At 70.7% G+C, this 54464-nt stretch carries 59 protein-coding genes (2 of these 59 running past the window's edge); 23 read left to right on the forward strand and 36 right to left on the reverse strand.

Annotation, left to right across the window (positions count from 1 at the left end):
• Positions 1-1214 carry the 5' portion of a S9 family peptidase gene (locus ACGFZS_RS07350; protein ID WP_393794272.1) on the reverse strand. It extends 607 nt beyond the left edge of the window, so only the first 1214 of its 1821 coding nucleotides appear in the window; the start codon lies at positions 1212-1214; the stop codon falls past the left edge of the window.
• A gap of 135 nt (positions 1215-1349) precedes the next feature.
• Between ACGFZS_RS07350 and ACGFZS_RS07355 the strand changes: the two genes are divergently transcribed.
• Positions 1350-2135: an SURF1 family protein gene (locus ACGFZS_RS07355; RefSeq protein WP_393794273.1), complete on the forward strand. Its 786-nt coding sequence runs from the start codon at positions 1350-1352 to the stop codon at positions 2133-2135.
• Positions 2136-2258: 123 nt separating this feature from the next.
• On the opposite strand, the gene ACGFZS_RS07360 is transcribed toward ACGFZS_RS07355, so the two are convergent.
• From ACGFZS_RS07360 to ACGFZS_RS07375, 4 genes are all read right to left on the reverse strand, one after another.
• Complete coding sequence (locus ACGFZS_RS07360; RefSeq protein WP_393794274.1) at positions 2259-3401, reverse strand: hypothetical protein; 1143 nt, start codon at positions 3399-3401, stop codon at positions 2259-2261.
• Positions 3402-3712: 311 nt separating this feature from the next.
• Positions 3713-4390 (reverse strand): SigE family RNA polymerase sigma factor, encoded by a 678-nt coding sequence (locus ACGFZS_RS07365; protein WP_393794275.1) that lies wholly within the window; start codon positions 4388-4390, stop codon positions 3713-3715.
• 490 nt (positions 4391-4880) lie between these two features.
• Positions 4881-5960 (reverse strand): aspartate-semialdehyde dehydrogenase, encoded by a 1080-nt coding sequence (locus ACGFZS_RS07370; protein WP_393794276.1) that lies wholly within the window; start codon positions 5958-5960, stop codon positions 4881-4883.
• Positions 5957-7228 (reverse strand): aspartate kinase, encoded by a 1272-nt coding sequence (locus ACGFZS_RS07375; RefSeq protein WP_393794277.1) that lies wholly within the window; start codon positions 7226-7228, stop codon positions 5957-5959. Before ACGFZS_RS07375 ends, ACGFZS_RS07370 begins: the two co-directional genes overlap by 4 nt.
• Positions 7229-7432: 204 nt before the next feature.
• On the opposite strand from ACGFZS_RS07375, the gene ACGFZS_RS07380 reads away from it, so the two are divergent.
• Entirely contained in the window at positions 7433-8110 is a 678-nt protein-coding gene (locus tag ACGFZS_RS07380) for a response regulator transcription factor (RefSeq protein WP_393660133.1), read from the forward strand.
• Positions 8107-9459 carry a sensor histidine kinase gene (locus ACGFZS_RS07385; protein WP_393794278.1) on the forward strand — a complete coding sequence of 451 codons (1353 nt, stop codon included), beginning with the start codon at positions 8107-8109 and terminating at the stop codon, positions 9457-9459. Before ACGFZS_RS07380 ends, ACGFZS_RS07385 begins: the two co-directional genes overlap by 4 nt.
• On the opposite strand, the gene ACGFZS_RS07390 is transcribed toward ACGFZS_RS07385, so the two are convergent.
• Complete coding sequence (locus ACGFZS_RS07390; protein WP_393794279.1) at positions 9425-9937, reverse strand: SgcJ/EcaC family oxidoreductase; 513 nt, start codon at positions 9935-9937, stop codon at positions 9425-9427. The two genes, ACGFZS_RS07385 and ACGFZS_RS07390, sit on opposite strands and share 35 nt — an antisense overlap.
• Before the next feature lie 64 nt (positions 9938-10001).
• A complete protein-coding gene (locus ACGFZS_RS07395) occupies positions 10002-10187 on the reverse strand; it encodes a hypothetical protein (protein ID WP_359206236.1) in 186 nt (61 codons plus the stop codon).
• Between the two features lie 119 nt (positions 10188-10306).
• Between ACGFZS_RS07395 and ACGFZS_RS07400 the strand changes: the two genes are divergently transcribed.
• Positions 10307-11026, forward strand: coding sequence for a sulfite exporter TauE/SafE family protein (locus ACGFZS_RS07400; protein WP_393794280.1), 720 nt, complete (start codon positions 10307-10309; stop codon positions 11024-11026).
• Here the strand turns inward: ACGFZS_RS07400 and ACGFZS_RS07405 are convergent, their stop codons facing one another.
• The 5 genes from ACGFZS_RS07405 to ACGFZS_RS07425 form a co-directional block, all read right to left on the reverse strand.
• The gene (locus ACGFZS_RS07405; protein WP_365679632.1) at positions 11027-11560 is read right to left on the reverse strand and encodes a VOC family protein; all 534 of its coding nucleotides are present in this window, start codon (positions 11558-11560) and stop codon (positions 11027-11029) included.
• A gap of 83 nt (positions 11561-11643) precedes the next feature.
• A complete protein-coding gene (locus ACGFZS_RS07410; RefSeq protein ID WP_393794281.1) occupies positions 11644-12222 on the reverse strand; it encodes a Uma2 family endonuclease in 579 nt (192 codons plus the stop codon).
• Between the two features lie 50 nt (positions 12223-12272).
• Positions 12273-13130, reverse strand: coding sequence for a hypothetical protein (locus ACGFZS_RS07415; protein ID WP_393794282.1), 858 nt, complete (start codon positions 13128-13130; stop codon positions 12273-12275).
• Positions 13131-13409: 279 nt separating this feature from the next.
• A complete protein-coding gene (locus tag ACGFZS_RS07420; RefSeq protein WP_393794283.1) occupies positions 13410-13592 on the reverse strand; it encodes a DUF397 domain-containing protein in 183 nt (60 codons plus the stop codon).
• On the reverse strand, positions 13585-14397 hold the full coding sequence (locus ACGFZS_RS07425) for a helix-turn-helix domain-containing protein (protein ID WP_393794284.1): 813 nt from the start codon (positions 14395-14397) through the stop codon (positions 13585-13587). The genes ACGFZS_RS07420 and ACGFZS_RS07425 overlap by 8 nt, the downstream gene beginning before the upstream one ends.
• Positions 14398-14584: 187 nt before the next feature.
• On the opposite strand from ACGFZS_RS07425, the gene ACGFZS_RS07430 reads away from it, so the two are divergent.
• Positions 14585-15157 carry a hypothetical protein gene (locus tag ACGFZS_RS07430; RefSeq protein WP_393794285.1) on the forward strand — a complete coding sequence of 191 codons (573 nt, stop codon included), beginning with the start codon at positions 14585-14587 and terminating at the stop codon, positions 15155-15157.
• A 130-nt stretch (positions 15158-15287) separates the two neighbouring features.
• Positions 15288-15923 carry a PleD family two-component system response regulator gene (locus tag ACGFZS_RS07435; RefSeq protein WP_393794286.1) on the forward strand — a complete coding sequence of 212 codons (636 nt, stop codon included), beginning with the start codon at positions 15288-15290 and terminating at the stop codon, positions 15921-15923.
• Here the strand turns inward: ACGFZS_RS07435 and ACGFZS_RS07440 are convergent.
• The 3 genes from ACGFZS_RS07440 to ACGFZS_RS07450 form a co-directional block, all read right to left on the reverse strand.
• Positions 15916-16578 (reverse strand): DUF5063 domain-containing protein, encoded by a 663-nt coding sequence (locus tag ACGFZS_RS07440; RefSeq protein WP_359206249.1) that lies wholly within the window; start codon positions 16576-16578, stop codon positions 15916-15918. The genes ACGFZS_RS07435 and ACGFZS_RS07440 overlap by 8 nt on opposite strands.
• Positions 16571-17170, reverse strand: coding sequence for a recombination mediator RecR (gene recR / locus ACGFZS_RS07445; protein WP_362574698.1), 600 nt, complete (start codon positions 17168-17170; stop codon positions 16571-16573). Before recR ends, ACGFZS_RS07440 begins: the two co-directional genes overlap by 8 nt.
• 127 nt (positions 17171-17297) lie before the next feature.
• Positions 17298-17642 carry a YbaB/EbfC family nucleoid-associated protein gene (locus ACGFZS_RS07450; RefSeq protein WP_393794287.1) on the reverse strand — a complete coding sequence of 115 codons (345 nt, stop codon included), beginning with the start codon at positions 17640-17642 and terminating at the stop codon, positions 17298-17300.
• Between the two features lie 282 nt (positions 17643-17924).
• Here ACGFZS_RS07450 and ACGFZS_RS07455 point away from each other — a divergent pair, with 282 nt between their 5' ends.
• Complete coding sequence (locus ACGFZS_RS07455; protein WP_393794288.1) at positions 17925-18680, forward strand: SLATT domain-containing protein; 756 nt, start codon at positions 17925-17927, stop codon at positions 18678-18680.
• Between the two features lie 104 nt (positions 18681-18784).
• Here ACGFZS_RS07455 and ACGFZS_RS07460 read toward each other — a convergent pair whose 3' ends face one another.
• A complete protein-coding gene (locus tag ACGFZS_RS07460) occupies positions 18785-19789 on the reverse strand; it encodes a LacI family DNA-binding transcriptional regulator (RefSeq protein WP_393794289.1) in 1005 nt (334 codons plus the stop codon).
• Between the two features lie 121 nt (positions 19790-19910).
• On the opposite strand from ACGFZS_RS07460, the gene ACGFZS_RS07465 reads away from it, so the two are divergent.
• From ACGFZS_RS07465 to ACGFZS_RS07475, 3 genes are read left to right on the forward strand one after another with little or no spacing between them, the layout of a single operon-like run.
• Positions 19911-21065 carry a Gfo/Idh/MocA family protein gene (locus ACGFZS_RS07465; protein WP_393794290.1) on the forward strand — a complete coding sequence of 385 codons (1155 nt, stop codon included), beginning with the start codon at positions 19911-19913 and terminating at the stop codon, positions 21063-21065.
• A complete protein-coding gene (locus ACGFZS_RS07470; protein ID WP_393794291.1) occupies positions 21062-22054 on the forward strand; it encodes a Gfo/Idh/MocA family oxidoreductase in 993 nt (330 codons plus the stop codon). The genes ACGFZS_RS07465 and ACGFZS_RS07470 overlap by 4 nt, the downstream gene beginning before the upstream one ends.
• A 1-nt stretch (position 22055) precedes the next feature.
• A complete protein-coding gene (locus tag ACGFZS_RS07475) occupies positions 22056-23099 on the forward strand; it encodes a Gfo/Idh/MocA family protein (RefSeq protein ID WP_393794292.1) in 1044 nt (347 codons plus the stop codon).
• Positions 23100-23103: 4 nt separating this feature from the next.
• Here the strand turns inward: ACGFZS_RS07475 and ACGFZS_RS07480 are convergent, their stop codons facing one another.
• The 3 genes from ACGFZS_RS07480 to ACGFZS_RS07490 form a co-directional block, all read right to left on the reverse strand.
• Positions 23104-24633, reverse strand: coding sequence for a substrate-binding domain-containing protein (locus tag ACGFZS_RS07480; protein ID WP_393794293.1), 1530 nt, complete (start codon positions 24631-24633; stop codon positions 23104-23106).
• A gap of 134 nt (positions 24634-24767) precedes the next feature.
• Entirely contained in the window at positions 24768-26564 is a 1797-nt protein-coding gene (locus ACGFZS_RS07485) for a serine/threonine-protein kinase (protein WP_393794294.1), read from the reverse strand.
• A gap of 215 nt (positions 26565-26779) precedes the next feature.
• On the reverse strand, positions 26780-26902 hold the full coding sequence (locus ACGFZS_RS07490) for a hypothetical protein (protein ID WP_359206269.1): 123 nt from the start codon (positions 26900-26902) through the stop codon (positions 26780-26782).
• 675 nt (positions 26903-27577) lie between these two features.
• Here ACGFZS_RS07490 and ACGFZS_RS07495 point away from each other — a divergent pair.
• Positions 27578-27781, forward strand: a complete 204-nt coding sequence (locus ACGFZS_RS07495; RefSeq protein WP_393794295.1) for a DUF397 domain-containing protein — start codon at positions 27578-27580, stop codon at positions 27779-27781.
• Here ACGFZS_RS07495 and ACGFZS_RS07500 read toward each other — a convergent pair.
• Positions 27778-28752 (reverse strand): helix-turn-helix domain-containing protein, encoded by a 975-nt coding sequence (locus ACGFZS_RS07500; protein ID WP_393794296.1) that lies wholly within the window; start codon positions 28750-28752, stop codon positions 27778-27780. The genes ACGFZS_RS07495 and ACGFZS_RS07500 overlap by 4 nt on opposite strands.
• 187 nt (positions 28753-28939) lie before the next feature.
• Between ACGFZS_RS07500 and ACGFZS_RS07505 the strand changes: the two genes are divergently transcribed.
• From ACGFZS_RS07505 to ACGFZS_RS07520, 4 genes are all read left to right on the forward strand, one after another.
• Positions 28940-30295 (forward strand): aspartate aminotransferase family protein, encoded by a 1356-nt coding sequence (locus ACGFZS_RS07505; RefSeq protein ID WP_393794297.1) that lies wholly within the window; start codon positions 28940-28942, stop codon positions 30293-30295.
• A 166-nt stretch (positions 30296-30461) separates the two neighbouring features.
• Positions 30462-31163, forward strand: a complete 702-nt coding sequence (locus ACGFZS_RS07510) for a GntR family transcriptional regulator (protein WP_355712667.1) — start codon at positions 30462-30464, stop codon at positions 31161-31163.
• Positions 31160-33649, forward strand: a complete 2490-nt coding sequence (locus tag ACGFZS_RS07515; RefSeq protein ID WP_393794298.1) for a dolichyl-phosphate beta-glucosyltransferase — start codon at positions 31160-31162, stop codon at positions 33647-33649. The genes ACGFZS_RS07510 and ACGFZS_RS07515 overlap by 4 nt, the downstream gene beginning before the upstream one ends.
• A gap of 80 nt (positions 33650-33729) precedes the next feature.
• The gene (locus ACGFZS_RS07520) at positions 33730-34380 is read left to right on the forward strand and encodes a hypothetical protein (protein ID WP_351956489.1); all 651 of its coding nucleotides are present in this window, start codon (positions 33730-33732) and stop codon (positions 34378-34380) included.
• 17 nt (positions 34381-34397) lie between these two features.
• Here the strand turns inward: ACGFZS_RS07520 and ACGFZS_RS07525 are convergent, their stop codons facing one another.
• From ACGFZS_RS07525 to ACGFZS_RS07540, 4 genes are all read right to left on the reverse strand, one after another.
• Positions 34398-34802 carry a hypothetical protein gene (locus tag ACGFZS_RS07525; protein WP_359206279.1) on the reverse strand — a complete coding sequence of 135 codons (405 nt, stop codon included), beginning with the start codon at positions 34800-34802 and terminating at the stop codon, positions 34398-34400.
• A gap of 5 nt (positions 34803-34807) precedes the next feature.
• The gene (locus tag ACGFZS_RS07530; protein ID WP_359206281.1) at positions 34808-35071 is read right to left on the reverse strand and encodes a hypothetical protein; all 264 of its coding nucleotides are present in this window, start codon (positions 35069-35071) and stop codon (positions 34808-34810) included.
• Positions 35072-35146: 75 nt separating this feature from the next.
• Positions 35147-35494: a hypothetical protein gene (locus tag ACGFZS_RS07535; RefSeq protein WP_393794299.1), complete on the reverse strand. Its 348-nt coding sequence runs from the start codon at positions 35492-35494 to the stop codon at positions 35147-35149.
• A gap of 138 nt (positions 35495-35632) precedes the next feature.
• Positions 35633-36040, reverse strand: coding sequence for a hypothetical protein (locus ACGFZS_RS07540; protein WP_393794300.1), 408 nt, complete (start codon positions 36038-36040; stop codon positions 35633-35635).
• A 115-nt stretch (positions 36041-36155) separates the two neighbouring features.
• Here ACGFZS_RS07540 and ACGFZS_RS07545 point away from each other — a divergent pair, with 115 nt between their 5' ends.
• Together ACGFZS_RS07545 and ACGFZS_RS07550 are read left to right on the forward strand one after the other, a co-directional pair.
• A complete protein-coding gene (locus ACGFZS_RS07545) occupies positions 36156-37007 on the forward strand; it encodes a helix-turn-helix transcriptional regulator (RefSeq protein WP_393794301.1) in 852 nt (283 codons plus the stop codon).
• Positions 37004-37210, forward strand: a complete 207-nt coding sequence (locus ACGFZS_RS07550) for a DUF397 domain-containing protein (protein ID WP_393794302.1) — start codon at positions 37004-37006, stop codon at positions 37208-37210. The genes ACGFZS_RS07545 and ACGFZS_RS07550 overlap by 4 nt, the downstream gene beginning before the upstream one ends.
• An 82-nt stretch (positions 37211-37292) precedes the next feature.
• Here the strand turns inward: ACGFZS_RS07550 and ACGFZS_RS07555 are convergent, their stop codons facing one another.
• Positions 37293-37685, reverse strand: a complete 393-nt coding sequence (locus ACGFZS_RS07555) for a hypothetical protein (protein WP_393794303.1) — start codon at positions 37683-37685, stop codon at positions 37293-37295.
• 208 nt (positions 37686-37893) lie between these two features.
• On the opposite strand from ACGFZS_RS07555, the gene ACGFZS_RS07560 reads away from it, so the two are divergent.
• The 3 genes from ACGFZS_RS07560 (at position 37894) to ACGFZS_RS07570 (ending at position 39386) form a co-directional block, all read left to right on the forward strand.
• Entirely contained in the window at positions 37894-38100 is a 207-nt protein-coding gene (locus ACGFZS_RS07560; protein ID WP_393794304.1) for a hypothetical protein, read from the forward strand.
• A 139-nt stretch (positions 38101-38239) separates the two neighbouring features.
• Positions 38240-38851, forward strand: coding sequence for a helix-turn-helix transcriptional regulator (locus tag ACGFZS_RS07565; RefSeq protein WP_393794864.1), 612 nt, complete (start codon positions 38240-38242; stop codon positions 38849-38851).
• Positions 38852-38882: 31 nt separating this feature from the next.
• On the forward strand, positions 38883-39386 hold the full coding sequence (locus tag ACGFZS_RS07570) for a DUF3291 domain-containing protein (protein ID WP_393794305.1): 504 nt from the start codon (positions 38883-38885) through the stop codon (positions 39384-39386).
• Between the two features lies 1 nt (position 39387).
• Here the strand turns inward: ACGFZS_RS07570 and ACGFZS_RS07575 are convergent, their stop codons facing one another.
• Positions 39388-40113 carry an SDR family oxidoreductase gene (locus ACGFZS_RS07575; protein ID WP_393794306.1) on the reverse strand — a complete coding sequence of 242 codons (726 nt, stop codon included), beginning with the start codon at positions 40111-40113 and terminating at the stop codon, positions 39388-39390.
• Positions 40114-40217: 104 nt separating this feature from the next.
• Between ACGFZS_RS07575 and ACGFZS_RS07580 the strand changes: the two genes are divergently transcribed.
• On the forward strand, positions 40218-41102 hold the full coding sequence (locus ACGFZS_RS07580) for a LysR family transcriptional regulator (RefSeq protein ID WP_393794307.1): 885 nt from the start codon (positions 40218-40220) through the stop codon (positions 41100-41102).
• Here the strand turns inward: ACGFZS_RS07580 and ACGFZS_RS07585 are convergent.
• From ACGFZS_RS07585 to ACGFZS_RS07615, 7 genes are all read right to left on the reverse strand, one after another.
• Complete coding sequence (locus ACGFZS_RS07585) at positions 41062-42447, reverse strand: HupE/UreJ family protein (RefSeq protein WP_393794308.1); 1386 nt, start codon at positions 42445-42447, stop codon at positions 41062-41064. The genes ACGFZS_RS07580 and ACGFZS_RS07585 overlap by 41 nt on opposite strands.
• Positions 42444-43565, reverse strand: a complete 1122-nt coding sequence (locus ACGFZS_RS07590) for a DUF3500 domain-containing protein (protein ID WP_393794309.1) — start codon at positions 43563-43565, stop codon at positions 42444-42446. Before ACGFZS_RS07590 ends, ACGFZS_RS07585 begins: the two co-directional genes overlap by 4 nt.
• A 411-nt stretch (positions 43566-43976) precedes the next feature.
• Positions 43977-45779 (reverse strand): bifunctional metallophosphatase/5'-nucleotidase, encoded by a 1803-nt coding sequence (locus ACGFZS_RS07595; protein WP_393794310.1) that lies wholly within the window; start codon positions 45777-45779, stop codon positions 43977-43979.
• A gap of 163 nt (positions 45780-45942) precedes the next feature.
• Positions 45943-46941: a peptidoglycan-binding protein gene (locus tag ACGFZS_RS07600; protein WP_393794311.1), complete on the reverse strand. Its 999-nt coding sequence runs from the start codon at positions 46939-46941 to the stop codon at positions 45943-45945.
• 1 nt (position 46942) lies between these two features.
• Positions 46943-47125, reverse strand: a complete 183-nt coding sequence (locus ACGFZS_RS07605) for a hypothetical protein (RefSeq protein ID WP_393794312.1) — start codon at positions 47123-47125, stop codon at positions 46943-46945.
• Positions 47126-47175: 50 nt separating this feature from the next.
• The gene (locus ACGFZS_RS07610) at positions 47176-47778 is read right to left on the reverse strand and encodes a helix-turn-helix domain-containing protein (protein WP_365679568.1); all 603 of its coding nucleotides are present in this window, start codon (positions 47776-47778) and stop codon (positions 47176-47178) included.
• 159 nt (positions 47779-47937) lie between these two features.
• Positions 47938-49221, reverse strand: coding sequence for an adenylosuccinate synthase (locus ACGFZS_RS07615; RefSeq protein WP_393794313.1), 1284 nt, complete (start codon positions 49219-49221; stop codon positions 47938-47940).
• A gap of 198 nt (positions 49222-49419) precedes the next feature.
• Between ACGFZS_RS07615 and ACGFZS_RS07620 the strand changes: the two genes are divergently transcribed.
• Positions 49420-50256 (forward strand): diacylglycerol kinase family protein, encoded by an 837-nt coding sequence (locus ACGFZS_RS07620; protein ID WP_393794314.1) that lies wholly within the window; start codon positions 49420-49422, stop codon positions 50254-50256.
• A 38-nt stretch (positions 50257-50294) separates the two neighbouring features.
• On the opposite strand, the gene eutC is transcribed toward ACGFZS_RS07620, so the two are convergent.
• Both eutC and ACGFZS_RS07630 read right to left on the reverse strand, forming a co-directional pair.
• Positions 50295-51050 (reverse strand): ethanolamine ammonia-lyase subunit EutC, encoded by a 756-nt coding sequence (gene eutC / locus ACGFZS_RS07625; RefSeq protein WP_393794315.1) that lies wholly within the window; start codon positions 51048-51050, stop codon positions 50295-50297.
• Positions 51047-52435, reverse strand: a complete 1389-nt coding sequence (locus tag ACGFZS_RS07630) for an ethanolamine ammonia-lyase subunit EutB (RefSeq protein ID WP_393794316.1) — start codon at positions 52433-52435, stop codon at positions 51047-51049. Before ACGFZS_RS07630 ends, eutC begins: the two co-directional genes overlap by 4 nt.
• Before the next feature lie 150 nt (positions 52436-52585).
• Here ACGFZS_RS07630 and ACGFZS_RS07635 point away from each other — a divergent pair, with 150 nt between their 5' ends.
• Positions 52586-54097 (forward strand): APC family permease, encoded by a 1512-nt coding sequence (locus ACGFZS_RS07635; RefSeq protein ID WP_393794317.1) that lies wholly within the window; start codon positions 52586-52588, stop codon positions 54095-54097.
• Positions 54098-54140: 43 nt separating this feature from the next.
• Here ACGFZS_RS07635 and ACGFZS_RS07640 read toward each other — a convergent pair whose 3' ends face one another.
• Positions 54141-54464 carry the 3' portion of a GbsR/MarR family transcriptional regulator gene (locus ACGFZS_RS07640; RefSeq protein ID WP_393660178.1) on the reverse strand. Its footprint extends 171 nt past the window's final position, so only the last 324 of its 495 coding nucleotides appear in the window; its start codon lies off the right edge, out of view; its stop codon occupies positions 54141-54143.

The following is a 54464-nucleotide window of genomic DNA, read 5'->3' on the forward strand; positions in this document are numbered from 1 at the left end:
ACCGCGTAGCCGTGGTCGACCCAGGCCGCCGGGCCCGCCGCGAAGCCGTCGCTGTCGTGCCAGGTCGGGCCGCCGTGCAGGTCGAAGACGGTGGGGAGGGGGCCGGTGGCGCCCACCGGCTTCTGGATCAGGGCGTGGATGGCGCCGCCGGGGCCCTCCACCCACGCGTCCTCGACCGGGACCGACGGGGGGCACTTCATGCCGGGCGGGTCCAGGACGATCTCACCCGTCGTGGAGCGCACCACCGGCGGCTCGGCGGCGGAGGACCACAGGTACTCGACGGTGCCGTCGGGGCGGGCCGTGGCGCCGGAGACCGAGCCCGGCGGGGTCGGGATGCGGGTCAGCGCGCGCGTCGCCAGTTCGTAGCGGAACAGTTCGCTGCGGGCCTTGTGGCTGTGGGCGACGAGCAGGGCGCTGCCGTCCGGGTACCACTCCGCGCTCACGTCGCCCGGCAGGTCCAGGGTCAGGTCGGTCTGCTCGCCGGTCGCGACGTCCCAGACCAGCGGCTCCCAACGGCCGCGCCGCTGATGGCCGATGAGCAGCCTGGGGTCGCCCTCGACCGGGGCGAAGCCGAGCACCTCCAGGCCGAGTTCCTCGGTGCCGCCCTCCGTGTCGTCCAGCTCCGCGACCGTCGTGCCGTCCGGGCGGACCACGCGCAGCGCCGAGTGCATCGCGTCGCCGTGCTCGGTGTGCTCGATCGCGATCAGCGAACCGTCGTGGGAGAGGTCGCCGACCCCCGCCGACTCGTGGTGGCGGTAGATCTCCAGGGGCTCCGGCCCCGCTCCGACCAGGTAGATCGACGTGCCCTCGTCGTCCGTCGAGCGGCCCACGACCGCCGTGCGGCCGTCCCGGCCCAGGGCCAGACCGGAGGGGTAGGACGGCTCCAGGCCCGGCGCCGCCGGCTCGTCCGGGCCGCCCTCGAAGGGCTGCCTGCGCCAGACACCGAACTCGTCACCGTCCTTGTCGTCGAACCACCAGATCCACGCGCCGTCCGGGGAGAGCAGCCCGTCCGTCGTGCCGTTCGGCCGGTTCGTCGCCTGGCGCTGCTCCCCGCCGGCGCGGTCCCAGGCGTACAGCTCGTACGTCCCCGTCGCGTTCGACACGAACAGGGAACGGTCGGGGGCGTCCTCCGCCCAGTCCGGCAGGGAGACCCGAGGTGCGCGGAAGCGCTTCTCCCAGTCCGGCATGTCGCTCTCACTCATGGCCGCAGTCATGGCCCCATAGTGCCTGTCCGCGCGCCCAATGTGCCGAGGAGCGTCCGCAGCCTGTGGATAACTTTGCGTGCGATGAGCCGCCCGGCGCCCACCCCGCGCGGAATCGCCCCCTCGTCGCCCCGTACCGTGGACGGTGTGTACCGCTTTCTGCTGACACCCCGCTGGTGGGGCATCAACGTTTTCGTGCTGCTCGCCATCCCGTTCTGCATCTTCATGGGGTCGTGGCAGCTGAGCCGCTTCGAAGCGCGGGTGGAGGCCCATCGCAGCGCCGACGAGCAGGTCGAGACGGCCCGGACGGAGGCGGCCCGGCCGCTGGCCGACCTGCTCCCCGTCGACCAGTCGACCTCCGGCAAGCGGGCCACCGTGAGCGGCCGGTACGCCAAGCAGCTGCTGGTGCCCGACCGTCAGCTCGACGGCAAGGACGGTTTCTACGTCCTGACCCTGCTGCGCACCGACTCCGGCCAGGCCCTGCCCGTCGTGCGCGGCTGGCTGCCCGGCAAGGCCGACGCCGCCGAGGCGCCCGCCCCGCCGACCGGCGAGGTCACCGTCACCGGCGCGCTGCAGGCCTCCGAGACGCCCGGGGACAACGGCATCAGCAACCAGGGCGGGCTGCCGTCGGGGCAGACGGCGGCGATCAGCTCGGCCTCGCTGGTGAACCTGGTGCCGTACAAGGTGTACGACGCCTGGATCACCCTCGACAAGGCCGACTCGGGGATGACGGCCGTGCCGGCGACCGCGCCGGACAACTCGGGGCTCGATCTGAAGGCGTTCCAGAACCTCGGCTACACGGGTGAGTGGTTCGTGTTCGCGGGGTTCGTGGTGTTCATGTGGTTCCGGCTGCTGCGCCGCGAGGTGGAGTTCGCACGCGACGCGGCGCTGGGGATCCTGCCGGAGGAAGAGCCCGTCGGAATCAGTGCCTGAACCGAAGGCCTGAACCGAAGGCCTGAACCGAAGGCCTGAACCGAAGGCCGGATCAGGTTCCGAGCCGACGAAGGTCTGATCAGGTTCCGAGCCGGGGCCCGGGCCGTTGCCCGGGCCCGGGTGTCACGCCTGTGCCGCCAGCACCCCGGTCCAGTAGACCGTTCCGGCGCAGGCGTTCGGCACTGTCGCGGAGCCGGTCGGGGACCCGGCTTCGGGGGTGTACGAGACCGCGATGCTGCCGTCGGCCGTGCCGTCCTCGGTGAGCAGCTGGGTGGTGGTGCCGTCCGTCCCGGAGGTGGTCGTACCGGTGCTGCTGCCGGTGTCTCCGGAGGGGCTCGGGGAGGCTGTCGTACCACCGGTGTCGGTGGAGCCGGTGGAGCCGCTGCTGGTGCCGGTGGTCGGGCAGGTCTCCAGGGGGACGAAGCCGAACTTCTCCTCGTAGGCGGCGCCGGGCGCCAGGACCAGGCCGGTGAGTTCGGTGGACGGGTCGGGCAGTCCGGCCGCCGCGTCGCCCGAGGCGTGCCGGGCGGCGTAGATCTTGGTGCTGTCGGCCGCGCCCTGGGCGAGCAGGGCCACACTGCCGGGGCCGCCGACGGTACAGCTGGTGGTCGAGACGTTCAGGACCCGGAAGGTGCCGTAGACCACGCCCGTGGAGTCGGGGGCGGCGACGGTGGAGGTCGGGGTGGAGAGCTGGGCGGAGGTGCAGACCGGGGCGCTGCTGGCGGCGCTGGCCGTGGGGACGACCTTGGTGCCGCCGGCGGTCCCGGTGCTCTCGCTCTTGCCGGGGTCCTTGGTGCCGCCCGGGCTCTGGTCGGCGGCCTGGCCGCTGGAGCCGCCCGCGGTGCTGGCGCCGCCGTCGGGGTTCTTGCCGCCGGTGGCGCCGCCCTGGGCCTGGGAGGCCTGGCCGGCAATGGTGGTGTTGGGGTCGGTGCCGCCGGAGTTGGAGACGTGCACCAGGGCGGGGATCGCGGTGCCGATGAACAGGGCGGCGGCGGCCATGCCGACGGCGGCCTGGCGCTTGCGGGCGCGGCGGGCGGGTACCGCGCGGCGCAGGTGGTCGAGGGCGCCGTCGCGCGGTGCGAGGTCGTCGACCGCGGTGTGCAGCAGCCGGCGCAGGGCCAGCTCGTCCCGGTCGAGCCCGCCGGGGGTGTCCGGGGTGTCGGGGCCGTCGGCGGCGGGCCCGAAGCCGGGGCCGAGCCCGCTCCGGGTCCCCTCAGGACCCTGTCCGAGGCCCTCCGGGCCCTTCTCGTCGGGGCCGTGGTTCACAGTTCCGTTCCCAGCGTGCGATTGCGTGTGCTCTTGCTCGTGGTCTCGCGTCGGCTCGCGCCGGCCGACGGGTCTGTCGCCAGGCCCGCCGTCCCGCGCCGGCTCCCCCGAACCGTGCGACTCGTCCGAACCGGATGGCTCGTCCGAACCGGATGGCTCGTCCGAACCGGGTGACTCGTCCGAACCGGGTGATCCGTGGCCGGCGACACCGTGTGGCCCGCGCTCGGCGCGTGCCGCGCCGTCCTGCGTCGGCTCGTGCCAAGCGTAGGGCTCGTGGCGATCATGCGAGTCGCCTCCCTCGGGGCTGTCCGTCATGCCGACGCCTCCATGGCGACCCGCAGGGCCGCGATGCCGCGCGAGCCGTACGCCTTCACCGAGCCCAGCGAGATGCCGAGCGTCTCGGCGACCTGGGCCTCGGTCATGTCGGCGAAGTAGCGCAGCACGAGGACCTCGCGCTGGCGGCGCTGCAGCCCCTTCATCGCCTTGATCAGGTCGCGCCGCTCCAGCTGGTCGTAGGCGCCCTCCTCGGCGCTCGCCATGTCGGGCATCGGCTTGGAGAGGAGCTTGAGGCCGAGGATGCGGCGGCGCAGCGCGGAGCGGGAGAGGTTGACGACCGTCTGGCGCAGGTAGGCCAGGGTCTTCTCCGGGTCGCGGACGCGTTTGCGGGCGGAGTGGACGCGGATGAACGCCTCCTGGACGACGTCCTCGCAGGAGGCCGTGTCGTCGAGGAGGAGGGCGGCGAGGCCGAGGAGGGAGCGGTAGTGCGCCCGGTAGGTCTCGGTGAGGTGGTCGACGGTGGTACCGGCCGCCGCCGTCGTCTCCTCGGCGCCGTCGCGCTGGCTGGGTATGCGGGTGGGCCGCGCTGCGGGCATGGGCGCGATCACCGGCATGCCGCCGGACGCGCCGGGCCTGCGGGGACGCAGGCCGGCGAGGGGCGGCCGCAGGGCCGTCGCGCCGTGGGGCGCACTGAGTTCGAGTACCTCTGCCACGCAAGTTGGACACGCCTACCCCCGTCGGGGTTGTACGTGCCGGGCATCACTTTTGCGACAGCTGTGCCGGACAGGTTCGCGCCGGGTACGCCGGGATGGCCGGCCGGCCCGGTCGTCACCGTTCTCCGCGCGTCCGGCAGCGCACCCGACGGTGCCTCGAATGCCGTCATGCGTCCCGCTCTTCCCCTATGTTCCATTATGAACGGGCGTCCCCACGCCCCGATCACGGCGTCCCCACGCCAGGATCATGCGTCCTCACGACCCGAGAACCCGGAGGCCCGAGGGCCGGCCGCGTAAGCGCCCCGTAAGAGGGCGATCGCAAAGACGCTCCCCGCCGTCCGCGTGGTTGCGGAGGACGGGGAGGAAAATCTTCGAACGGCAGGGGGTCGGTGTTCAAGAGGTCCGGACCATGCTCCCGGCCACATTTCTTACGCAGGTCCTACGTGTGGGCCCGCTCCCATGAACACCGTTTCCCGTGGTCACCGACTGTTCACGCAAACTCCGCCATACCTGAACGGCCAGTCAGTTCGGCGGCCACCAGCTCGGCGATCTGCGCGGTGTTGAGAGCTGCGCCTTTGCGAAGATTGTCCCCGCACACGAAGAGTTCGAGCGCGGTCGGGTCGTCGAGGGCCCGCCGGACCCGCCCGACCCAGGTCGGATCGGTGCCGACCACGTCGGCGGGGGTCGGGAACTCCCCGGCGGCCGGGTTGTCGAAGAGGACCACGCCCGGGGCCGTGTCGAGGATCTCCCGGGCCTTGTCGACCGTGACCTCGCCCTGGAACCTGGCATGGACCGTCAGCGAGTGCGTGGTGACCACCGGGACCCGGACGCAGGTCACCGCGACCGGCAGCTTCGGCAGCCCGAGGATCTTGCGGGACTCGTCCCGCACCTTCATCTCCTCCGAGGACCACCCGTCCTCGCGCAGCGACCCGGCCCACGGTACGACGTTCAGCGCGACCGGCTCCGGGAACGGCCCGGTCAGGTCCCCGACCGCCCGCCGTACGTCACCGGGCTTGGTGCCCAGCTCCGTACCGGCGACCATGGACAGCTGGGCCCGCAGTGTCTCCACCCCGGCCCGCCCGGCGCCGCTCACCGCCTGGTACGACGACACCACCAGCTCGCGCAGCCCGAACTCGGCGTGCAGCGCGCCCAGGGCGACGATCATCGACAGGGTGGTGCAGTTGGGGTTGGCGATGATCCCGCGCCGCCGGGTGCGGGCGCAGTGCGGGTTGACCTCGGGGACGACGAGCGGCACCTCGGGGTCCATCCGGAAGGCCCCGGAGTTGTCCACCACGACCACACCGCGCGCGGCGGCGACCGGCGCCCAGCGCGCGGACACCTCGTCGGGCACGTCGAACATCGCGACGTCGATGCCGTCGAAGGCCTCCTCCGACAGCGCGACGACCTCGATCTCCTCCCCGCGCACGGTCAGCTTGCGGCCGGCCGAGCGCGCGGAGGCGATCAGGCGGATCTCGCCCCAGACGTCCGCCCGCTGGGACAGGATCTGGAGCATCACCGTGCCGACCGCCCCGGTCGCACCCACGACCGCGAGCGCCGGCTTGCCGGTCATCGGCCGGTGCCTCCGTAGACGACGGCCTCGTCGGAGTCGGAGTCCAGCCCGAAGGCGGAGTGCACGGCGCGCACGGCCTCCGGCACGTCGTCGGCGCGGGTGACGACCGAGATACGGATCTCGGAGGTCGAGATCAGCTCGATGTTCACGCCGGCGTCGGACAGCGCCTCGAAGAACGAGGCGGTGACCCCCGGGTTGGTCTTCATCCCGGCGCCGACCAGCGAGATCTTGCCGATCTGGTCGTCGTAGCGCAGCGAGTCGAAGCCGATGCCCGACCGGTTGCGCTCCAGCGCGTCGATGGCCTTGCGGCCCTCGGTCTTCGGGAGCGTGAAGGAGATGTCCGTCAGGCCGGTGGCCGCGGCGGACACGTTCTGCACGACCATGTCGATGTTGATCGCGGCGTCGGCGATGGTCCGGAAGATGGCGGCGGCCTCGCCCGGCTTGTCGGGCACACCGACGACCGTGATCTTGGCCTCGGAGGTGTCGTGCGCGACACCGGAGATGATGGCCTGTTCCACCTTCTTGTCCCCAATCGGCTTGCTGCTGACCCACGTGCCCTGCAGTCCGCTGAAGCTGGACCGGACGTGGATCGGGATGTTGTAACGGCGGGCGTACTCCACACAGCGGTGGAGCAGCACCTTGGAACCGGAGGCGGCGAGCTCCAGCATGTCCTCGAAGGAGATCCAGTCGATCTTCCGCGCCTTCTTCACCACGCGCGGGTCGGCGGTGAACACACCGTCGACGTCGGTGTAGATCTCGCAGACCTCGGCGTCGAGGGCCGCGGCGAGCGCCACGGCGGTCGTGTCGGACCCGCCGCGCCCCAGCGTGGTGATGTCCTTCTTGTCCGCGCTGACGCCCTGGAACCCCGCCACGATGGCGATGTTGCCCTCGTCCAGCGCCGTCCGGATCCGCCCCGGTGTGACGTCGATGATCCGGGCTTTGTTGTGGACCGAGTCGGTGATGACGCCTGCCTGGCTGCCGGTGAACGACTGGGCCTCGTGGCCCAGGTTTTTGATCGCCATGGCCAGCAGGGCCATGGAGATACGCTCTCCGGCGGTCAGCAGCATGTCGAACTCACGCCCGGCAGGCATCGGGGATACCTGCTCGGCGAGATCGATCAGCTCGTCCGTCGTGTCGCCCATCGCGGAAACGACGACAACCACCTGGTTGCCGTTCTTCTTCGCTTCCACGATCCGCTTGGCGACGCGCTTGATGCCCTCGGCATCGGCAACGGAGGAGCCTCCGTACTTCTGCACGACAAGGCCCACGTGCGCTCCTCGCTCGGTTCGTTTGTGTCGGCTCAGTTTAACGAGCGTCCGAATTCCCCCAGCGTGCTCCCGCATGGTGAGACATCGGCCGCGTCCCGAACCTGCCCAGGGAACGCCGGGCCACGCGGAAAGTGCCCTGGCTCACAGTGGCGGCTCCGAGCCGGGGCGACTGTGAATTAAGTTTCAAGAATTAAGGTACGGGGCGTGCGCGTACTTCTGGTGGAAGACGACGAGCCGGTGGCGGAATCCCTCCGGCGCGGCCTGAAGCGGTACGGCTTCGAGGTCGAGTGGGTCACCACGGGCGCCGCCGCGCTCGCCCACCCCGGCCCCTACGACGTCGTACTCCTCGATCTCGGCCTGCCCGACGGCGACGGCCTCGACATCTGCAAGGCGCTGCGGCAGCGCGGCGATGTGCCGATCATCGTGATCAGCGCGCGCAGCGACGAGACGGACCGGGTGGTCGGTCTGGAGCTGGGCGCGGACGACTACGTCTCCAAGCCGTTCGGGGTGCGCGAGGTGATCGCCCGGATAAGGGCGGTGCTGCGCCGCACCCGGCCGCCCGGCGGGGCGGACGGCGGCCCGGACCGCTACGGCGCCCGGCTCACCGTCGACCGCAAGGCGGCCCGGGTCCACCTGGACGGCGCGGAGGTGGCCCTGGCCCCCAAGGAGTACGACCTGCTGGCCTTCCTCACCGAGGAGCCGGGCGCGCTGATGTCGCGCGAGCAGATCATGGAGGCCGTCTGGGACGCGAACTGGTTCGGCCCGACCAAGACCCTGGACGTGCATGTGGCGGCCCTGCGCCGCAAGCTGGCCGGGGCGATCACCATCGAGGCCGTCCGGGGTGTCGGCTTCCGCCTGGAGGTAGCCGGGGACACCCCGTGAACCGCCAGCTCATCCGCAGCTACATCCTGCTGGTCGCCGTCGCGATCCTGCTGTTCACCGTCCCGGTCGCCTTCACCCTCACCAAGCAGTTGCGCGACGACACGGAACTCTCCGTCCTGCGCGAGGCCAAGACCATGGCGCTGCTGCTGGGCGGGGACGACACCATCTCCTGCGAGGCGCTGACCGAGGTGGCGAGGGCGTACGACCGTGAGTCCCCCGGCACGGTCCAGGTGTCCCCCGGCGGCAGCTGCGCCCCGGACCTGCCGAGGCCCGCCGCCGACCGGGCGCTGACCCGTGCGGTGAGCGGCAACACGCCGACCACCGACTGGGGTTCGGACTTCATCTGGGGCAGGCACCTGACGGTCACCGTCCCCGCCCGGGGCGACGCGGCCGTACGGATCGTCTACTCGACGTCCGACATGACGACCCGGCTCTGGCAGATCTGGGGCTTCCGGGCCGGCCTGGCGGTGCTCGTGCTGGGCGCGGCCGCGGCGATCGGCGCGGTGGCCGCCCGCCGGATCACCCGTCCGCTGCGCGAACTCAACTCCATGGCGAGCAAGTTCAGCGACGGCGACCTCACCGCCCGCTCCCCCGTGACCGGCCCGGCGGAGACCCGGACCCTCGCCCACACCCTCAACCAGGGCGCGGAACGCCTGGACACCCTGGTCGCCTCGCAGCGCATCTTCGTGGCCGACGCCTCCCACCAACTGCGCACCCCGCTCACCGCGTTGCGCCTGTCCCTGGACAACATCGCGGACGGGGTCGACGACGAGTTCGTCCGCGAGGACGTGGAGCAGGCGACGGCGGAGGTGGTCCGGATGAGCCGCCTGGTGAACGGGCTGCTGGTGCTGGCGCGGGCGGAGGCGAAGGTGACGGCGCCCGAGCCGCTGCAGCTGCTGGACATCGTCGAGGAGCGCCTCGCCGTGTGGAGACCGGCCGCCGACGAGCGCGGAGTCCACATCGCGCTCAGGGGGAGTGCCGACGGCCGGCCGACCGTGCTGGCCAGCCCCGGTCATCTGGACCAGGTGCTGGACAACGTGCTCTCGAACGCCCTGGAGGTGTCACCGGACGGCGGCACGATCACCGTCCGGGCCGACACCGGCCCGGACGAGGTGACGCTCTCCGTCCTCGACGAGGGCCCGGGCATGACGGACGCGGAGAAGTCCCGCGCCTTCGACCGCTTCTGGCGCGGCCAGGGCCTGACCGGCCGCTCCGGCTCGGGCCTCGGCCTGTCCGTCGTACGGCAGTTGCTGACGGACGACGGCGGCACGGTGACCCTGCGGGACGCGCCCGGCGGCGGACTGTGGGTGCTGATCACCCTTCGGGCATCGCCGAGGAGTGGTGGTTGACGATCAGCCACTTCCCGCCGCGCTTCTCGTACTCGTAGGTGTAGCGGGCCTCGACCACCCGCTGGGCACCGGTCTTCGGGTCGGTGAGCGTGAACGCGTAGATCCCGGTGTCGATGGCCGAGTTGCGGTCGAGCACGTTGATGATGGTCCGCTTCTTCTCGCCCACCGGCTTGTTCTGCAGGAAGTGCTCGAAGTAGTCGACGATCTCGGCGTGGTCGGTGCGGATCTTGTTGCTGACGGTCGGCAGCAGCACCGCGTCCTTGGCGTACAGGTCGGCGACCTTCTCCGGGTCGCCCGTCTGCAGGGCCTTGTTCCACCGGTCGAAGAGTCCGGCGATCTGCTTCTTGCTGGGCTGCTGGGCGGTGTGGGAGCCACCGGCCTGGCTGACCCCCGCGCTCACCGTGGCGGCGGTGACGAGGGCGGTGGCGGTGACGACGAGGGCGGCGCGTATACGGGTCTTACGGGTCGTGTGGGTCATGACCCCAGACTCTCTTTCCGCTGGTTAGCGCCCGTGCAACGGACGTACAGCGGACGTGCAGGGCTCATCCAATCCTCGCTGTCCGGCCGCGCAGCAGGCTGACGCCGGCGCCGAGCGACACGACCCCCATCCCGACGGCGGTCAGCACGCCCTGCGCCCCGTCGACGACGAAGGGGGCGACGGCGGCGACGGCGAGGTTGAAGAGGAAGAGGAACCACAGGACGGGGCGGGAGGCGAGCAGCGACTTCATGGGAAGGTCCTCGTTGTCTGGTGAGCTGATGGGCTGGCCTGGCGAGATCAACGATTCCGTGTCCCGGGGACGGCAACGAGGGAGCGCGCTGCCGGACCGCTGGTGTAGGCAGGTACACCATGACGGCGCTGATCCTTCTCACCGGCATCGTGCTGCTGGGCGCGAGCGTGCAGTGGCTGACCGGCATGGGCTTCGCGCTGGTCGCCGTACCGGCCCTGATCCTGCTGCTCGGCCCCGCCGAGGGGGTGTCGCTCGCCAACTGCGCGGCGGGCGCGATCAGCGTGGTGGGCCTGGCGGGCGGCTGGCGCCGGGTGCGTCCGGCGGCGATGGTCCCGCTGTGCGCCGCGGCGGCCTGCACGGTCCCCGCGGGCACCTGGCTGACCCGCCAACTCCCGCCGCCTGCCCTCCTGCTGACGATGGGTGCGCTGGTGACGGCGGCGGTGCTGCTGGTCATGCGGGGCGCCCGGGTCCCGGCCCTGCGCGGCCGGGGCGGCGCGCTCACGGCCGGCGCCCTGGGCGGCTTCATGAACTCGGCGGCGGGCGTGGGCGGCCCACCGATCTCCCTCTACGCCCTCAACGCGGGCTGGACGGTACGGGAGTTCGTCCCCAACGCCCAGTTCTACGGCGTCGTCGTCAACGCGTTCTCGGTGACCGCGAACGGGGTCCCGGCCCTGACCTCGGCGGAGTGGACGGCGGTGGGCGGGGCGATGCTCGCCGGCGGGCTGATCGGCCGGACCGTCGGCGACCGCCTGCCCGAACACCACGCCCGCCGCCTGGTCCTCCTGCTGGCCCTGACGGGCGGGGTCACCGCGGTGGCCAAGGGGGTCTGGACGTGGTGATCAGCCGGCTCCCCGCACCGGCGCGCTGCCGCGCCCCCGGCTCCGGCCGCTGAGCTCGGCGTCGAAGGTCTCCTGGGCGACGCGCATGGCCTCGGCGTACACCGGCTCCCCCAGCCGTTTCCACATCTCCTCCTCGGAGACGTCCTCGACCTGGGCGACCACCCACCAGATGTTGCCGAAGGGGTCCTTGATCCGCCCGCCGCGCTGTCCGAAGGCGTGGTCGGCGAGAGCGGTGACGACCCGGCCGCCGGCCTCGACGGCCCGCGCGAACGTGTCGTCCGCGTCGGCGACGAACACGCGCAGCAGGCTGGGCATGACGGGCCAGTCCGGACTCCGGTCGAAGGCCAGGACGACGGTGTCGCCGATCCGGATCTCGGCATGCCCGACCGCACCGGCCCCGGTCGCGACCCGCCCCAGCTCCTCACCCCCGAACGCCCGGGCGACGAAGTCCAGGAACGCCCCGGTGTCGTCGGTGACGACCCAGGGCGCGACCGTGGTGTAGCCCTCGGGCGTGCTGCCGCGCTGCGCGGACATGGCATTCCTCTCACCGACGTCGATGTCGCCGGCGACGGTAGGCCGCGATTAGGCCCGCCGGTGTCCTAGTCCCTGTACGGCTCCTATTCCACGAGATCCTTGAGGGGCTCGGTGTCCAGGGTGATGTTGACGGGCTTCGGAAGCTTCACAGCCGCTCCGAACGGCAGCTTCTCCTCACGGCGGTAGCGGCCCTTCTCCGGCTGGCTGAACACGATGACGGAGCAGTCGGCACGGTCGATGAGGAGGTACACGGGGATATCGGCGGCCGCGTAACCCTCGGGTTTCTCCACGCGATCGCGCTGATGGGTGTCGGAATCGTGTGACGTGACCTCCACGGCCATGAGCACGCCTGCGGCCTCGGACCAGTCTCCGTGTCCCGCCGGGAAGCCGAACGGTGCGAGAACACCGTCCGGGCGAGCCCGCCCCTTGGGACAGCCCTCGACCTTCATGCCACGATCGCCATACAGCCAGAGTTCCGGGCGATGCTGCATGCACAGCCTCTGCAACCAGGCGATAATCTGGTCGTGGTTCCCATCGGTCACGGGCTTGACCTGGACCTTTCCCCTGATGAACTCCAGCCGCACGTTCTCCGGGGCATGGCGTTCGAGTTCCTCGAACTCCTCGACGGACATCTGTGGCTGGTACTCGGTCCTGGGGGTCATGGCGTCGCCTCCTCGACTCCATACTGCCCCGACCGGCACCTCCTGCACGCTCACCGCAACCCCGCCGCGCGGCGCAGCGCCTCCACGCGCTCGGTGACGTCGATGACCTCGTCGGCGCCGGGTAGGCCGCCGCTACCGCGCGGGCCGGGCAGGAAGGTCTCCGGGACGTAGCCGTCGTCCGTGTACTCACCCTCGTCGACGCATTCCAGGCACTCCCGGCACAGCCCGCTCACGATCTCGGTCGTCCGCTCGTCCGCGTCGCACAGGCCGCAGGCCATGATCACGCGGGTGACGCGGGCACGACGGGCGGCCTTCTGCCGGATCTTCGCCTTGGACTTCTTCGGTGGCATCTTGCTCTCCAATCGGCTGCGGGCGAGTCCGCCCGGGTTGGTGACGGCGGGCGGCAGCCCGTCGGTCAGGGCCTTGGTGATGTCGTCCGGGGTCGCGCCACGGGACAGCCACTCCTCGGTCAGGGATGCGAGGGAACGGCAATCGGTGTCGGACAGGGCCATGCGGGAGTCGGAGGCGCGCAGTTCGGCGAGTACCTGACGGGCGGTGTCGGGTTCCGGCTCGACGTCGGCGACATCGATGTCCTCGGCCGACCTGGGGGTACGCGACCAGTACGTCCGGGTCACCCAGCGCATCGAGTTGTCCTCGACAGTGATGTGCTCCTTGATCCAGCGCAGATGGCCGGCGAGCGTGATGCGGCGCAGCGAGGTGCGGCAGGCCTGCTGGCCGTAGCGGGGGTGCGCGGCGGCGAGGGCCTTGTAGCCCATCGCATGACCTTCGTGGAGATGGTCCACGAAGACGGCGATCTCACGGTCGCGGGGGCTCAGGTGTGCGAAGTCCGGGTCGGCGTGCGGGTCTTCGTCACCTGCGGGGCGCTTGCCGTAACCCGTTTTAGCCAAGGGGTGCGACGGGGACGGCAGGGCAGGGCTAGGGTAGGCGTAAACCACCATCGAGACCTCGATATCGATGAGTAGGTCCAGGCCCCGGAGCCGGTGTTCCCGCACCGACCGGGGCCGATCTATTTGCCGCGAACCTAAAGTGCCTTCACGTTCCGGCGCAAGCCGATCACGGAACGTCACTCTTTCGAGGTAGGCGGCTTCAACTCACCTGCAGACTTGGTTGGTTGGGTCGAACCAAACCAGCCCAGAAACCCAATGGAAGAGCTCGAAGCCCGAGGCTCAAGCCCCGGGCCGAACTGCGGAAACGAACGCGCCCCAGGCGGGCGCGGCCACCCGGAGCTCGGGGCCCGCGGGGGTCTTGGAGTCGCGGATGTGAACGGCGACGGAGAGGGCGACTTCGACGCAGGCGCCGCCTTCATTGTCGCTGTAGCTGGACTTGAACCACTTGAGTCGGTCACTCACGTTGATCCACCATCCGCTCGACGAAACGGGCCGACTCGTCGGGGTCGAGAGCCTGCGTCCGGATCATGCTAAGCCGCTCGGTCACGCGGCTGACAACCCCCGGATCGGCCGAAAGCTCGCTGGCGAACGGGCTCTCCGTAAAAGCGAATCGCTCGTGATCGCGGGTCTCCAGCAGCACCATGGGCCCCATGAGGGCGTCACTGAAAGCCCGCTCGAAGGGAAGCACCTGCACCACGACGTTCCGCAGTCGGGACACCTCCAGCAACCGGCCCAGCTGTTCACCGTCGGCCAACGGGCTGCGCAGTACGGCCTCGTACAGGACGAAGCTCAGGCCCACCGGGGGCTTCCGGTCTGTGAGGATGACCTGCCGTTCCATGCGCGCGGCGACACGCTCTTCCACCGTCTCCTCGTCCAGCGGCGGGATGCGGTTGTCGATGAGCGCCCGCGCATACGCCTGCGTCTGCAACAGCCCCGGCACGAGCGTGACTTCGTACCACCAGAGGCTGATCGCCTCCTTCTCCCGCTCCATGAAGTCCTGCGCACGCGCCGGAAAGCGCTCCCGGTTGAGGAACTGCTTCGCGGCACTCAACATCCCCTGTGCACCGCACAGTTCGTCGGCCACGTCCAGCACGCGCGAGGTCGGCCTGCGCACCCCGCGCTCCATCGAGGCGATGGTCTCCGGGGAGTAGTTGGCGGCGGAGGCCAGCCTCTCCCGGGTGACGTCCGCCTGCGTGCGCCAGCGCTTCAGCTGATCGCCGCCGTAGCGCCAGGCAGCCGGGGGCTGGTTGTTGTTGTCGCCGGACACGGCACCCACCTCCACTACAGAATGTAGCCGGACTTATCGGTTACGTGACCGTGAATGGCGTAATCGACCTGTACGGACGCGCGATCACTGCCGTGGGGGTGTCCGGGGATCATGGCGCCAACTCTCCTACCAGAGACCCGAGTTGCCCTAGGCTGATGGGTCCGGCACGGACGCTGCCGCCGGGAAGGTGATCGACAGCGGAGTCGGGATCACCTGCAACTGGTGGAGGGAGGTCGATCCGCTGCCGAGCGGCGAGATCGCCTCGAAACTGACCGCGCAGAACCTCAATCTGCATGTGAACCATTTCGAGAGCGTCGACCCCGCCACGGGGAAGCCGTTCTGCGAGGAGACGCCTTTCATCTCCCTCTCGTGCGGGACGGTGGAGCGGTCCACGGCGGCGAGGACCAACTTCGTGCACACCGCCCGGCACACCGCCCTGTGGTTCGGAACCCACTTCGGACAGAAGCCGGTCGCCTACCTGTACTACTGCTGGGTCATCCTGGCCCCTCGTTCCGCCGTGGCGGTGCAGGGCGTCGCCGAAGAGGTGCGCGACCTGAACACCTACCGCAGGTACTCGCCGTACCAGACCGAGGGCGAGGTGGCCGCGAAGATCGTCGTACCGGCGAACCAGATCAACCGGTGCGAGAAATGGGAATGGGACCGGGACAGCGGGCAGAGGACGATCCGGCTCGCCGGAACCTACCGCAACCGCGGTTTCGTGCCGCCCGAGGCGCTGAGCAACGTCAGGGAGATGCTCTGAGATGCCCTCCTCATCGCCCCCGCCTGATCCGCTCGTCTCGCTGGGACTCGACGCGACGAGGTGCCCAGCACAGACTGGGCGACCCGAAACGGGGCCGTCGTGGTGGCGGGAACGGAGGGTTCGGATCGCTGTGAAGGACGCGACGGAGTTGATCCGAGCCCTGACCGGCCTGGCCTGGCCCGTGTTCGCCGGCTGGGTGGTGTGGAGGCTGCTTCCGGAGATCCGGGACATCGTCAAGAATCGGGCCTTCAGCCTCAAGGTCGGCAACAACGAACTGACGGTCCAGCAGTTCACGGACCAGGTCGTCGAGACCACGGCGGAACTGCAACGGCAGGTCACGGCTCAGGCGGAGCCTGCGGGGTCCGCGCAAGGCGTCCTGCGCAGGATCCTGTGGGTCGATGACGCGCCCTCCAACAACGCCTACCAGGCCGCCCAGTTGCAGGCGATGGGCGTGGAGGTCGTACAGGCAGAATCCACGGACGAGGGCCTGAAGGCCCTGCGGCGGGCACAGCGGCCCTTCGACGCCGTGATCTCCGACATGGGCCGCGCTGAGGCCGACGGGTTCAACCCCGACGCCGGACTCGCGCTGATCCGGAAGATCCGCGAGACGGACGCCACGACCCCGGTGTTCGTCTACGGCGGCTCCGGTGCGACGGCCCGCCGGGACCGGGTGGCCGCCGCCGGAGGCAACGGCGTCACCCAGTCTCCGACGGAGCTGTTCGCCCTGCTGGGAGAGGTGGGCCGGTTTCCGAGGACGGCTACTTGACCGGCCCCAGGCCCAGCTGTCCGCCGATCTCCTGCTCCATGACCTGGCCCGCCTCGAACTCCAGGGTCTCGTCGCCCATGGTGTCCTGGTCGGTGTCCAGGCCGTCCAGCTCGTCCAGGGGCTGGTTGAGGCGGACGTGGATGAGGATGGACTGGAGGGCGCGCAGGACCGCGGAGGCGGTGGGGCCCCAGTTGGAGAAGTAGGAGAACTGCCACCACCACAGGGCCTCCGTGGTGCGGCCCGCGCGGTAGTGGGCCATGCCGTGGCGGAGGTCGGTGATGACGTCGGCGAGGTCGTCCGAGAGACGGGCCGGGACGGGCGCCTTGCGGGGCTCGTACGGGTCGAAGACCTCGGAGTAGACGTCGATGGGCTCCAGGAGACGCGCGAAGTTCTCACGGAGCTGGTCGACGTCCGGCTCCGGGCCCAGGTCCGGCTCGTAGCGCTCGTCGGGGACGATGTCCTCGTGGGCGCCGAGACGGCCGCCGGCCAGCAGGAGCTGGGAGACCTCCAGGAGGAGGAAGGGGACCGCCGAGTCCGGCTCGTCGCCCTTCGACACCTCCGTGACGGCCACCAGGAAGCTCTCCACCTGGTCGGCGATCTGGACCGCGAAGTCGTCGGGGTTCTGCGCGGTCGCGTGCAGCGTGGCGTCAGACATCTAGGAGTCGTCTCCCCTCGAAGGCGCGGCCGAGGGTGACCTCGTCCGCGTATTCCAGGTCGCCACCCACCGGGAGGCCGCTGGCCAGGCGGGTGACCTTCAGGCCCATGGGTTTGATCATGCGGGCGAGGTAGGTGGCCGTCGCCTCGCCCTCCAGGTTCGGGTCCGTGGCCAGGATCAGTTCGGTGACCGCGCCGTCCGCCAGGCGGGCGAGCAGCTCCCTTATGCGGAGGTCGTCGGGGCCCACCCCCTCGATCGGGCTGATCGCCCCGCCGAGGACGTGGTAGCGGCCGCGGAACTCCCGGGTGCGCTCGACCGCGACGACGTCCTTCGGCTCCTCCACCACACAGATGACCGTCGGGTCGCGGCGCGCGTCACGGCAGATGTTGCACAGCTCCTCCTGCGCCACGTTGCCGCAGGTCGCGCAGAAGCGGACCTTCGCCTTCACTTCCAGAAGAGCCTGGGCGAGACGCCGTACGTCCGTCGGTTCGGCCTGCAGGATGTGGAAGGCGATCCGCTGCGCGCTCTTCGGACCGACGCCGGGAAGCCGACCCAGCTCGTCGATGAGGTCCTGGACCACGCCTTCGTACAACGGACTGCCCTTCCTGGAGTCTTTCGGTACGTACCGTAGTTGGCTGCCGCCTGTCCTAGGAAGGCGGTGCGGGTGTCGCGCGGGCGACGAACATCAGAACGGCGAGATCAGCGGGGGTCCGACGGGGTCAGAACGGCAGGCCGGGGATGCCCGTGCCGCCGCCCAGACCCTGCGCCAGCGGGCCCAGCTTCTGCTGCTGGAGCGTCTGGGCGTTCTGGTTGGCCGCCTGGACGGCCGCGACGACCAGGTCGGCGAGGGTCTCGGTGTCCTCCGGGTCCACCGCCTTCGGGTCGATCTTCAGCGCGCGCAGTTCGCCGGAACCGGTCACGGTGGCCCGCACCAGGCCGCCGCCCGCCTGCCCGTCGACCTCCGTGTTCGCCAGCTCCTCCTGGGCCCGTGCCAGGTCCTGCTGCATCTTCTGGGCCTGCTGGAGCAGCTGCTGCATATTGGGCTGGCCACCACCGGGGATCACGATCAGCTCCTGGGTGTCGATTCTCGGTTGTCCCGTTGTGGATGAGCCTACGTGGTCGACGCAGCCATCGCCCCGCCACTCTTTCGAGTGAGAATCCCGGGGACCCTATACCTGATCAAGGCCCACTTCTGGGCGGAAAAGAGACGAAAGCCGAGCCTTCGCCACCCATTGGGCGGTAGGAAGGGTTCCCGTCGTCAGCAGCCATGGTCGCGCCGAAGCCATGTCCGATGCCATGTCCGAGGTCACGGAACGTGACCGGTTGTGATCAGTAGGGAGTGCCGGGTGGGTCAGCCGGAGATGCAGCCCGAGGGACCGCGTCAGGACGGGCGGGGCGAGGGCGCGGCCGGACTGCGGCCGGGTGATCTGACCGGGCGGGCGTTCCCGCTCGGGGACTGGGGCGAACCGGCCGAGCGGCTCGACGAGCTGTACCGGTGGGTGGAGCGCGGGGCGCTGGAGACCGCCGCGTGGTACCTCGCGGACCGGGTGTGGAAACGGCGGGGCGCGCGGGCGCTGCGGTCCGGGGCGGCGGTGGGCGCGACGCTCGGGGCGGCGCTGCCGCTCCTCGATCTCACCGGGGTGATCGGCGGGGTGGCGCCCTGGGGGTATCTGGCGCTGCTGACGGCGGTGGCCTGCATCGGCGTCGACCGCTTCTTCGGGGTGACGTCCGGCTGGATGAGGGACATGGCGACCGCGCAGGCCGTACAGCGGCGGCTCCAGGTGCTCCAGTTCGACTGGGCCTCGGAGAGCGTCCGGGAGGTGCTGGGTCCCGCCGAGGGGACGGCGAGCGAGGCCGCCGAGCGGTGCCTGGCGGTGCTGCGGCGGTTCTCCGAGGACGTGACCGAACTGGTCCGCACCGAGACGGCCGACTGGATGGTGGAGTTCCGCACGGGGTCGGCTCCGCTGGGCATCCAGGCGACGGTGACCGCCGGGTCGCGGGCCGACGCGGGACATCTGAGCGGACGGTTCCCACTGCCGCCGGGCAACACCAACGGGGCACGGCCGAACATGCCCAGGCAGCGGCCTCCGGAGCCGAGGTGAGGGGGTGAGGTGAGGGGGGCGAGGTAAGGGGGGTGCGCGTTGTCGGGTGGCTGCGGCGCCGTCGTGGTTGCTCGCGCAGTTCCCCGCGCCCCTGACGGGGCGGTTCACCCGCCCGGCGGCGGCCCCGTCGTCCCCCGTACCTCCAGGAACGGCGTCACCAGGTCCGTCTCGGCCGCTCGCGACGGCTCCGTGATCCGGTCCAGGAGCCGTTGGGCGGCGCGGCGCCCCACCTCCTCGCTGCCGTTGTCGACGGTCGTCAGCCACAGGTGCCGCAGCCGGGAGAGGTACGTGTTGTCGTAGCCGACCAGGGACAGGTCCCGGGGGACGGTGAGCCCCGTCTCCTCGGCCGCCGAGAGCGCGCCGACGCAGGTCATGTCGTTGACCGCGAAGACCGCCGTCGGACGCCGGGGACGGCTCAGCAGGCGGACCGCCGCCCGGTAGCCGCCCTCCTCCGTCAGGTCGCCCTGCTCCACCACCGCCGAACCGGCCAGCCCGTGCGCCCGCATCGTCGCCTCGAAGCTGCGCCGGCGCAGCTCGCCGACCGCGCCCTGCCCGGCGATGTGCGCGATGTCCCGGTGGCCGAGTCCGATGAGGTGCTCGGTGGCGAGGCGGGCGCCCAGCTCGTCGTCGTTGGCGACGATGTCCACGGCGGGCAGGACGGGTTCCCTGGTGCCCGCCACGACCGTGGGGATCCGGCCGGCCGCCGTGCGCAGCACCCCGGGGTCGGGCAGCGTGCCGACCGCGATCAGGCCGTCCACGCGCAGCTCCGTGAACGTGTGGGTGAGGTCCTCGCCGAGGCGCCGGTTCAGGTGGCCGTCGGCCAGCAGCATCCGCAGCCCGCTGTCGGACAGCCGCCGGTTCACCCCGTCGAGGAGTTCCACGAACCAGGGGTTGCGCAGGTCGTTCAGGAGGACGCCGACCGTGCGGGTGCGGCGTTCGCTGAGGCTGCGGGCGGCCGCGTTGGGCCGGTAGCCGAGTTCCTCGACGGCGGCCAGGACCGCCCGGCGCTTGTCCTCACGGACCCCGTCCGCGCCCCGCAGCACCAGGGAGACCAGCGACTTCGACACCCCGGCGCGCGCGGCGACGTCACGGATGGTCGGAGCGTTCATGCCCTGGACCGTTCCACACCCCCTCCGGCTTTGTAAAGACGGCCGAATGTCTTGACACCTGCGGAAGTCGCCCCGCATCGTGAGCGGGCAATCTCTGGAACGGTCCAAAGAAGGGCAGCCCATGGTGAGTACGCTCGGCGTCGCCGTCGTCGGATTCGGCTGGATGGGGCGGGTGCACACCCAGGCCTACCAGCGCATTCCGCACCACTTCCCGCAGCTGCCCGTACGGCCGGAGCTGGTGGCCGTCGCCGAGGAGGTGCCGGGGCGGGCCGAGGAGGCCGCCGCCCAGTTCGGGTTCGCGTCCACCACCCGGGACTGGCGCGAGGTCGTGAAGGACCCCCGGGTCCGGGCCGTCAGCATCACCGCGCCGAACTTCCTGCACCGCGAGATCGGCGTGGCGATGGCCGAGGCCGGCAAGCACATCTGGATCGAGAAGCCGGTCGGGCTGACGGCCGAGGACGCCCGGGCCGTCGCGGACGCCGTGGCCGCGGCCGGTGTGCGGAGCACCGTCGGCTTCAACTACCGCAACGCGCCCGCCGTCGCCCACGCCCGCGAGCTGATCGCCTCCGGCGAGCTGGGGACCGTCACCCACGTCCGGATCCGCCTCTTCAGCGACTACGCGGCGCACCCCGACGGTGCCCTGACCTGGCGCTACGAGCGTGCCCGCGGCGGGGGCGGAGTGCTGGGCGACCTCGCCTCGCACGGCGTCGACCTGGCCCGCTTCCTGCTCGGCGACATCGAGTCGCTGGCCGCCGACACGGCCGTGTTCATCCCGGAGCGGGCACGGCCCACCGGCGCCACCGCCGGCCACACCCTCGCCACCGGCGGCGAACTCGGCCCCGTCGAGAACGAGGACTACGTCAACTGCCTGCTGCGCTTCGCCTCCGGCGCACGCGGTGTCCTGGAGGCCTGCCGGGTATCGGTCGGCGAGCAGAACAACTACGGCTTCGAGGTGCACGGCACCCGGGGCGCGGTCTTCTGGGACTACCGGCGGATGGGCGAACTCGGCGTCAGCCGCGGCACCTCCTACCAGGACCAGCCCGTCTCCACCGTCTTCGTCGGCCCCGGCCACGGCGAGTACGGCGCCTTCCAGCCCGGCGCGGCCAACGCCATGGGCTACGACGACCTCAAGGTGATCGAAGCCCACGCCTTCCTCCGGTCCATCGCCGAGGGCACGGCGTACGGCGCGACCCTCGACGACGCCGTGCACAGCGCCACCGCCCTCGACGCGATGAGCCGCTCCGCCGCGCGGGGGGCGTGGGTGAGCCTCGGATGAGTGCCGTGCGGGTCGGGGTCGTCGGCGCCGGGAACATGGGCGCCGACCATGTGCGGACGCTGCACCGCTGGGTCTCCGGCGCCGAGGTCGCGTACGTCGCCGACCTCGACGCGGGGCGGGCGGCGGAGGTGGCCGCCGGGGTGCCGGGCGCGCGGTCCGGCGCCGACCCGTACGCGCTCATCGCCGACCCCGGTGTCGACGCCGTCGTCATCGCCTCCCACGACAGCACGCACGCGGACCTCGCGATCGCCGCCGTCCGCGCGGGCAAGCCGGTGATGTGCGAGAAGCCGCTCGCGCCGACGACCGCGGAGTGCGTGCGGGTCCTGCGGGAGGACCGCGCCGCGGACCTGGTCTCGCTCGGCTTCATGCGCCGCTTCGACCCGGGGTACGCCGACCTCAGGGCCGCCCTCGCCGCCGGTACGGCCGGGGTCCCCCTCCTCGTGCACTGTGTGAGCCGGGGGGTGACCTCCGCGCCCGGCGCCACCGACGAGTTCAGCGTCACCGGGTCGGCGATCCACGAGTTCGACACCGTGCCCTGGCTGCTGGACTCCCCGGTGGTGGAGGTGAGCTGGCACGCGGCCCGCCCCACCCCGGCGGCGACGGCCCTCCGCGACCCCCAGCTGATGCTGCTGCGCACCGCCGACGGCGCGCTGACCACCGTCGAGACCTTCCTCAACGCCGGCTACGGCTACGACGTCCGCTGCGAGGTCGTCGGCGAGCACGGCACGCTGGCGCTGACCGATCCGGCCCGGCTGGTCTCCGACACCGCCCGGACCCGCGCCACCGGCTATCCGGCCGACTGGCGGCCCCGGTTCGCCGACGCCTACCGCCTGGAGCTGCAGGCCTGGACCGACGCCGTCGCCGAGGGCCGTCCCACACCACTGGCCACCGCGTACGACGGACTGGTGGCCTCCGCGGTGGCCGAGGCCGTCATCGCGTCCATGCACACCGACGGCCGTACGACCGCCGTCCGGGTCCCGGAGGTCTGAGATGCCGACGCCCCCCGCCTTCCCCGCCGTGCTCCCCGCCCCGCGCACCCCCGACCCCATGGCGGCGCCCGCCCTGCGCTGGGGTGTGCTCGGCACCGGGTGGATCGCGGAGCGGTTCGTCGGCTCGGTGCGGCGCCACACCCGCCAGCGCTTCACCGCCGTCGCCTCCCGCGACGCGGACCGCGCCAAGGACTTCGCCGGCCGGCACGGCATCCCCGGTTCCTACGGCTCGTACGAGGAACTGGTCGCCGCGCCGGACGTCGACGTCGTCTACGTGGCGACCGAGCACACCGCCCATCTCGCCTGCGCCCGGCTGGCGTTGGAGGCCGGCAAGCACACGCTGGTCGAGAAGCCGCTGGCCCTGGACGCGGCGCAGGCCGCCGAGCTGGCCCGACTGGCGGCCGCGCGCGGCCTGTTCTGCGCCGAGGCCCTCTGGACCTTCTTCCTCCCCCGGTTCGACGTGGTCCGGCAGATTCTCGGCTCCGGTGTCCTCGGCGAGATCCGCACCGTGCTGGCCGACCACGGCGAGCACTTCGCCCCCGGCCACCGCATCCTGCGCGCCGACCTCGCCGGCGGCCCGCTCCTGGACCTCGGCACCTACCCCGTCTCCCTCGCCACCTGGGTGCTCGGCGAGCCGGCCGAGATCCTCGCCACCGGCCAGCCGCACCCGGCCGCCGGGGTCAACGGCCAGCTCTCCGCCGTCCTCCGCGACGGCGACGGCAACCAGGCCGTCGTCCACACCACCGTCCTCGGCGACACCCCCACCACCGCGACCATCGCCGGCAGCCACGCCACGCTCACCCTGCCGGGCCCCTTCTACCAGCCGGGGGACGTCCTGCTGACCCCGTCCGGCGGCGGTACGACGCTGACGTACACGGAGGAGCGCACCGCCCACGACGGGCTGCACTTCGAGGCGGCGGAGGTGGCCCGGTGCGTGGCGCAGGGCCTGCGGGAGTCCCCGCTCCGGCCGCTGGAGGCGTCGGTGGGCACGCTCCGCGCGCTGGACGGGATCCGCCGGGCGTGCGGTATCGAGTTCCCCGGGTAGCGGATCAGCCGCAGAGCCTGTTCCCCACGGAGGTGGCGCAGGGCACGTGCCCGTGGCTGCGGATGACGTCCTGGCCGTTCCCCCTCTCGACGTACGTCAGGAAGCTGGACGCGAGGGTGTCGGCGGCGGGCTGGCCGTAGGTGTACGCGTACTCGATCTCGCGGTACGGGTACGCGCTGACACCGCGTTCGATCGCCTCCACGGACGGGGCCTCGTGGTCCAGGGAGAGGGTGTGCAGGCCCTTCGCCCCGGCCGCCACGTTCAGCTCGGCGTAGCCGACGGCTCCCTTCAGCTGGGCCACCTCCGACAGCACCTGGTCGGTGGAGTCCAGCTCGCAGCGGATCACCTTGGCCGTCGGGTCGTCCTTGTGCACGCAGTCGACGGAGGAGTTGGCGATCTCGCCGCGCTTCAGCACCCGGCGCTGGAAGACCTGCCGGGTACCGGAGTTGGCGTCCCGGCTGACCAGCACCACCGGCAGGTCCGGGCCGCCCAGCTGCTTCCAGTTGGTGATGTCGCCCCGGTACAGCCGTCGTACGTCGGCGGTGGAGAGGTCCGTCAGCTTCACGTCGTCGTTCACGACGAGCGCGAAGACCACCAACGCGACCCGGTTCTCGTGGAGTTCGGGCATGTCGGTGGGCTTGGGGCCGTCGGACATGGCCAGCACCGACGGGGAGCCCGGCTTCTTCCAGCCCGCCCCGGCGTTCCTCAGGTCCCGGATCCCGGCCGTGGAGCCGTGCGCGTCCACGATGATCGAGGAACCCTCGCACTGCTTCTCGTACTTCTTCGCCGCGTCCGCCATCACCGGGGCGAAGGCGGTCGAGCCGATGACCCGCAGCGAGCCCTTGGCACAGCCGATCGGCGGCGGGTTGTCGTCGCGGGCCACGATGATCGTGGCGAGGGTGAGGACGCTGACCGTGAGCATGATGGTGATCAGCCGGGAGGCCCGGCTGAACAGCGGGGTGGCGTCGTCCGGGGTGGCGCTGCGGTTGGGGTGGACCTCGCCGTCGTGCAGGCCGCCGATGAGTCTGATCTCCCGGCCCACGTCACCGCCGGACAGCAGCACGAGGAGTTTGAAGTGCTCGCCGTGGTTGAGCGGGACGCGCGGGATGCGCAGGGTGTTGCCCGCGTACCCGAATCCGCGCTCCGGGGTGAAGTGCGGCATGAGGTGGTCGCTGTCGGTCGGCTGGGTGACCGAGACGCCCCGGATGGTGCGGTCGGTGAACACCGCGGTGAGACCGTGCAGTTCGGGGCTGGTGTAGTCGTCGCGGCCGATGCCCTGGGAGCCGTCGTTCTCGATCCGGATCAGGACGAGGGTGGCGTCGGACATGTCCGGGGCCTCGTCGAACAGGCCCAGACGTCTGCCGAACCGTCCCGAACGGATGTCGTCGCCGATCGGGTTGTCCATCTGCACGCGGTAGCCGATGCGTTTGCGGCGCGGGACCCGGCGCTCGTACCAGAAGATGCCCGCCGACGCGACGATGCCGAGCACCGCGGTGCCGACGGCCACGATGTTCTCCGTGCTCAGCCACTCCATGTGGGTGCCCCCGCCACTCCCCGGAGTCGAATGGTGGGGTCACCGTAAGGGCGCAGGATGTGTGACGCAGGGATATTCCGGACGTCAGAACTTTTGTTCGCCGAACGTTCAACTACACCGCCCAGACCCGGAGTTCACTCCTTGCTGTACGTCAGGCTCTCGCCGCCGTCCTTCTTCACCCGCTTCAGCCTGCCGTCGGAGAGCAGGCTGACCTCGGTGGCCTCACCGGCGGAGCAGGAGGAGCGGGGCTCGCCGGTCGTGACCTTCGACGGCCCTATCTCCAACGGCCCGCCGGAGCCGGGCTTCGCGGCGAGCTTCGCGGTGAACTCGCAGTGGTAGCCCGGCCCGTCGGCGACGAGCGTGAGCACCGTGTCGCCCACCGCGCCCTGCCGGATGGTCAGTTCACGGGTGTTGTGGCCGGTGGAGTTGTCTATCGAGGTGGCCCAGGTGCCGAGGAAGGCGGCGGGGACGGTGCCGGTGCCCTTCGGGGAGGCCGACGGGGAGGACGACCGGGTCGGCGTCGATCCCGCGGAGGACGCCGGGTCGGTGACCGACCGGGAGGGGGTGGGCTTGTCGGCCGCCTTCGCGTCACCGCCGTTGTTCATCAGCGCGTACACGGTGCCGCCGGCCGCCAGCATCACGATCAGGGCGATGGTGACGAGGAGGGCGGTGGAGCGGGGGGTGCGGCCCGATCCGTCGCCGGGGGTGGGGTCGTAGGGCGGGGGTGGCGGCGGGGTGTAGACGCGGGTGGGGTGCGGGGCGGGGGCGGCCGGGTCGGTGTAGGGGTTGTACTCCTGCTGAGACTGCGGCTGAGACTGGGGCTGCGGGTGCTGGTGGGGCTGGTTCGGGTAGCCGTAGGCCGGGTGGGCGGGGGCGTGTTCGGGGGACGGGGGGTTGAGGGTCGGGTGCGGGTGGGTGGGGGCTGGTCGCGCAGTTCCCCGCGCCCCTGGGTTGGCTGCCCCTGGCGCCCATTGACCGGTCGCCGGATCCGTCGCCTTGGCCCCGTGGAAAGTCGGGTCCTCCACCTCAAGGAGTTCGACCGCGTGTCGGCCCAGTTGGGCCACCAGTGCCCCGGGCAGCCAGGGGTCCTTCGACCGGCCCTCCCACACGGTTTCCCCCGCTCCCGTGCGGGCCAGGATGGCGTCGAGGGACGGGCGGGTGGCGGGGTCCTTGCGGAGGCAGTCGCGGACGACGTCGGCGATGCCTTCGGGGAGGCCGGAGAGGTCGGGGTCCTCCTGGACGATGCGGAACATCTGGGCGTGCTCGCCGGCCTCGGTGGTGCCGAAGGGGAGCCGGCCGGTGGCCGCGTAGGCGAGCACGGAGCCGAGGCAGAAGATGTCGCAGGCCGGGGTGATCCGGTCGCCGCGCACCTGCTCGGGGGCCATGAAGCCCGGCGAGCCGACGAGCGAGCCGGTGCGGGTGAGCCCCTCGCCGGGCAGGGTCTCCATCGCCCGCGCGATCCCGAAGTCGATGACCCGGGGGCCCTCTATCGTCAGCATCACGTTGGACGGCTTGAGGTCGCGGTGGACGATGCCGGCCGCGTGGATGTTGGTGAGCGCGTGCGCCAGCCCGGCGGCGAGGATGTGCACCGACCGCTCGGGCAGCGGGCCGTGATCGTGCTCGACGACACGCTGGAGGCTCGGTCCGGCGACATAGCCGGTGGCCACCCAGGGCACGGTGGCCTCGGTGTCGGCGTCGAGGACGGGCGCGGTCCAGAACCCGCCGACCCGCTGGGCGTTGCGGACCTCCTGCCGGAAACGTTCCCGGAACTCCTCGTGCGCGGCGATCTCCGCCCGCACCAGCTTCACCGCGACCGTACGACCGCGCTCCGACCGCGCGAGATACACCCGCCCCATCCCGCCCGCACCCAGCCGCGCGAGCAGCCGGTACCCCCCGATGTGCTGCGGATCCCCCGGCCCCAGCTTCTCCATGGCAGATCCGCCCCTCGCTCACACTTGTGATCGAGCCGAGAATAATGCGGCGGTTCCGCAAGCCGGGCGACACGGTGTCTACGGTTACGTAACAAGCGGTCGGGCTCGCCCGACGGTCAGCATGCCGTCGCACGGACGGCATGCTGCCGGACTGCGGCTGCTTCGAGAGAGCCGCTGAGAGATATTCGCCGCCCATGAGGACGGATCGCGCTCGCTCACCGGACGTACGCGGCGGCGATCGCGGCAGCGGCTACCACCGCGATCAGCAGGCACAGCCGCACGGTCTTGCCCCAGCTCTGCATGGCCTCGACCACGACTTTGCCCAGTTCCTTGTACACAGTTTTCACCTCCTTTCGGAAATGAAGGGACCGTGAACATCCCTACCCTTTTGCAGGGTCCTGCGACCCTGTAATGCAATTTTGCACGCCCTGAGCGATCCACGCCAGAGTGGTCAATAGCGGATCGAAGCAAAAGGGGGAGCGAACCTCCCCAATGCCCCCGACAATTCCGGATGATTGGGGTGATTCGCTCCCGGGTGCCCCAGTAGCCGCTGCGGCACCGGCCACCCATCGACACGGGCGGCGAATATCTCTGCCATCAGTATCTGAGCCTCGGAGCTATGTGGCAAGTGTCAGATAGCCGCTTTTCCATCGGCCTTCGCGCCCTTCGCCAGGCGCCCACCAGCGGAATGACCTCCGGCCGGGATCACTCCTTCGGCGCAGAGTGCCAGGTGGCAGACGGCCGCCTCGCAGAATGATCAGCACCCCGACCAGGGCGGCCCCGTCAAGCGGGCGCGCCAGCCGGGTGAAATCTCTGCCGCGACAGGAGAGGTGCGCGCGACCAGGGAAAACATCGGTGCGCGCGAACCCTGAAGAAATCAACGTGCATCACGGCCGCTTTACGGCGGTATGGTTGCCCGGCTGCCCTCCGGCTGCCCCCTCGCGCGAGGCCGCGATTTGCAGCACCCCCACCTCTTCCTGTAAATTAACTCGTTTCATCGTTCGGAGCACTTGATGATCACACCCGTCGACTCTCCAGTGAAGTGGCGCAAAAGCAGCAGGAGCGCGCAGGGAAACTGCGTGGAAGTGGCTTTTTCGGGGGGTGTTCTGGTACGTGACTCGAAGGACCCCGAGTGCGGTGTTCTGAATTTCTCCGCAATCAGCTGGAACTCTTTCCTGAATTCCGGGCACTCGGCCCCCCGGGCCGCGCAGCTCTAGGTGCTCCCCTCGGCGGAATCAGGAGGAGCGGATTCCGCCGAGTCGTCCGGCTCGCCGAGCCGCCCGACACAGGCGTCCAGGATCGCCGGGGTGCCCTCCAGGCTGGCCAGTTGCTCATTGTCGAAGTACGTCTCCAGGAAGCGGCCGGGGGCGTCGTCGTCGGCCCAGTCCACGCCCTCCCGGACGATCGCCTCGCCGTTCGCCCGCTCGATGTACAGCACGATGTCCTCTTCGGGATCCTCGAACTCGAAGAGGACGTACGACGTCCTGAAGTAGCCGTAGAGGCCGTTCCCGAAGGGCAGCACCCGTAAGGAGATCTGCGGGTGATCGGCCAGTTCCTTGAGGCGTCTCACCTGGCGGCGCATCACCTCCGGACCGCCCACCGCCCGGCTGATCACGTTCTCGTCCAGGATGAAGTGCAGCTGCGGCCCGTCGGAGCGCAGCAGCCGCTCCTGGCGTTCGAAGCGCAGCTCGGCGCGCATGTCCACCTGCTCCGGCGGGCTCGTCAGCTGCAGCACCTCAAGGGCGTATTCCTCGGTCTGCAAGAGCCCGGGGACGAGGATGGGCTCGAAGGTCCTGATGATGGAGGCCGCTCCCTCGTACCCCAGGGAGAGCAGGAAGGCCGGATCCGCGATGTCCCGGTAGCGGTCCCACCAAGGACGCTCCCTGGCCGCCCGGGCCATCGCGATCAGCCGGTCCACCACGGCCTGGTCGGTGACCCGGTAATGCCCGATGAGCGCCCGCAGGTCAGTGATGGATATACCGTTCCGGCCGGCCTCGATGCGGATCAGCTTGGACAACGACCATTCCATCTCGTCGGCCACTTCACGCTGGGTGTAACCGGCCGATTCGCGCAGTCTGCGCAACTGGTCCCGCAGTTTCCGTCGCTGGAGCGCGGGGTCTGTCAGCGGCACCTGCGCACCCCCCGTCATGTACGTCGCGATGAAGGCCCGCGCGGGAAGGTCTGCCACTGCGCATCCGGCGATTTCGCATGCGGCGATGCGGCAACAGGCCTGGTGCACAAAGGCCACCTGGAACAGAGCATCGGGCAGAAGGCTCACTCGGACAAGCGGTTCGACAGACTGTCGTGTCCACCCCCCGACCACGGAACATGTCGCCGATATCGCGCGGGTGCCGGGCGCTTCTACGCTCCCCGCCATGACCCCTCAGCCCCTCCCCCAGGCCGGAGCCGTCGTCAAGGCGGACGATCGTGCGCATGTGTTTCATTCGTGGTCCGCACAGGACCTGATCGACCCGCCGGCGGTGGCCGGTGCCGAAGGGTCGTATTTCTGGGACTACGACGGCAGGCGGTACCTGGACTTCACCAGTGGGCTCGTGTTCACGAACATCGGGTACCAGCATCCGAAGGTGGTCGCGGCGATCCAGGAGCAGGCGGGGCGGATGACGACGTTCGCGCCCGCGTTCGCGGTGGCGGCGCGGTCGGAGGCGGCGCGGCTGATCGCGGAGCGGACACCGGGGGATCTGGACAAGATCTTCTTCACCAACGGGGGCGCGGACGCGATCGAGCACGCGCTGCGGATGGCGCGGCTGCACACGGGCCGGGCGAAGGTGCTGTCGGCGTACCGGTCGTACCACGGCGGTACGCAGCAGGCGATCAACCTGACCGGTGACCCCCGCCGCTGGGCCTCCGACAGCGCCGCCGCCGGTGTGGTGCACTTCTGGGCGCCCTTCCTCTACCGCTCCCGTTTCTACGCGGAGACGGAGGAGCAGGAGGCGGCGCGGGCGCTGGAGCACCTGGAGACCACGATCGCGTTCGAGGGGCCGGGGACGATCGCGGCGATCGTGCTGGAGAGCATTCCGGGGACCGCCGGGATCATGGTGCCGCCGGCCGGCTACCTGGCGGGCGTGCGGGAGATCTGCGACAAGTACGGGATCGTCTTCGTCCTCGACGAGGTCATGGCCGGGTTCGGGCGGACCGGCGAGTGGTTCGCGGCCGACCTGTTCGGGGTCGTACCCGACCTGATGACCTTCGCCAAGGGCGTGAACAGCGGGTATGTGCCGCTCGGCGGGGTCGCCATCAGCCAGGAGATCGCCGCGACCTTCGGCAAGCGGCCCTACCCGGGCGGGCTGACCTACTCCGGGCATCCGCTGGCCTGCGCCGCCGCCGTCGCGACGATCAACGTGATGGAGGAGGAAGGGGTCGTCGAGAACGCCCGGCGGCTGGGCGCGGACGTCGTCGGGCCCGCGCTCGCGGCGCTCGCCGAGCGGCACCCCAGCGTCGGCGAGGTGCGCGGCACCGGCATGTTCTGGGCGCTCGACCTGGTGAGGAACCGGGAGACCCGGGAGCCGCTGGTGCCGTACAACGCGGCCGGCGAGGCCAACGCGCCGATGGCCGCGTTCGGCGCCGCCGCGAAGCAGCACGGTCTGTGGCCGTTCGTGAACATGAACCGGACGCATGTCGTGCCGCCGTGCAATGTGAGTGAGGCGGAGCTCAAGGAAGGGTTCGCGGCGCTGGACGCGGCACTGAGCGTGGCCGACGAGTACACGGTGTAGCACCGGGGGTACTCAGCGGCCGCACAGCGGACCCATGGCCGGCTCCTGACGGGTACGGAACGTACGGAAGGAGTACACCCGGAACCCGAACGCGTAAGGTGGCGTGCTCGTAGATGTACATGTAAGCGAGCACGTCACCCGTACGCGTGAGGAGAGGCACCCGACGATGCCCGGCAACGGCGCTGTGACCCGCAGTACCCTGCGCCAGCAGATCGCGGACGCGCTCCGTGACGAGGTGCTCGCCGGGCGGCTGCAGCCGGGCCGGGAGTTCACGGTCAAGGAGATCGCCGAGCAGTACGGGGTCTCGGCGACCCCGGTCCGCGAGGCGCTGGTCGACCTGTCGGCGCAGGGCATCCTCGACGCCGACCAGCACCGCGGCTTCCGCGTCCCGGAGTACACGCTCAGCGACTACCGGGGCATGATCGAGGCCCGCAGCCTGGTCACCGACGGCATGTTCCAGGCCCTCGCCGACGGCCTCCACCCCGCCTTCAAGGACCCCGAGGAGCCGCGCGTCGCGGCCGCCCTGGCGGGGGTCCGCCGGCGCGGCGAGGAGGCGCAGCGCGCCGCGACCGCCGGTGACCTGACCATCCTCATCGGCTACGACCTCCGCTTCTGGCGTGAGCTGTCGGCCCTGTTCGGCAACCCCTACCTCGCCGACTTCCTGCACCGGCTGCGCGTGCAGTCCTGGGTGTGCGCGGTGCGGCATCTGCGCCGGCTGCCCGATCTACGCGGGTATCTGTGGTCCCGGCACACCGAGTTGGTCGACGCGCTGTCCCGCCGGGACGCCGAGGCCGCCCGGGGGATCGTCGCCGCGTACAACACGCACTCCCTCGCCCTGATCGAGCGACTGGCGGAGAAGAACGGATGACCGCGCCCACCGAGTCCACGGAGAACAGCGAGAACGGGGAGAACGGGGAGAACAGCGGGGAGGGCAGGGAGCGCGGGGAGTCCGTCGATCTCTCCGTCGTCATCCCGGCGTACAACGAGGAGGAGCGGCTCGGGCCCACGCTCGACGCCGTGACCCGCTATCTCGCGGACAACGAGAGCCGGTTCGGGTCGTGGGAGGTCGTCGTCTCCGACGACGGCTCCACCGACGGGACGCGCGAGGTGGCCGCCTTAGGGCATCCGCGCGTCCGGCTGGTCACCGCCGACCGCAACCGGGGCAAGGGCAACGCCCTGCGGCTCGGGGTCGCCGCGACCGGCGGCAGCCGGGTGCTGGTCACCGACGCCGATCTCGCGGCGCCCATCGAGGAACTGGAGCGGCTCGACAAGGCGCTCAGCGAGGGCAACGCGGCGGCGATCGGCTCGCGCGCCGTGCCGGGCTCGGAGATAGCCCACCACCAGCACCGGCTGCGCGAACTGCTGGGCCGCGCCGGGAACCTGCTGATACGCGCGACCGCCGTGCCCGGACTGCGGGACACCCAGTGCGGTTTCAAGCTCTTCGACGGCGAGCGGGCCCGCGAGGCCTTCGCCGACTCCCGGCTGGACGGCTGGGGCATCGACGTCGAGGTCCTCCAGCACCTGCACCGGAGCGGCCTGCCGATCGCCGAGGTCCCGGTCCGCTGGAGCCACCAGCCCGGCTCGAAGGTCGGCCCGCTGGCCTACCCGAGGGTCCTCGCCGACCTGGCCCTGCTCCGGCTGCGCCGGCTGCGCCCGGCCGACCTCCTGGTCGCCGTCCTCTTCCTGGCCCTCTCCGTCGCCCTCTACTCGGGCCGCTTCTTCGACCCCGGCCACCGCTATCTCGTCGACTCCCTCCAGGACCAGAACCAGTGGGAGTGGTTCTTCGCGGTGACCGCGGACAACCTCGCGCACTTCCGCAACCCGCTCTTCTCCGACCTCCAGGGCTTCCCCGACGGCGTCAACCTGATGGCCAACACGGTCATGCTGGGCGTCTCCGTCCCCTTCGCCCCGCTGACGCTGCTCGCGGGACCGGCGGTCTCGCTGAGCGTCTGCATGGCCCTCGGCCTCGCCGCGACCGCCGTCGCCTGGTACTGGCTGATCGTGCGGCGGGTGGTACGGCACCGGGGCGCGGCCTTCGTCGGCGCGGCCCTCGCGGCCTTCGCGCCGCCGATGGTCAGCCACGCCAACGCGCACCCCAACTTCGTGATCCTGTTCATGATCCCGCTGATCATCGACCGCGCCCTGCGCCTCGCCACCGGCGAGCGGGTCCGGCGGGACGGGATCGTGCTCGGGGTGATGGCGGCGTACCAGGTGTTCCTCGGCGAGGAGCCGTTCCTGCTGGCCGCGCTGGGCATGGTGCTGTTCGCCGCCGCCTACGCGGCCGTACGGCCGCAGGTGGCGAAGGAGGCCTGGCGTCCGCTCGGCAAGGGCCTGCTGCTGGCCGGCGCGGTCTGCCTCCCGCTCGTCGCCTTCCCCCTCTACTGGCAGTTCAGCGGCCCGCAGAGCTACCACAGCGTCCTGCACGGCGACAACGCCGGAAACAGCCCGCTCTCCCTGCTCGCCTTCTCCGAACGCTCGATGCTCTTCGGGGACGCGGGCCGCGCCAACGAACTCTCCCTCAACCCCACCGAGCAGAACGCCTTCTACGGCTGGCCGCTGGTCCTGCTGGCGTTCGCGATCGTCGTACGACTGTGGCAGCGGCCGCTGGTCAAGGCGCTGGCGTTCACCTCGGTGGCCGCCGCGGTGCTGTCGATGGGCCCGGAGATCCGCGTCCCGCTGACGGACACGGTCTACCCGGGGCCCTGGGCGGCCGTCCGCAAGTTCCCGCTCTTCGAGTCGGTGATCGAGGGCCGGGTGGCGATGATCTGCGCGCCCGCGCTGGGCCTGCTGCTCGCGCTCGCCCTGGAGAAGGTGCTGGCCGCCCGTCGTATCGGCACCCTCTACTTCGGTCTGCTCGGCGTCGCGCTCGCGCTGCTGCCGATCCTGCCCGCCCCGCTGAAGTCCGTGCCCCGGGCGCCGGTCCCGGAGTTCATCAGCGGCGGAATGTGGAAGTCGTACGTGGGCCGGGGCGAGTCCCTCGTCCCGTTGCCGCTCCCCGACCCCGGCGCCGCCGAGGCCCTGCACTGGCAGACCGCGGCCGGTCTCGGCTTCAAGCTCCCCGGCGGCTACTTCAACGGCCCCTACGGCAAGGACCGCGCCGGGATCTACGGTGCCGTCCCGCGCTTCACCTCCGACATGCTGCGGGACGTCCGCTACTCCGGGAAGATCCCGGTGATCGGCAAGAACTGGCGGGCCCAGGCGAAGAAGGACTTCGCCTACTGGAAGGCGGGCGTCCTGGTGGTCGCCCCGCAACCCAACGACGACAAACTCCGGCAGGCCGTCGAGGCACTGACCGGAAAACCCGGTAAGTGGACCGGCGGGGTCTGGGTATGGGACCTGCACGAGGGGAGCTGACCGGCTCCGCACCGATTACTCTTCCCTGACCGACCACCTGGCCGATCCGACCGTGAACGCGCTGATACGAGGAGCCCTCTTTGGCCTGTGACCTCTGGCTGGTACCGCTGGTCGACGTGTTGTGCCACACCCCCGACAATCCGTTCGCCGAGGAACTCGCGCAATACAACAAGGTGCTCGCCGAGGCCGGGCTGCCGCCGGTTCCGGTGTACCAGTACATGCCGGGCCTGTCCGGCGAGGTCGCGCCCGTGGCCGGCTTCGACTACGACGCGCTCCACTTCCTGCGCCGCGCCTACCTGCTCCAGGTCTGCGGCCTGCCCGTCTCCCCCGTGGACGACCTCGGCGGCGACTACGAGCAGCTCCTGGAGATGTTCGAGTCCACGGCCCAGCAGTCCCACCTGGTCTGGCACTACGACCACGCGGGCGCGTACGTCCCCGTCGACTTCCCGAACCCGCTCTCCAGCGACGAACTCCTCGCCAGCGGCGGTCCCCTGGGCTCCTCCCACGCCCTGCTGCGCGAGCTGGAGTACGTCGCCCCCTCCATCGGCATCGACCCGGCCAACCCCCCGGCCCCGCCGCAGCCCCCCGCTGCCCCCACCGACCTTGAGGAACCGGCCGTCCCCGCCCCCTACGACCCGAGCCCCTTCGCCCGCGAACGCCACGTCTGGCTGGGCCTCCACGCGGCCGCGACCCGGAGCCTGGCCCAGGGGTCGATGATCGTCTTCAGCTGACGGGCGGGGCGCCCAGGTCACCTCTGCTGCGGCAGCCTGATGGTGCGGACCAGTGGCATGTCGGCGTAGAGGTCGGGGTCGACGGTCACCACGTGACGGCCGTCGGGCCAGTCGAGCGTGGGCCGCGACAGATGGACGGCGTGTCCGAGCCGCCACTCCACGCCGTCCCGCAGCAGCGCGCCGACCGTGGACGCGCCGGAGAAGTCCAGCTCGACGATCTCGACGGCCGGAAGCGCGCCGACGTGCTCCGCGAGCCCCTTGCGCATGCCGTCGGCGGCGGCCAGGCAGAGTGCCGGGACATAGACATGCCGGGTCGGCCCGTGCTCCGTGTTCGACACGAACTGGGAGGCCAGCGAGTTCCCCGAGCCCAGCGCCAGCAGGGCGGACTCGTCGAAGACGACACCGGTGGAACCGGTCCTCATCGCGCTCACAGGCTGTCCACCGCCCGACCGGCCTCCAGGTCCTGCCAGACCTTCTCCACCCGGTCGTGGTCCTCCTCGGTGAAGGTCACCCCGAAGTGCGTCTCGCAGTACGCCTTCGTCTCCTCGTACCGCTTGCGCAGCTCCTCCCGCGTGGGCGTGGCCCCCGCGAGCTCGGCGATCAGGTCCCGCATGGTCATCCCGCGTTCGCGGGCGAGCACCATGAGGCGGTCACGGACAGCGGGGTCGACCTTGACGGTGGTGTCAGCCATGACACAAGTATACCTCCGGTATACCGCGTCGGACCGTTCGAGCAAGACAGTCATTTCGTTCCTTTCCCCTTGGGACTAGGCCGCCGCGAGGCGAACATTTTGCATTTCACCCGTCAGCGCCGGGGATTCGTACGGCCCCTCGAATACCTCGCAGACCGTCGAGTACTGCCGGGTCACGGGGTCCCGCCGCACCACCCGCCGCAGATACCGCCGTTCCTCCAGCTCACGCAGGGACGCGACGACCGACATGCACCCTTCCCGGCGCCGCTCGGCGATGATCCGCTCCGTGACCCAGCAGCCGTTCGGCAGGCACAAGAGGTACGCCAGTACGCCTACCGCACCCCAGGACAGACGTCGGTCCCGGGAAAGGGAGTTGGCGAGGGCTGCGAAGGCGCGCAGGGGCGCCGTACGATGAACGCGCATCGGAGCTGTTCTCTCCAGGTGTCGAGCCCCCGGGTGTTGGCGCACCGCGGGGGCAATCTGTTGATCGTGACTTTAGGGCCACGCAAAGCGGCGAGCGCAAGCCGCAATCCTCTTTTCCTGGGCCTTTGTTGACGCATTTCACTCCGGCGAGTGAAGCGCGGTCCGCAGCAGTCGCGTGTGCACGAAACGGTCCGGGCAGGTCGGCCGGTAGCGCCACGACAGCGGCCAGGTCATGTCGTCCAGTGCGGGGACCGGGATGTACGACACCCGGGCCGGGACGGCGGTCAGCCTGGTCACCTCCGCAGGCCAGGGCAGGTGGTCCGTGCTCCCGGCCGGCACGAGGAAGTACACGCACCGCCGCCCACTGGCGACCTCGATCACCGGTCCCGGGTCACCCCCGGTCATCTCCGCGAGCCGGTCGGCGAGCCGCCGCCCCCACGTCCCGTCGTCTACACGAACGGCATCGAACTGAACGCCCGCTTTGCGGAGTTGAACGCCGGCGGCCGGGAGCCAGCCGAGGTTTAAAGGGTCATTTCGCGTGTTCATGGAATCAGTGTCGGCACCTGCGGCTACGGTCGCCATAACTCGGAGTCAAGAGCCGCAAACTCTGGGAATTCGGGGTCCGGTGGTTGTGACCGGTTGAGTTCGGTTGAGTTCGGGGGTGACCGCAATGGCGCGGGCTGAGAACAAGGTGGAAGCGGGCAGCACGGCACAGCTCCTGGCCGCCCTGGCGAAGGCCTTCCGCGAGCAACAGGAGCTGACCCAGGAGGAGTTGGGGAAGCGGATCGGCTACACCGGGTCCGCGATCAGCGCGATGGAGACGGGTGCGCAGCCCGCCAGCGACAAGATGCTCGCGAAGCTGGAAGAGACGATCGGCGGCGGGCTGGGCATCTTCGAGAAGGCCCGCAGGTTCGTACTGCTGGACAAGTACCCGGCCCAGTTCAAGAACTTCGCACTGGTGGAGCAGGAGGCGGTGACGCTGTCGTCGTACCAGACGTTCGTGGTCGACGGGCTGTTCCAGACGCCGGAGTACGCACGGGCACTGATCGGCGGGGGCTTCCCGAAGCTTCCAGAGGAGAAGGTGGAGGAACTGGTCGAGGCACGCTTGGCACGGCGGGCGCTGTTCGACCGGGCAGACCCGACTCCCATGATCGAGTTGATCCTGGAGGAGTCAGTGCTGCGGCGGCCGTTCGGGAGCTGGGAGGTACTGCACGGCCAATTGCGCTCGCTTGCAGAGGACGCGGAGAGGGACAATGTGAGCGTCCAAGTCGTCTCACTGGAACGTGGGTTGAGGGCCGGACATGCGGGAGCCTACGGCGACATGAAACTGGTGAAGACCAAGGAGCACCATGACGTCGTCTATATCGAAGTCCAGGACGAAAGCCTCCTGGTCAGCGATCCCGCCAAGGTGTCTCTCCTCGCCCACCGGTATGCAAAGATCCGGACTCAGGCGCTGAGCCCGGACGACTCACTGAGCCTCATCCGGAAGTTGGCAGGAGAAGAGCGGACATGACGAGCACCCTGCGTTGGTTCAAGTCGAGCCACAGCAACCCCAGCGGCGGCGACTGCGTCGAAACCGCCTACACCTGGCGCCGCCTCGAAATATCCCCCTGCCCCCAAGCCATCCACATCCGCGACTCCAAGACCGGCCCCGACGGCCCCCACCTCACCCTCTCCCCCACCGCCTGGGCCGCCTTCCTGGAGTCGGCCGGGTGAGAGCGCCCCGCAAGGGGCGCGGGGCTGTATCCGATATGCGGCTACCGCCGCGTGAGCGCGACCAGCCACAACGGAGCCGCAGCTAACCGAAGACGGTGAACAGGGCGAGCGCCGGGCCGGTCGCGTAGACGAGCACGCCCAGGGCCAGGGCGGTCCACGGCCGCCGAAGCCGCTCCGCCCCGAGTACGACCGTGGCCACCGCCGCGGCCAGTGTGACCATCGGCCCGAACATCGCCACGAGCATCCACACACCGGAGTCGTCGCAGAACCGCGCCGTTCCGGCCGAGGTGCCACAGCTGTCACTGGCGAAGATCGAGGCGAAGAACCACAGCAGGTTGATCGCGGCCGCGACCGCGAGCAGCAGCCCGGCCACGACGGCGAAGACCACCTTGCGGGACCCGCCCGGCGAGGGGCGCGGCGGCGGGAACCCGGGGTAGTACGACGGCGGGTACGGGGGCGGCGGCGGTACGTTCATGTCGCCAATATCGGCGCCGCCCGCGTGTCTCCGCCTGAGTACGGCTACTCGACCGAGGTGAGCAGCACTCCGCCCCGACGGCAACTGGGTATCCAGTCGGGGGAGATGAGTACGGGGGCTCAGGCGGCGGCCGACGGCCGGACGGCATCGTGGAGGTCACACGGCGAGCAACGCCTGCGCCGATCCGCCGACCGACAGGAACCACGCCATGACCGTGCTCGCCGCCCTCGTCCTTCTCCTCCTCGCCGTCATCGGCGGCTGCGTGTGCGTCTTCTGGGCCGCGCGCGGCGGCCCCCGCTGGGTGCGGGGGGTGGCGATGGTGACGCTGCTGGCCGGTGCGGTCGCCCCGGGGCTGCTGAAGGGCGGGAAGCGTTCGGGCCAGGACACCACCGTCCTGGGCGACGGCGGCTCCTGACCCCGTGCGGGGTGCGGTGTCCTGGGCGAACTGTTTCGAGGACTTCCATTGGCCATAGAATTTTCGCGTGACCTCTGAAGATTCCGCAGACTCCGCAGATTCCACCAAAGCTGCCGATTCCGCCGATTCCGCGTTCGCGGTGCTGGGCGTGCTGGGTGATCCCGTGCGCCGTCGGCTCTATCGGCATGTCGCCGCCGATCCGGGCGAGGTGGGGCGGGACGCGGCGGCGGAGGCGGTCGGGGTTTCGCGGTCGCTGGCCGCCTTCCACCTGGACAAGCTCGTGGAGGCGGGGCTGCTGGCCGTGTCCTTCCGGCGGCTGTCCGGGCGCACCGGCCCGGGTGCGGGGCGGCCCGCGAAGGTGTACCGGCGGGCCGAGGGCGAGCACACCGTGTCCGTCCCGCCCCGGTCCTACGACGCGGCGGGCAGGCTGCTCGCCGAGGTGGTGGAGAGCGCCGGCCTGGACCGGGAACTGCAGGCCGCGGCGAGGGCCGCGGGGGCGGCGGATCCGGACGCGGGCGCCGACGACCTGGTCGAGGTGTTGCGGGACCGCGGTTACCAGCCCTTCTGGGAGGGCGGGACGCTGCGGCTGCGCAACTGCCCCTTCCACACACTCGCCGAGGAGTTCCCCGCCCTGGTCTGCGGGATGAACCTGGCGCTGATCGAGGGCCTGGCGTCCGGGCAGTGGTCGTCGGCGATGGATCCGTGTCCCGGTGGGTGCTGTGTGGCACTCTCTAAAAATAATAGTCATTGACTGTAGAGATGGGCCGGGCCATGCTGGGCCCATGACTGGCTTTCATCTCGCACAGGTCAACGTCGGGCGCCTGATCGCCCCGCTGGACGCCCCCGAGTCGGCCGACTTCGTCGCCCTGCAGCCCGAGATCAACACGCTCGCCGACCGCAGCCCCGGGTTCGTGTGGCGCATGGTCGACGACGAGGGCGAGGACGCGACCGGCGTCCGCCCCGACGAGGACGACGACCTGCTCCTGATCAACTGCTCGGTCTGGGAGTCGGTCGAGGCCCTGCGGAACTTCACCTACCACTCCGACCATCTGCGCGTACTGAGCCGCCGTCGCGAATGGTTCCGGCGCAAGACCGAGCTGCACCAGGCCCTGTGGTGGATCCCGATCGGCCATGTCCCGAGCCTGGCGGAGGCGTTGGAGCGGGTCGCGATGGTGCGCGCGCACGGCCCCGGACCGCTCGCGTTCACCTTCCGCGACATCCACCCGCCGCAGGACGCCGAATCCCCCGCCACCTCGGCCGCCTTCCTCGGTCACGCCGGCGCGTGAGTCACCAGGGCACTTCCCCGTCGTCGTCGAAGAAGCGGCCGGTCGGGCCGGAGTCGGGCAGAGTGGCGAGGCGGATCGCGGTCGCGGCGCCCTGTTCGGGGGTGCGGTGGCCCCGGAAGCCGTTGAGGTCGGTCGCGCAGTAGCCGGGGCAGGCGAGGTTGATGAGGATGTTCGTGTCCTGGAGTTCCCTGGCGTACTGGACGGTGACGCCGTTGAGGAAGGTCTTGGACGGCGAGTAGGCGACGGCGATCGGGCCCGTCTCGGCGCCGGGCGTGGTCTGGCGGGTGAGGGAGCCGACGCTGCTGGAGACGTTGACGATCCGGGGGGACGCGGCGCGGCGCAGCAGCGGCAGCATCGCGTTGGTGACGCGGATGACGCCGATGACGTTGGTCTCGACGGCGGCCCGTACCGTGTCGAGGTCGGCGGTGGTCGGCGTCTGTGCCGCGCTGCCGGTGATCCCGGCGTTGTTGACGAGGGTGTCGAGGCGTCCCGCGTGGTCCTCGACCAGCCGGGCCGCGGCCGTCACGCTCGCGTCGTCGGTGACGTCGAGGGGGACGCCGAAGGCATCGACTCCGGCCGCCCGCAGCTTGGCCACGGCGACCTCGCGGCGCTCCGCGTCCCGGGCCCCGACGCCGACGCGCCAGCCGAGCGCGCCGAGGCCGGCCGCGATCTCGTATCCGATGCCCTTGTTCGCGCCGGTGACCAGCGCGGTCTTCTGTTCGCTCATGTCATCGATCCTGTCCGGGGCCGGGCCGGACGGGCCAACACCGATCGGGTGGGGATCGATACCGCACGGGTATCGATCCCGGTCAGGTCGGTAGCATGGAGGGCGTGGAGACGCGGGAACTGCGGTACTTCGTGGCCGTCGCCGAGGAGTTGCACTTCGGGCGGGCGGCCGAGCGGCTCGGGATGGCGCAGCCGCCGCTGTCGCGGGCGATCAGTCTGCTGGAGCGGCGGCTCGGGGCAACGCTGTTGGAACGCACCAGCCGGGCGGTCGTCCTGACCGAGGCCGGTTCGGTGCTGCTGCGGGAGGCGCGGGCGGCGCTGGACGCGGTGGCCGCCGCCGAGCAGCGCACCCGGCGGGCAGCGCTCGCGGCGAGCGGCCAGGCGGGCGTGGTGCTGGCCACGAAGGCGGGCGCGTCCAACGAACTGCTGGCGAAGCTGCTCAACGCCTACGCCGCCGAACCCGGCTCGGTCGCCGTCGATCTGCTGCTGTGCGGGATCGGCGAGCAGGAGCACATGCTGCGCGACGGCCGGGCCGACGTGGCGCTGCTGCATCTGCCGTTCGACAGCACCGCCGGCTTCGACACCGAGGAACTGGTGGCGGAGCGGCAGGTGTTGGTACTGCCGGCCGGGCATCCGCTCACCGCCCGCGAGCAGGTGCGGACGGCCGAGGCCGCCGGACTGGCCGGCCTTCCCCTGGCCCGCTGGCCACGCCGGGACGGTACGTATCCGGACGGGCCCGGTCCCGAGGTCCGGGACCAGGCCCAGCTGTACCAGCTGATCGCGCTGGGCCGCGCCTGCTGCGTGGTGCCGGAGTCCGTCCGGTCCCAGCTGCGCGAGGACCTCGCCGCCGTGCCGGTGCTGGACGCGCCGCCGGTCATCACCGTCATCGCGTGGCCGCCGCACAGCCGCTCCCGCGCGGTCGCGGGACTGGTCCAGGTCGCCACGCGGCTCACGAGCGGTCCGGGGCCGCGCGCCATCGGGGCGGCCTGAGTCCGTCCCGCGGTGCGTTGCGGATGTTGGCGGCCAGGGTCCACCCGGTGCTGGTGAGGGCGGCCAGCGTCAGGACGATGAGCAGGGCCGTGGTGTGGGAGCCCGCGCTGTCGGCCGTGCGGGCGACCGGGTTGGGCAGGCCCAGGCGGTCGACCAGCCAGCCGAGGGCGGCGATGCCGGTGAGCACCGCGCCGGTCAGGCGGAGGGCGGGCTGAACGCGGAGGCGGGCCAGGACCAGGAGCGTGGGCAGGGCGAGGCAGACCAGCAGCAGCTGGACCAGTTCGATGCCGAGGTTGAAGCCGAGCAGGCTGGTGACCAACTGGCCGGTGGAGAGGTGCATTTCGGCGAGCACGAAGGAGAACGCCATGCCGTGGCCCAGGCCGAAGACGCCCGCCACGACCGCTTCCCGCCCGGGGAACAGGGGGCGGATCGCGTGGATCGCGCCGACCAGGATGCTCGCGGCGATGAACGCCTCCACCGGCCAGGACGGGATGTCGAGCCGGCCCAGGGAGCTGGCGGCCAGGGCAACCGAGTGGCCGGCGGTGAACGCGAGGGTGATGCCCCCGATGCGGGCGAGTGCCTTGCGGGGGCCGACCAGGCCGGTCCAGCGGCCGCCGGTCGCGGCGAGGGGGGCCGGCAGGAGCAGGATCAGCAGGAAGAGCAGGTGGTCGGTGCCGGTGAGGATGTGGTTGCCGCCGAGTCCGACCATGGCGACGAAGCCGCGCCAGGCACTGCCGGGTCCGAGGTCGACCTTGAGGGCCGGGACCTTCATGTGCCGGACGTCGAGCTCGATGGTGCCGACCTGGGTGGTGCCCTTGCCGTCGACCTGGCCGTTGGCCCAGTCCTGGCGGACCGTCACGAGGGTCACGTGGGTGACGACCTGGTGCACGATCACGTCGTAGCGGAAGGTGAAGTGGCGTACGTCGGCGCCGGCGGGCGGGGTGAGGACCGCGGCGACGGTCAGTTCGCGGTAGGGGCCGGTGGAGGTCTGCTGGGTGGCGCTCAGGCGCATCGAGCCGATGGCGACCCGCCAGGCCTTGCCGTCGGTCGTGGTCGGGTGGATGTGCTTCAGCAGGTAGGCACGGACGGCGGCGGCCCGGGACGGCAGTTGGGCCTTGGTCGTCCCGGTGAGGTCGATGCCGCTGGCCCGGGAGAAGTCGCTGACCGGCAGCTCCAGACGGGCGGCGACCGACGACCGGTACACGTCGAGCTGGACCACCGAGTGCGGCATCGGATGCGCGGCGGCCGGCGACGCCCCGAGCAGGAGCGTCGCCGGTACCACGATCGCGATCCCGGCCACCAGGCGTGCGAGCACTGTGGTCAGCCAGTTTCGCGGTCCGGTCATGAGAAGGAGAACTCGTTTCCGTAGTCGCGGGTGTGGTCCCGGTAGACCGTGTGGTAGTGCACCTGGTCCCGGTAGACCACGCCGTTCTGGCAGACGAACTCGATCCAGACGCTCGGGCCGTCGATCCGGACGTAGTCGCCCTGGGTGTCCAGCGCGGTACCGCCGGAGTAGGAGACGTAGGTCTGGTCCAGCTCGCGCGCGTACGTCTTCATGAGCTGCTTGGCGGTGGCGTCGTCCACGTTGGCCACCCAGGGGTGGATGGCCTCCAGGACCAGCTTCTTCTGCTTCGGCGACAGCTCGCTGACCTTGATGCCTTCCTTGGTCTCCGGGAAGTCGCCGTCCTTGCCCGGGCCGAGCAGTACGTCGCTGAACGACTCCGAGAGCTTGGCCTCGGCCAGCTGCTCGGTGCTCAGGCTGCCGGTGAGCTTCAGCAGGCCGTCGCGGAACTTCGCGAGCGGCGAGTAGGTGGTGCCGTCGTCGTCGGTCCAGGTGGTCGGCTCGACGCCGGTGAAGTACGGGCTGGCGCCCGCGACCTTGCCGTCCTTGTACGTGATGTCGACGGCGAGGTGGTGGCCGCCGAAGTGCAGCTGCCAGGTGCCGGTCGCCGACGGGGTGCCCAGGAACGCCAGGAAGTAGATGCCGCTGCCGTAGCCGCCGCCCGCGCCGCCGCCGGTGCCGCCGGAGGGCGGGGTGCCGGTCGGGGCGTCGGTCGCCGTCGAACTGGCGGTGGCGGACGGGTCGGCGGAGGACGCGTCGGAGGCGCCGTCCGTCGGGGCGTCGGACGAGGAGCTGGTGCTCTGCGCGGAGGCGAGCACGTCGTCGGCCTTGAGGGTCTCCAGGACGTGCTCGTAACCGGTGCCCTTGCCGCTGCCCAGGGCGACCTTCAGCACGTTCTTGAGGGCGGCCAGCTGGTCGTCGGAGAGCGAGCCGGTCTGGATGCCGGGGCGGCAGGAGGAGCCGCACGGCAGGTTCGACCACGCGGTCGCGTTCGCCTGGGTGAAGTCCAGCAGCGTTTCCGCCTGCTGGTCCGAGGTCAGCGTGTTGAGGAACGCGTTGGCGGCGCTGACCACGGCCGCGACACCCTTGGCGTCCTTGTGGACCGGACGCTGGACGCCCACGGCCGTTTTCTGCGCCGAGTCGGTCGACGCATTGGCGACGGCGAATCCGCCGCCGACCAGCACAATAGCGGTGGCAGCCCCGGCCACACCCCGCCAAGTACGCCGGTTACGTACCTGGCGAGTTCTGTCTCTGCTCACGAGCACTCCTTATTACGGCATGGTGGAGGCAAGGCATGGAAATGACGCATCTGCCATGCGGGAGGCACCCGTTGGCCTGCTGCGACGCCCGGGACAGTATCAATAAAATTGCCGTTTGGGATTACGTCTGAAATTCTTCAGGATTCACAGTTTTCAGGTTTCACAGATCGCGCTGAATTCACTGGGTGAATTGATAGGTTCCACTTATCGCGCAAATAAAAAATGGCGGCCCCACACGAGGTGGGACCGCCACGAAACGGCAGCAAGCGACCGTCAGAACACCGGCGTACCGTTCTGGGTCAGCTTCCAGTTGACGGCCGCGAAGGCCGCCGGGTCGATCGTGCCCTTCGCCGTGGCGTAGGCGATCATCAGGTCGCGGACCTGGTTGGTGGAGCTGTAGGCGGTCTCGGCCGCGGCGATGTGCGGGTAGCCGCTGCCGCCGTTGGCGCGGTAGTTGTTGACGGCGACGACGAAGACCTGGTCGTCGGCGACCGCGGTGCCGTCGTAGCTCAGGTTCTTGATGCGCGAGCCCTCGGCCGCCGCGATGTCGATCTCGTAGTCGACGCCGGCCGCCATGTCGTACATGTAGTCCCAGAAGCTGTTGGCGTTGGTGAGGGTGGCGGTGTCCACCGCCGTGCCGGCCGGGACCTGGTGGTAGTACTTGGCCGCGTACTCCAGGTAGTCCTTGAGCTGGGCGCCGGTGAGCTTCTTGCCGTAGAGGGTGTTCTCGTAGACGTAGAGGCCCGCGACGTCGCGGATCGTCACGTCACCGGCCGGGATGGTGGCGGTGCGGCTGAAGCACGCGGCGACCGAGATGAGCGGGAGCGCGGCGTCGGCCGCCGACAGGCCCGCCTTCACCGCGTCCATCTGGACCTGCTGGATGAAGTCGATGGCGGGGACGTCCTTCCAGCAGGCCTCCGCCGTCGACATCGCCGCGGTGCTGGTGCCGATCGCGGTGTTGACGTACTTGACCACCGCGTCGTGGTCGGCGGTGAGGAGTTGGGTGATCCGCTCGTCCTCGGCGACCGTGTTGCTGTTCAGGGTGGTGGCGGTCTTGCTGGTGATCTTCCAGCAGCCGTGCTCCAGTTCCAGCTCGAAGTCGAAGACGGAGAGGCGGTAGCCGTAGCAGTACGGCTCGGAGAGCAGGACGTCCTCGCCGGTCTCCGCGTTCTTCACGGTGTAGGTGGGGACGTCGACGTGGGTGTGGCCGACGAGGATCGCGTCGATGCCGGGGACCTGCTCGGCTACCAGGTTGGAGGCGTTCTCGACATAGGGGAGTTCGTCGCCCCACGACGTCGAGCCGTCCAGGCCGGAGTGGTCGGTGAGGAAGACGACGTCACAGCCGAGGGCGCGCAGCCGGGGCACGTACTTCTTCGCCTGCTCGACCAGGCCCGGGAAGACCAGCTTGCCGGAGACGTTGTCCTTGTCCCACAGGGCGATGCCCGGGTTGGTGAGGCCGAGGATGCCGACCTTGATGTCCGGGGCGCCGGGGACCCGGATCTTCTTGACGGTGTAGGGCGGGAACGCGGGCTTCAGGGTCTTCGCGTCCAGGGCGTTGGCGCCGAGCAGCGGGAAGTGGCACTGCTTCTCGAAGGTGCGCAGCAGCTCCACGCCGTAGTTGAACTCGTGGTTGCCGAGGGCGGCGGCGTCGTAGCGCATCTCGTTCATGGCGATCGCCATGGGGTGCTTGACGCCCTTGGTGATGGGGTCGACGTTCGCGTAGTAGGCCGCGAGGGACGTGCCCTGGATGATGTCGCCGGCGTCGACGAGCAGGACCCGGTCCTCGCCCTTCTCCTGGCGCAGCTTCTTGACCAGGGTGGCGATCCGGGCGACGCCGTACGTGTTGCCCTTGGAGTCCACGGGCGCCGCGTTGGTGTAGTAGTCCCAGTTGAAGACGTGGCTGTGCAGGTCGGTGGTGCCCAGGATGGAGAACGACCAGGTACGGGGCTTGCAGTCGGGCTTCTTGGCGGCGGCCTCGGCGGTGCCGGTGCCGAGCGTGCCGGCGACGGCTACCGCGGCGCCGGTCACGGCCGACTTCTGCACGAACTCACGGCGGTTCAGCGGATGGGCGGGCATTCGGGGCTCCTGGAGGGGCGAGGAGGACGGATGAGGCGGGCGATGGCGGCGGGCTACCCGCGTAGATCGTTGCCTCGCTTCTCCCTGCGGAGAACCAGGAACAGTCCATGGGACGGTCAAGGAAGCGCATGCCCTGGTGCCCGCCCCATGGATTCCCGCTCGGTCAGAACTTGCCCGCGTTGAGGGCCGTTTGGAGGTGCCGGGTGGTGTCGGCGCCCCACTGGCCGTCGGCGCTCGCGCCCACCTTCTTCTGCAGGGCCTTGATCGTGTTCGGGCCGACGGAGCCGTCCACGGTCACCTTCAGATAGCCCTGCAGGGCCTTCTTGGTCAGCGGCCCGAAGGAGCCGTCCACGGTGAGCTTCGCGCCGTGGCCGTTGAGGGCGCGCTGCATGGCCGCGCAGGTCGCGGGGCCGAACTGGCCGTCCACCGTGAGCTTTCCGGCCGCCGGGGGCCGCGGGACGGGCTGGGTCGGCTTCGTGCCGCCCTTGAGCGCGGCCTTCATCATCGCCGCCGACGCGGGACCGTACTCGCCGTCGACACCCAGGCCGTACTTCTTCTGGAAGGCCTTCACCGCCGTCTCGGTGGCCGTGCCGAAGTCGCCGTCGACGACCAGCTTCGAGCCCATGACCGTGTTGAGGTTGCCCTGCAGGGTCTTGACGGCGGTGCCCTTGGAGCCCCGGCGCAGGATGCCGTCGGTGGTCGGCAGCGGCGCGGCGTTGCCGTAGGCGGGACGGCCGTAGCCCACGATCTCGGAGGAGTTGCGCTCCCGGCGCATGCACCGGTCGCTGGTGTTGCCCTCGATGGTGGTGATCCGGCCGCTGGAGTGGACCGCCTCGACCACGCCGACGTGGTCGATCCCGTCGATGGACCGCGTGCCCTGCCAGTCGAAGAACACGACGTCGCCCGCGCGCATCCCGCCGACGCCGTAGTGCCAACGGCCCGTCGAGCGGAAGGCCTTCGCGTGCTCGACCGTCCACGCGTGCTTGCCGCAGACCGCGTTCAGGTTGTCCGAGTGGGCGGCGGCGTAGCTGACGGTCATGTCGCACCAGGCGCCGTCGAAGCCGTACCAGTCGGTGATGAAGTTGTTGTTCGAGCCGGGCGGGTACTCGGCGGTCCCGATCAGCTTGCGCATCTGCGCGAGCATGCCCTCGACGGATCCCATGTCACACCTCCCCGTTCTCGGGGAGGGCGGCGATGTCGCCCTTGACGACGAGCTTCGGGTCCTGGCTCACCTTGCTCTGGTCCGGGTCGACGTCGAAGACGCCGGCCCCGCACCGCGGTTCGACCGCCTTGGCGGCGGGTGCGGCCGCCGCGGCCGCCGCCCGGGTCGTTTCCTGTTCGGCCATGTCTCTCCCCCATGAGTGACGAGAGGTGCGGCTGTGGTCGCCGCGGCTCCTCATGCCGTTGAGTGTGTGGGGGCGGAAGAGGGCTGTCGTTGGCCGTACGCGCACTGTTCGTTGGCGCTGAGCGCACCGGCCGCACCGGCCGCGCTGCTGCGGAAGCCCGTCGGCGTGGTGCCGTACGCGGCCCGGAACGCCCGGCTGAAGTCCGCCGACTGCGCGAAGCCCCAGCGGGCCGCGATGGCGTGGACGGGAAGGCGGCACAGGCCCGGATCGGCGAGGTCGTGCCGGCAGCGGGCCAGCCTCTGGGCCTTGATCCAGGCGGCGACGGTGAGTTCCTGGCGCTGGAAGAGCCGGTGCAGATAGCGGGTGGAGATGTGGTGCGCGGCGGCGATCCGGTCCGGTGTCAGGTCCCGGTCGCAGAGGTGGTGCAGGATGTACGCCTCGATACGGCCCAGCAGGACCGTCGCGGCCCGGCAGCCGTGCTCCGCGGCGTGCGCGCGCAGGGCGAGGTCACGCGCCAGGCCGGCGAGGAGCTCCGCCACCACCGCCTCGGTGAGCGCCTCGCGGCCCGCGAACTCGGCCGCCGCCAGATGCGTGTCGAGCACCAGCGTGAGGTGGGACGGCGCCCCCGTGTCCGGGCAGTGGGTGACGGACACCCGTAAGGAGGGGACGCCGGCCGGTCCGCACGGTGGACCGGCCGGCGCTTTCGCATCCACACCCGCAGGCGTCCCCCTGGATGGCTGAGTCGGCATGGGCCCCAGTGAAGCAGAGGCCCATAAACGTCCGGGAAACGCGCCCGCGAGGCCCCGTCGGGCCTACAGGAACGAGTTGATCTCGATCGTCTCGTCGCGGCCCGGGCCCACGCCGATCGCGGAGATCGGGGCGCCGGACATGTCCTCCAGCGCCTTGACGTAGTCCTGGGCGTTCTTCGGCAGGTCCGCGAAGGACTTGGCCTTGGTGATGTCCTCGGACCAGCCCGGCAGGCTCTCGTAGATCGGCTTCGCGTGGTGGAAGTCGGTCTGGGAGTACGGGAGTTCCTCGACCCGCTTGCCGTCGATCTCGTACGCCACGCAGACCGGGATCTGCTCCCAGCCGGTGAGGACGTCGAGCTTGGTGAGGAAGAAGTCGGTCAGGCCGTTCACGCGGGTCGCGTAGCGGGCGATGACCGCGTCGAACCAGCCGCAGCGGCGGTCCCGGCCGGTGGTGACGCCCCGCTCGCCGCCGATACGGCGCAGCGCCTCGCCGTCCGCGTCGAAGAGTTCGGTCGGGAACGGTCCGGCGCCGACCCGGGTCGTGTACGCCTTGAGGATGCCGATGACCCGGCTGATCTTCGTCGGGCCGACACCGGAGCCGGTGCAGGCGCCGCCGGCCGTCGGGTTGGAGGAGGTGACGAAGGGGTACGTGCCGTGGTCGATGTCGAGCAGCGTGCCCTGGCCGCCCTCGAAGAGCACGACCTTGTCCTCCTCCAGGGCCTGGTTGAGGACGAGGACCGTGTCGGCGACGAACGGAGCGAGCTTCTCCGCGTAGCCCAGCAGCTCCTCGACGACCTGCTCGACGGCGATCGCGCGCCGGTTGTAGAGCTTGGTCAGCATCTGGTTCTTGACGTCGAGGGCCGCCTCGACCTTCTGGGTCAGGATCGACTCGTCGTAGAGGTCCTGGACCCGGATGCCGACGCGGTTGATCTTGTCCGAGTAGGTGGGACCGATACCGCGCCCGGTCGTGCCGATCTTCCGCTTTCCGAGGAAGCGTTCCGTCACCTTGTCGACGGTGACGTTGTACGGCGTGATGATGTGCGCGTTACCGCTGATGAGGAGCTTGGACGTGTCGACGCCACGCTCGTTCAGACCGCTCAGCTCGGAGAGCAGGACCGACGGGTCGACGACGACTCCGTTGCCGATGACCGGGACACACGTGGGCGAGAGGATTCCGGAAGGGAGCAGGTGCAGCGCGTACTTCTGGTCGCCTACGACGACCGTGTGGCCGGCGTTGTTGCCGCCCTGGTAGCGCACTACGTAGTCGACGGATCCGCCTAGCAGGTCCGTCGCCTTTCCCTTGCCTTCGTCACCCCACTGAGCACCGAGCAGCACAAGTGCGGGCACGCGCGTACACCCCTTCCGGGCGGGGCATGTCCAAGGTCAGGGGCGTACGCGTAAGGTTCGTCGCCGCGTACCACCGCGGCCGTCGTTGGCCGCACAACCGTCGGACCCGGATGCCCCGGAATAGACGAAGCCCCTGGCGCAATAGCGCAAGGGGCTCTTGCACAGTGATGCTACCCGAGGAAGCGAGGCACGACCGAGGTGGCGACATTCGCGACGTCCGATCAGCTGCTCGTGATCATCGATCCGGCGGCACGGGAAACGGACGGTGAATCCGTCCGGATCGCGAAAGACGTGCTCAGCGCGGGTGCGGCCACGAAGGTGTGCATGCCGGACGGCCCCGAGGAATTCGCCCGCGTACTGGCCCGCAGGGGCTCGCGGCGCCCGGTGGTGGTGGGCGACGACGGCGCTCTGGTGCGGGCGGTGACCCTGTTGCACCGGCAGCGGGAGCTGGCCGGATGTGTGCTGTCCATGGTCCCGGTGGGCGGCACCCTGGGCGTCGCGCACGCGCTGGGCGTGCCCGCCGGCGCGGTGGCGGCGGCCCGGGCGGTCCTGGACGGGGTGGAACGTCGGCGGGATCTCCTCGTCGACGACAGCGACGGGGTGGTGCTGGGCGCGCTGCGGATCCCGCCGGTGGCGGCCCTGGCCGAGGCTCCGGAAGCGGTGGCGGCGCGCGGCTGGCTGCGGCCGTACCAGCACCTCGTACGGTCCCTGGCCGCCCGCCCGGCCCCGGTGGTGCCCCGCCCCGGGCCCGCGCGGCTGCGCATCGAGGTCGACGGCGAGACGGTGGTCGACCTGGACCAGCCGGTGGAGGGGGTGTCCGTGACCCCGGGCGGCCGGGACGGCCTCGCCGAGGTGGAGGTGCGGCCGCTGTCGGTGGGCGCGGAGGCGACCCCGGTACGGGCCGCCGGGCGGACGGTGACGGTGGCGGGGGCGGACTTCCGCTACCGGGCGGACGGGACGGTGGCGGGGCCGGTACGGCGGCGGACGTGGCGGGTGGTGGAGGGGGCCTGGGGGCTCACGGTGCCGCCGTCCTGAACGGCGGCGGCGGGACGCGGGCCGTGCCGGGCCCGCGCTCACCCCTCCAGCGGTGCCGGTCCGTCCGACTCGTCCTTGAGCGCCACCCCGGTCAGGCCCAGCTCCCGCGCCCTGGCCATCAGCGCCGCCAGCTTCGCCGCCGCGGCCTCGTACGACAGGCCCAGCGGAGGGCGGATGTTGGAGAGGCAGTTGCGGTCGGCGTCCGTCGTCACCCCCGGGACGGGCCGGTAGGTCAGGTACGCGCCGAGGGAGTCCGCCGCGGACATCCCGGGGCGTTCGCCGACCAGGACGACGGCCGTCGCGGCGCCCATGGTGTGGGCGATGTCGTCGCCGAGGGCCACACGGGCCTGTTCGGCCAGGACGACCGGGGCGATCCGCCAGCCCGCCAGCCGGGCCGCCGTCGCCCGCAGCACCGCCGCCGCGTGGTCGTGCACCGCCCGGCTGGAGAGCCCGTCGGCGACGACGAAGACCACGTCCCAGGGGCCGGCCGGGAGGTGGGCACGGTCCGTGGGGTCGAGGCGGCGCCCCAGGTCGGGACGCTGGAGGTAGGTGAGCCGGTCACCGGCCGCGCTGCGGACCCGTACCGTCGGCACACCGGTCAGCGCGGCGGCGACCAGGTCCGGTTGGAACGGCGAGTGCACGGCGTCCCGGGCCGCCGCGTGGGCGGCCTGGAGGCCGAGGCGGTGGCGGGTGGGGAGGGCGGAGCCGGAGCGGCCGAGGCCGATCCTGGCCTGGGTGTGCCGGCGCAGCAGCGGCCACAGTTCGTCGGATCCGAGGGTCGTCGGCTCGGTCATGCGACCAGTTCCCTTCCGATGGCCGTCAGCGGATGGCCGCTGACCTCGCGCAGGCCGCCGTTCTCGTCCAGCAGGCCGATCGACGCCAGCCACGCCTCGAACTCGGGCGCCGGGCGCAGGCCGAGCACCTCACGCAGGTAGAGCGCGTCGTGGTAGGAGGCGGACTGGTAGTTGAGCATGATGTCGTCGCCGCCCGGGGTGCAGATCACGAAGGAGGCGCCGGCCACGCCCAGCATGGTGAGCATCGTCGCGATGTCGTCGTCGTCCGCGTCGGCGTGGTTGGTGTAGCAGATGTCCAGGCCCATGGGCAGGCCGAGGAGTTTGCCGCAGAAGTGGTCCTCCAGGGCGGCGCGCAGGATCTGACGGCCGTCGTAGAGGTACTCCGGGCCGATGAAGCCGACGACGGTGTTGACGAGGAGCGGGTCGTAGCGGCGGGCGACCGCGTACGCCCGTGCCTCCACCGTCTGCTGGTCGACGCCGTGGTGCGCGCCGGCCGACAGGGCGCTGCCCTGGCCGGTCTCGAAGTACATGGCGTTGTCGCCGACCGTGCCCCGGCGGAGGGACCGTGCCGCCTCGTACGCCTCGTCGAGCAGGCCCAGCGTCACGCCGAAGGAGGCGTTCGCGGCCTGGGTGCCCGCGATGGACTGGAAGACCAGGTCCACCGGGGCGCCGCGCTCCATCAGGTCCACGCTCGTCGTGACATGGCACAGGACGCAGGACTGGGTGGGGATGGCGTGGCGGCTGATCACGCCGTCCAGGAGGTCCAGCAGGTCGCGGACGGCGCGCGGGCTGTCGGTGGCCGGGTTGATGCCGATCACCGCGTCTCCGGAGCCGAGCAGCAGGCCGTCGAGGAGGGCGGCGGCGACGCCGGCCGGGTCGTCGGTGGGGTGGTTGGGCTGGAGGCGGGTGGCGATCCGGCCGGGCAGGCCGATGGTGGAGCGGAAGGCGGTGACGACCCGGACCTTGCGGGCGACGGCCACCAGGTCGGCGTTGCCCATCAGTTTGGACACCGCCGCGACCATCTCCGGGGTGAGGCCGGGGGCGAGGGCGGCGAGCGCGGCCGGGTCCGCCGCCTCCGACAGCAGCCACTCGCGGAACTCGCCGACCGTCAGCCCGGCGACCGGCGCGAACGCGACGGGGTCATGGGTGTCCACGATCAGCCGGGTCACGTCGTCGTCCTCGTACGGGATCACCGGCTCGGCGAGGAACCGGGTGAGCGGTACCTCGGCCAGCGCCCAGCGGGCCGCGACCCGCTCCTGGGCGGAGGCGGCGGCGAGTCCGGCCAGCCGGTCGCCGGAGCGTTCCGGGCTCGCGGCGGCCAGCAGCCGGGCGAGCGAGGCGAACCGGTGGCGGTGGCCGCCGAGGGTGGCGCTGTACGTGCTCATGGCGGCGACCGTACGAGGGGCGTGTTGCCGCCAGATTTCTAAAGGTCTGGTTGACAAACATTTAACGCACCGAGACCCTTGGCCGACTCATTCGGACTACAGAGTTCCCGTCCAGTACCGCACCGGATCACCAGGAGAGGGGCCATCCCGATGGCAGTGGACGAGGGAGTCGCCCCGGCGGCGAACACCAGCGAGGACAACGCCGTTCACCGGCTCAAGCCCAACGCCATCGGCCTGCTGGGCGTGGTCTTCATGGCCGTCGCGACGGCCGCGCCGATCACCGCGATGACCGGCAACGTGCCCTTCATGGTCTCGTCGGGCAATGGCATCGGCGCCCCGGCCAGCTATCTGGTCGCAATGGTCGTCCTGGCAATCTTTTCCGTCGGCTTCACGTCGATGGCCAAGCACATCACCTCCACCGGCGCCTTCTACGGCTTCATCTCCTACGGCCTCGGCCGCACCGTCGGCCTCGCCTCCGGCCTCCTCGCGACCTTCGCGTACGTCGTCTTCGAACCGGCCCTGATCGGCATCTTCTCGGTCTTCGCCAACACCACGCTCAAGGACCAGACCGGCCTCGACATCCCCTGGTGGGCCTTCGCGATCCTGATGCTCGCCATCAACGCGACCGGCACCTGGTTCGGGGTCTCGGTCGCCGAGAAGCTCCTCGTCGTGCTCCTCGGCACCGAGGTCACCGTCCTCGCCGCGATGGCGATCTCCGTCGCCCTGCACGGCGGCGGCCCGCACGGCTTCACCTTCGGGCCGGTCAACCCGGTCAACGCCTTCCAGGGCACGTCCGCCGGTCTCGGGCTCTTCTTCGCCTTCTGGTCGTGGGTCGGTTTCGAGTCGACGGCGATGTACGGCGAGGAGTCCCGCGACCCGAAGAAGATCATCCCCAAGGCGACGATGATCTCGGTCCTCGGCGTCGGCGTCTTCTACGTCTTCGTCTCCTGGATGGCCATCATCGGCAACGGCGAGGCGGAGGCGGTGAAGGCGGCCTCCTCCGCGAACCCGCTCGCCCTCTTCTTCAACCCGACCGAGCACTACGTCGGCCACTGGGCGGTCGTCGTGATGCAGTGGCTGATGATCACCGGCTCGCTGGCCTGCGGCATGGCCTTCCACAACTGCGCCGCCCGCTACATGTACGCGCTGGGCCGCGAGGGCGTCCTGCCGAAGCTCCAGAACACGATCGGCCGCACGCACGCCGACCACGGCTCCCCGCACATCGCGGGCCTGGTGCAGACGGCGATCTCCGCCGTCCTGATCGCCGCGTTCTGGGTCGCGGGCAAGGACCCGTACAACGCCCTCTACGTCCTGCTCGCCATCCTCGGCACCATGGCGATCCTGGTCGTGCAGGCGGTCTGCTCCTTCGCGGTCCTCGTCTACTTCCGCAAGAACCACCCCGAGAGCCGGCACTGGTTCAAGACCTTCACCGCCCCGCTGATCGGCGGGGTCGCGATGCTCGCCGTGGTCGTCCTGCTGGTGTCCAACATGGGCGTCGCGGCCGGCGCGGAGTCCGGGTCGCTGCTGCTGAAGGCGACCCCCTGGCTGGTGGCCCTGGTCGCCGCGACCGGCATCGGCTACGCCCAGTACCTCAAGCACCGCGCCCCCGAGCGGTACGCGCTGCTGGGACGGACGGTGCTGGAGGAGACCAAGGAACGGTAGGGACGGGTGGGGCGGGCCGAGCCGGTCCGCCCCCGAGGCGGGGTCAGTCCGTGCCGAAGAGGCGGTCGCGGTGCAGGCGCCAGCGTTCCATCATCTCGACGATCTCCCCGTCCACGAACTCGAAGAACGCGAGCGTCTCGGCCATCCGCCGACCCGCCGGGGTCTCGGGGCCGAGACTCGCCACGCCCTCGCGCAGCGCGCCCTCCCACCGCTTGATCACGGCCTCCCGGTTGGTGAGGGCCTCGTACCACTGGTTGCTGTGCACCCGGTACCGCTCCCGCCGCGAGCCCGGTTCCCGCTCCCGCGCGACCATGTGCTGCTGGGCGAGGTAGCGCACCCCGCCGGACACCGCCGCCGGGCTGACCTG

Source organism: Streptomyces sp. NPDC048288 (assembly GCF_043201555.1).
Taxonomy (GTDB): domain Bacteria; phylum Actinomycetota; class Actinomycetes; order Streptomycetales; family Streptomycetaceae; genus Streptomyces.

What these genes read in the sequence shown, in the direction of transcription:
- ACGFZS_RS07600 (WP_393794311.1), bottom strand. Translation starts at nt 46,941, where the DNA reads ATGGGATCCGTCGAGGGCATGCTCGCGCAGATGCGCAAGCTGATCGGG.
- ACGFZS_RS07395 (WP_359206236.1), bottom strand. Translation starts at nt 10,187, where the DNA reads ATGAAGTCGCTGCTCGCCTCCCGCCCCGTCCTGTGGTTCCTCTTCCTC.
- ACGFZS_RS07410 (WP_393794281.1), bottom strand. Translation starts at nt 12,222, where the DNA reads ATGACCCCCAGGACCGAGTACCAGCCACAGATGTCCGTCGAGGAGTTC.
- ACGFZS_RS07440 (WP_359206249.1), bottom strand. Translation starts at nt 16,578, where the DNA reads ATGTCTGACGCCACGCTGCACGCGACCGCGCAGAACCCCGACGACTTC.
- ACGFZS_RS07470 (WP_393794291.1), top strand. Translation starts at nt 21,062, where the DNA reads ATGAGTGCCGTGCGGGTCGGGGTCGTCGGCGCCGGGAACATGGGCGCC.
- ACGFZS_RS07605 (WP_393794312.1), bottom strand. Translation starts at nt 47,125, where the DNA reads ATGGCCGAACAGGAAACGACCCGGGCGGCGGCCGCGGCGGCCGCACCC.
- ACGFZS_RS07480 (WP_393794293.1), bottom strand. Translation starts at nt 24,633, where the DNA reads ATGGAGTGGCTGAGCACGGAGAACATCGTGGCCGTCGGCACCGCGGTG.
- ACGFZS_RS07595 (WP_393794310.1), bottom strand. Translation starts at nt 45,779, where the DNA reads ATGCCCGCCCATCCGCTGAACCGCCGTGAGTTCGTGCAGAAGTCGGCC.
- ACGFZS_RS07465 (WP_393794290.1), top strand. Translation starts at nt 19,911, where the DNA reads ATGGTGAGTACGCTCGGCGTCGCCGTCGTCGGATTCGGCTGGATGGGG.
- ACGFZS_RS07525 (WP_359206279.1), bottom strand. Translation starts at nt 34,802, where the DNA reads ATGAGGACCGGTTCCACCGGTGTCGTCTTCGACGAGTCCGCCCTGCTG.
- ACGFZS_RS07630 (WP_393794316.1), bottom strand. Translation starts at nt 52,435, where the DNA reads ATGAGCACGTACAGCGCCACCCTCGGCGGCCACCGCCACCGGTTCGCC.
- ACGFZS_RS07370 (WP_393794276.1), bottom strand. Translation starts at nt 5,960, where the DNA reads ATGACCGGCAAGCCGGCGCTCGCGGTCGTGGGTGCGACCGGGGCGGTC.
- ACGFZS_RS07390 (WP_393794279.1), bottom strand. Translation starts at nt 9,937, where the DNA reads ATGACCCACACGACCCGTAAGACCCGTATACGCGCCGCCCTCGTCGTC.
- ACGFZS_RS07555 (WP_393794303.1), bottom strand. Translation starts at nt 37,685, where the DNA reads ATGAACGTACCGCCGCCGCCCCCGTACCCGCCGTCGTACTACCCCGGG.
- ACGFZS_RS07570 (WP_393794305.1), top strand. Translation starts at nt 38,883, where the DNA reads ATGACTGGCTTTCATCTCGCACAGGTCAACGTCGGGCGCCTGATCGCC.
- ACGFZS_RS07495 (WP_393794295.1), top strand. Translation starts at nt 27,578, where the DNA reads ATGATCACACCCGTCGACTCTCCAGTGAAGTGGCGCAAAAGCAGCAGG.
- ACGFZS_RS07560 (WP_393794304.1), top strand. Translation starts at nt 37,894, where the DNA reads ATGACCGTGCTCGCCGCCCTCGTCCTTCTCCTCCTCGCCGTCATCGGC.
- ACGFZS_RS07405 (WP_365679632.1), bottom strand. Translation starts at nt 11,560, where the DNA reads ATGTCCGCGCAGCGCGGCAGCACGCCCGAGGGCTACACCACGGTCGCG.
- ACGFZS_RS07515 (WP_393794298.1), top strand. Translation starts at nt 31,160, where the DNA reads ATGACCGCGCCCACCGAGTCCACGGAGAACAGCGAGAACGGGGAGAAC.
- eutC (WP_393794315.1), bottom strand. Translation starts at nt 51,050, where the DNA reads ATGACCGAGCCGACGACCCTCGGATCCGACGAACTGTGGCCGCTGCTG.
- ACGFZS_RS07400 (WP_393794280.1), top strand. Translation starts at nt 10,307, where the DNA reads ATGACGGCGCTGATCCTTCTCACCGGCATCGTGCTGCTGGGCGCGAGC.
- ACGFZS_RS07475 (WP_393794292.1), top strand. Translation starts at nt 22,056, where the DNA reads ATGCCGACGCCCCCCGCCTTCCCCGCCGTGCTCCCCGCCCCGCGCACC.
- ACGFZS_RS07635 (WP_393794317.1), top strand. Translation starts at nt 52,586, where the DNA reads ATGGCAGTGGACGAGGGAGTCGCCCCGGCGGCGAACACCAGCGAGGAC.
- ACGFZS_RS07575 (WP_393794306.1), bottom strand. Translation starts at nt 40,113, where the DNA reads ATGAGCGAACAGAAGACCGCGCTGGTCACCGGCGCGAACAAGGGCATC.
- ACGFZS_RS07510 (WP_355712667.1), top strand. Translation starts at nt 30,462, where the DNA reads ATGCCCGGCAACGGCGCTGTGACCCGCAGTACCCTGCGCCAGCAGATC.
- ACGFZS_RS07485 (WP_393794294.1), bottom strand. Translation starts at nt 26,564, where the DNA reads ATGGAGAAGCTGGGGCCGGGGGATCCGCAGCACATCGGGGGGTACCGG.
- ACGFZS_RS07550 (WP_393794302.1), top strand. Translation starts at nt 37,004, where the DNA reads ATGACGAGCACCCTGCGTTGGTTCAAGTCGAGCCACAGCAACCCCAGC.
- ACGFZS_RS07540 (WP_393794300.1), bottom strand. Translation starts at nt 36,040, where the DNA reads ATGAACACGCGAAATGACCCTTTAAACCTCGGCTGGCTCCCGGCCGCC.
- ACGFZS_RS07460 (WP_393794289.1), bottom strand. Translation starts at nt 19,789, where the DNA reads ATGAACGCTCCGACCATCCGTGACGTCGCCGCGCGCGCCGGGGTGTCG.
- ACGFZS_RS07505 (WP_393794297.1), top strand. Translation starts at nt 28,940, where the DNA reads ATGACCCCTCAGCCCCTCCCCCAGGCCGGAGCCGTCGTCAAGGCGGAC.
- ACGFZS_RS07530 (WP_359206281.1), bottom strand. Translation starts at nt 35,071, where the DNA reads ATGGCTGACACCACCGTCAAGGTCGACCCCGCTGTCCGTGACCGCCTC.
- ACGFZS_RS07535 (WP_393794299.1), bottom strand. Translation starts at nt 35,494, where the DNA reads ATGCGCGTTCATCGTACGGCGCCCCTGCGCGCCTTCGCAGCCCTCGCC.
- ACGFZS_RS07585 (WP_393794308.1), bottom strand. Translation starts at nt 42,447, where the DNA reads ATGACCGGACCGCGAAACTGGCTGACCACAGTGCTCGCACGCCTGGTG.